The organism is Aquimarina sp., assembly GCF_977115655.1.
Genome location: NZ_CDSBKO010000037.1, coordinates 1 through 57,671, shown reverse-complemented (window position 1 = coordinate 57,671; position 57,671 = coordinate 1). Strand labels below are relative to the sequence as shown.

Sequence of the window (57,671 nt, the reverse complement as noted above, 5' to 3'; positions counted from 1 at the left end):
AAATTGACAACACTTTCTACTTTGATCAATCCAAAACCTTTTCTTTTTACCGTTAAAGTGGTAAATGAACAGGATGAAGCAATAAAAAATGCCAAAATTGTACTGGTAGCAAACAATGCAACATATCTGGAAGGATTTTCGGATGAAAAGGGGCTGTCGCACTTTATAATTCGAACACGTAAATTATATACCATACTTATTGCACACCCCGAGAACCCGGGAGTGCTGTTTGAAAATGTAAACCCAAAAGAAGATATAAAAGTAACTATAGAAAAAGATACAGGTTCTGGTTCTGTTATCTTAAATAAATCGGGAGAAATACCAGGGATTTCAGGAAGAATAAAACCAATTTTAAAAAGTAATAATGCCATAGCATTATATGCAGATAATATTGCTATCGAAGGAGGAGAATACCAACCGTATGACTTTGAGTTAAATAAATCTATAAGTATAGAAGATAATGAAGGAAATATTTTACATTTAACCTTTCGATTTTTTAAAGGAAGGATCGCTTTAATAGATTATTATAAAAACAAATCCTCTTAGATTATGAAAAGAACGCTCGTTTTTTTAAGCTTTATTTTGTTCTTAGCGTGTAAAGAACAACCCAAAGAAACTATAGAAACCCCTGTAACAGAATCTCCCAAAGAAGAAGTGCAAAGTCCAAAGGATAATTTTGGAATAGTAATTCATGGTGGGGCAGGTACTATTTTAAAAGAAAATATGACCGCAGAAAAAGAGGCAGAATATAACGCCAAACTCGAAGAAGCAATTAGAGTTGGACATACCATTCTTAAAAATGGAGGAACTAGTCTCGAAGCTGTAGAAAAAACAATAAATGTGTTAGAAAACTCTCCTTTGTTTAATGCTGGCAAAGGAGCTGTCTTTACAAGTGAAGGTACAAATGAGTTAGATGCCTCAATTATGGATGGGAGTACTTTAAATGCAGGAGCAGTTGCTGGAGTAAAAACAGTTAAAAATCCAATTAATTTGGCAAGAGAAATAATGTTAAATTCTCCTCACGTATTATTATCGGGTAGTGGAGCAGAGCTATTTGCAAAAGAAAGAGGTTTGGAGATAGTAGATCCTTCTTATTTCTATACCGAAGATCGGATGAAAGCATTAGAAAAGGTAAAAGAAAAAATAAAAAATCAGGAAGCGAACAAGACAACTGCTTTTTATGATCCTTTTATCAAAGATTCAAAATTTGGAACCGTAGGTTGTGCAGCATTGGATAAAAATGGAAATTTAGCTGCAGGAACTTCTACAGGAGGGATGACCAACAAAAAATGGAATCGTATAGGAGATTCTCCGATTATTGGCGCAGGAACCTATGCAAATAATGCAACCTGTGCTGTATCCAGTACCGGTTGGGGAGAATATTTTATAAGAGCAATGGTAGCTCATGATATTTCGGCTTTGATGGAGTATAAAGGTCTTTCTTTAAAAGAAGCAGCCGAAGAGGTAATCCAAAAAAAACTTACCAATCTTGGAGGCACCGGCGGGATAGTAGCAATCGATAATAAAGGTAATGTAACTATGGAGTTCAATACCGCAGGTATGTATCGAGCGACCATGAATGCTAAAGGAGAACTTACTGTAGGTATTTATAAAGAATAATAAATCTTTGTGCCTTGAGATTTTACTAAAGGCACAAGGGTTTTCCCTGCTTATTCCAGTTCCCTCATTTAGATGTTGATTATTGATTAGTTATCTGGAAAAAAAATATTTCCAGTAGGTATTCCTTGTGAGATATTCTCTGGTTATTGATTTTTTATCTACGTTATACAGTATTCGATTCTTTTTATTATACACTTTAAAGGTGGTAATGCTTTTTTGTTATTATTAATACTAAGTAAAGTTGTAAGAAATAAAATTTCTTTAACAGGAATTTATACTTATTTGTAGCTATAATCTATGTAATTTTGTTATATATAAAAAAACAGCTAATAAATTGTATGGATAAAAAAATACTATTTAAAGTATCGGAAAGTTTCTGAAATATCTCTTCATAATTTATAGTATTGTCCTTGGGGAAGGTCATATTATAATTAGTGGTTTACAGGGGGTGGTGGGACTCAAAAATATCTTACTTTTATAATAGCAACTAAAAACCAATCTTTATGCGATTATCACAAATTCTGTACCTGCTGTTTTTTGTAACAGTTGTATTTTCTTGTAACAAAAAAGACGCCCAATCTATAGCCGATGCCAATGCCTCAGAATTAACAAAATATCAGGAGTATATATCCGATGTTTCTTCAGGAGTGATTTCGGTTACCGATAATGTATACGTAGTATTACAAACTCCGATAGAAGGATGGAATGATAATCAAGAACTATCCAAAGATATACTTAGCGTATCTCCCAAAGTAAAAGGTAAAGTAATAGCAGTAAATAACCGTACGATCTCTTTTCAGCCAGAAGAAGGGTTTGAAGAGGATACAGCATATATTTTTACATTAGATTTAGAAAGCCTGGTTAAAGATCTTAAAGAAGATGTAGATGAAGAGTTTGTTTTTGTGGTAAAAACATTAAAACAACAATTTTCGGTACTTACCGATAATTTACAATCCTATAGTAAAGACTGGCAATATATAGACGGTACATTAACCTCTAGCGATCAAATGCAGTTGGATACAGCAAAACAATTAATTACCGCTACCCAGAATGGGAAAAAAATAGCAGTAAAGTTTGGAGAATCCTTAGATAATAGCCGTCAGTTTAGTTATAGAATAGATAGTATTCAACGATTTGAAGACGATTCTGAAATACAAATTACATGGTCAGGAAAATCTGTTGGAATCGATACCGAAGGGTCTTCTGTATTATCCATACCAGGTAAAAATAATTTTTCTATAATTAGTGTTTCTGTTGCAAATGCAGACCAACAATATGTGGAAATTAATTTTTCAGATCCACTTAAAAAAAATCAAAACTTTAATGGATTGGTTACTATCTCTGGAGAATCCAATTTAAAATATACCGTAAACGGAAATGTATTAAAAGTATATCCCAAACAAGAATTAAAAGGGACTCTCGACGTAACCGTTTTTGAAGGAATACAAAGTACAGATAGTTATAAGCTTAAGAATACATATACAGAAAACATATCTTTTCAGCAACCTAATCCTGAAATTCGATTGTTGCAAAGCGGAGTGATTTTACCTACTTCAGACAACTTAAAATTTAATTTTGAAGCAATTAATCTTCGTGCAGTAGAAGTACAGATAGTAAAAGTATTCAAAAACAACGTTCTTCAATTTCTACAAAACAATAACCTCGATGGTTCTGGCGATTTAAGAAGTGTAGCAAGACCGATAGCAAAAAAACTAATCAATCTTCAGGAAAACCCATCTATAAACCTTAGTAAGTGGAACGCTTTTGCAATAGATCTAAAAGAACTTATAAATCCAGATCCGGGAGCAATATACAGAGTAGAACTTAATTACCGCAAAGCATATTCCTTATATAAATGCGACGGGCAATTAGCAGAAAATGCGCCAATAAACGAACTTACTGAGAACTATGATGAAGAAGAAGAATCTAGTTTTTGGGACAGTTCCCAATATTATTATGATGACTACTATGATTATGATTGGCAAGAAAGAGAAAACCCATGTAGTACTTCTTACTATAGAGATAAAAAAATAAGTGCAAACATATTAGCATCTAATCTGGGGGTAACCGTTAAAAAAGGATTAAACAATGCCTATATGATTGCCGTTAACGATATTGTAACCACCAACCCGGTATCTGGTGCAAAAATAACCTTCTATAACTACCAACAACAAGAGGTAGGAGTGGCTACTACAGATGCAGAAGGGATTACAGGGTTTGATGCGGATCGCCCGGCATACTTTGCAATTGCAGAATCAGGGAAACAACAAACCTATGTAAAGTTAAGCGATGGTAATGCATTGTCGGTTAGTAAATTTGATGTCTCGGGCGTACAATTGCAAAAAGGGATTAAAGGATTTATATATGGAGAAAGAGGAGTTTGGAGACCAGGAGACACCTTATTTTTGTCTTTTATGCTAAATGATAATGCCAATAAATTACCACAAGGACACCCCATAAAATTTGAATTAAGAGATCCTTACGGAAAAGTGACCTATCAAGAAACCAGTACCAGTGGTACAAACAACTTTTATAAGTTTGTTGTAAACACTGCTGAAGAAGCCCCTACCGGTAACTGGCAAGCCAAAGTAAATGTTGGAGGCGCTAGCTTTAGCAAAACACTTAAGATAGAAACGATAAAACCAAATCGTCTCAAAATCAAAACTACTTTTGAGGATGAGGTGTTAAGTAGCAATAAAAACATACAAGGAAATTTAGAGGCTTTATGGTTACACGGTGCCATAGCAAAAAACTTAAAGGCAGATATTAATGTTCGATTTAATGCAGGGCAAACCAGTTTCAAAACTTTTTCAGGATATATTTTTGATGATCCAACCCGTAAATTTGGCACAGAAGAGCAAGAAGTATTTCAAGGACAATTATCGGGAGAAGGAAAGGCTAACTTTACCTTAAAACCACAATTAGCAAATAAAGCTGCAGGGATGTTAAAAGCATCTTTTATAACCAAAGTATACGAAAACGGAGGAGATTTTAGTACCGATGTAGTTAGTAAAGAATACTCACCTTATGACACTTATGTAGGTATAAACGTGCCAAAAGGAGATAAAGCCCGTGGAATGTTACTTACCGATACACAACATAACTTTGAAGTAGCATCTGTAGATGAAAAAGGAAATCCTAAAGCAGTTAAAAACCTCGAAGTATATATCTATAAAGTAGACTGGAGATGGTGGTGGGATAGTACAGAGGATAATTTGTCTTCATACAATAGAGGATCCTATCATAATGAAGTTTTTAAAACCAATGTTACTACAGATAATAGTGGTAAAGCAAGTTTTAAATTTGAATTAAAATATCCGGAGTGGGGTAGGTATTTAGTTAGAGTAGTAGATCCAAATGGAGGTCATGCTACTGGAAAAATATTATATATAGATTGGCCGGGATGGGCAGGTAAATCTCGTAAAAATGACCCTTCTGCAGCAACCATGTTATTGTTTTCTACAGATAAAAACACCTATAATGTAGGAGAAAAAGCTACAGTAACATTTCCTTCTAGCGAAGGTGGAAGAGCCTTAGTAACCGTAGAAAATGGAACCGAAGTATTGTACTCGCAGTGGGTAATCCCTCAAAAAGGAGAGACCAAATTCGAATTGCCAATCGATAATCTATATACACCTAACGTGTATATTCATATTACATTATTACAACCACATTCTACAACATTAAATGATTTACCAATACGATTATATGGCGTAGTTCCTGTTTCTGTAGAAGATCCAACCACCAAAGTACAACCAAAGCTAACGATGCCGGATGTTTTACAACCAGAAGAAACAATTACCCTTAAGGTTGGAGAAAACAATGGCAAACCAATGACCTATTCTATAGCAATCGTAGACGAAGGATTATTAGATCTTACCCGGTTTAAAACCCCAAATCCATGGAGCAGTTTTTATGCTCGTGAGGCATTAGGAGTAAAAACATGGGATGTTTATGACGATGTAATAGGAGCTTATGGAGGAAGTATTAATCAGGTATTTAGTATTGGAGGAGATGCAGAAGCTGGTGGCAGTAAATCTAAAAAAGCAAACCGGTTTAAACCAATGGTAATTTATGAAGGACCTTTTGCCCTTAAAAAAGGAGAAACCCGTGCCCATACCATTAAAATCCCAAAATATGTAGGATCTGTACGTACGATGATTGTAGCATCAGATGCAGAATTGGGAGCGTATGGTAGTGCCGAAAAAACGACCCCTGTTCGTAAACCATTAATGGTGTTAACTTCTATTCCGCGTAAAATTACTCCAGGAGAAAAGGTAACCATTCCGGTAACAGTATTTGCGATGGAAAATAAAGTTAAAAACGTAAAAGTTACTTTAAAACCAAACAAAGGATTTGTGGTAGTAGGGGAAACAGAAAAAAATCTTTCTTTTTCGCAACCAGATGAAAAGATGGTGTATTTTGATATCGAGGTATTAGAAGGAGCCTCTGTTACAGACATAGAAGTAGTAGCAAGTGGTGGTGGCGAAAAAGCATCGTATAAAGTGCCAATTAATATTGTAAACCCAAACCCGATGACTACCGAGATAACCTCGGTTGTTCTGGAGCCAAATAGCACACAAGAGATTAATTTTAAAGCTTTTGGTATAGAGGGTAGTAATAGTGCAACGATAGAAATGTCGTCTTTACCACCTATGAATTTTGAAAGCAGACTAAGCTATTTGATTCAGTACCCGCATGGGTGTGTAGAGCAAACAACATCGGCGGCGTTTCCGCAACTATATCTGGGAGAAGTTTTTAATTTGCCTTCAGAAAAGAAACAAAAAATACAAAAAAACATAGAAGCAGCAATCTATAGGTTAAAACGTTTTATGCAACCTACAGGAGGGATGTCGTATTGGCCGGGATATAGTAATCCGGACGATTGGGGAACTACCTATGCAGGTCATTTTTTGATAGAAGCAAACAAAAAAGGGTATGTTTTGCCAATAGGATTTAAGAGCAGTTGGATTAATTATCAGCAGCAACAAGCTAAACGATGGAGAAGTGGTAATAGCGATCTGGCACAGGCATATCGATTATATACACTGGCCTTGGCAGGTAGTCCCGATCTGTCCTCTATGAACCGTTTGCGAGAAACATCCAACCTTTCTAACGATGCTAAATTAAGATTAGCAGCAGGATATGGGTTGATTGGACAAGCAAATGCAGCTACACAATTATTAAACTCGGCAAATATAGATTTTCAAACTAGTAGAGATAGATCGTACACATACGGTTCTGTAAACCGTAACCGGGCAATGGCTTTAGAAACTTTAGTGTCCTTAGATCAAAAAGCAAAAGCTCAAAAAGTAGCGGTAGAGCTGGCAAAAGAATTATCTTCAAAAAACTGGATGAGTACGCAAACCACATCGTACGCATTATTAGCGATGGCAAAATATGCAGTATATGTAGGAGGTAAAGGAGTGCAAGTAAGCTATACTTTAAACGGAAAATCCAATAATGCGAATACAGATAAAACATTAGTAACCTCTGGAGAATTATCTATCCAAAAAGATAATAAACTGGTACTTAAAAATAGTAAAGACAATACCATTTTTGTGCAAATTGCTACTAGCGGAATATTACCAGTTGGAGAAGAAAAAGTGATACAAAGTAACTTTAAGGCAATCGTAGATTATAAAACCAAAGATGGGACTATAATCAACCCGATATTGCTAACACAGGGTACAGATTTTGTGGCACAAGTAACCATAACCAATACCACAGGATCTAAAGTAAAAGATATTGCTTTAACAGAGATTTTTTCATCAGGGTGGGAGATTGTAAATACTCGTTTTACAGACTTTGGAGCTTTTAGAGCTAATACTGTAACGCATACCGATATAAGAGACGATCGTGTAAACTTCTACTTTGATTTACAACCAAACGAGAGTAAAACCATGACTATTTTATTAAATGCATCTTATTTAGGAAAATATTATCTGCCAGGCATACAATGCGAAGCCATGTATGATAACGATTATATAGTAAGAAGCCAAGGTAAATGGGTAGAAGTAGTGAAGTAGTTTTAGCTGGTTAGTATGCGATTGTAAATACACATTTGCCAAATGTAGATGTGTGTTTTCTTACTGTAAATGAGTATTTGTGTACTGTACGTGTTCATTTGTTTGATGTAAGTGTTTATTTGCTTACTGTACATGTTTATTTGTTTAGTGTAAATGGGCATTTGTGTACTGTACATGCTTATATTTTTAACTTGTAGATGAGGTAAGTCTAAGGGTATTTATATTTGATTCCATAAAAATCAGAATCGTATCCAAAATGGAAAGAATTATCACATGATTTTTATGATCCTTTCCCTATAGTACAGTAGTATAAATCGGTATTAGTAGGGTAGGCAAGTAATTTAACCTAACCATAAAACTAACCTATTGATTTTTTTAGTACCATTGTCAAAATAGTAAAAACATAATGCATTTTAAATTTTATAAACCGCTACTTAGTATTTTGTTGTTTACAAGCATATATGCCTGTAAACAACAACCTGTTTCTATAAGTAAGGTTATCGCAAAGCAACAAAAAATAGATTCTACAGCAATTACCAATACGGCTATAGATTCGTTTATAGCACCGTTTCGAGATCATTTAAACAAAACATTAGACGCGACCCTTTGTATTGCTACAGATAATTTTACTAAAAACGATGCAGAGTTAGAAAGTACGTTGGGCAATCTTATGGCAGATATCTCGTTGCAACAAGTACAACCAGTGTTTCAAAAAAGATATAATAAAAAAATTGATTTTGTGCTCTTAAATCATGGTGGTATGCGGGCACCGATCCTTAAAGGAGCAGTAACAGCGAGAACTGCTTTTGAGGTAATGCCTTTTGAAAATGAACTGGTAGTAGCCGAGTTATCCTATCAAAAAATCATGGAATTAGTATCCTATTTGGCAAAAAAACAACAAGCACACCCTGTTTCGAACATACAATTAAGTATGGTAAAAAATACCAATAAAGTAAAAGAGGTAACTATTAATGGTCATTCTATAAAAGAAGGAAAAAGTTATTTAGTGCTTACGACAGATTATTTGCAAGAGGGAGGAGATAGTATGAATTTCTTTGAAAACCCCATCCAATTATATAAAACAGATTACAAGCTTAGAAATGCTTTGATTGATTATTTTAAATCTGTGGATACCTTAAAAGTACAACTGGATAAAAGAATGTCCTATGCAAAATAGAAGAAAGTTTATACAACAAGTAGCTTCGGCAACTGCTTTTGCCAGTCTGGGAGGATTAAGTTTAGCATCTTGTAGTAAACCTATATCCAAAAAAATAACAGTATTACATACCAATGATGTACACAGCCAGATAGATCCATTGCCAAATAATCATTATAAATACCCGGGTCTGGGAGGATTTGCCAGAAGAGCATCTGTCATAGAACAGATTCGAACACAAAACCCAAATACTATTTTGTTGGATGCAGGAGATATATTTCAAGGCACCCCTTACTTTAATTATTATGGAGGAGAAATCGAGTTTAAACTCATGTCAAAACTTAAGTATGATTTAGCAACTATAGGCAATCATGATTTTGATAATGGTATAGATGGATTATTAAGCCAATTACCAAATGCAACCTTTAATTTTGTATCTGCTAATTACGATTTCACAAATACGGTTCTTAACGATTTTGTAAAACCTTATAAAGTATTGGTTAAGGATGAAATTCGTATTGGAGTTTTTGGGTTAGGAGTAGAGCTGGGAGGTTTGGTAAACAAAAACTTATATAAAGAAACATTATATCTGGACCCTATAGAAATAGCACAGGATATGTCAAGGGTTTTAAAAGAAGAAGAACACTGTGACATTGTTATCTGTCTTTCTCATATAGGATATGATTATAAAACCAATCCGGATAAAGTTTCAGATTTACATTTAGCCAAAAAAACAAAAGATATAGATCTTATTATAGGCGGTCATACCCATACGTTATTGCCAAAGCCTGCAGTCGTAGATAACTCTGTCGGACAAAAAGTACTAATTAATCAATGTGGTAAAAGTGGAATCTATATGGGGCAAATTGATTTTTATTTGGATAGTACAGGAAATAAAACTGCAGAAGGAAGATCTATAGAAGTATAATCTCTTATCACTAAATGCTAAAAAACTATATACGAAAACATCCTAAACGTTTTATCCTTTTTGGACTAGTATCTATATGGTATTACTTTTTATTACCAAGTCCTTTGTTTAAAGATCCTACTGCCACTGTAATAGAAACCAGAGCAGGAGAATTACTAGGAGCTAAAATAGCAAAAGACGGGCAATGGCGTTTTCCTGAAACCGATAGTGTTCCCAAAAAATTTAAACAATGTATTATTGCTTTTGAAGATCAGCAATTTTACCGCCATTTTGGATTTAACCCTGTTGCGATGGGAGAAGCAATCCTGCAAAACATAAAGGCTGGTAAAGTCGTTCGGGGCGGAAGCACCATCACACAACAAGTTATTCGATTAGCCCGAAAAGGAGAAAAGAGAACCTATTTTGAAAAATTTAAAGAATTAATTCTGGCTACTCGTTTAGAGCTAGGAACCTCTAAAGAAAATATATTAAAATTATATGCCTCTCATGCTCCCTTTGGAGGAAACGTGGTAGGTATTGATATGGCTTCGTGGCGATATTTTGGAGTGCCGGCATACCAATTATCCTGGGCAGAAAACGCAACATTGGCAGTATTGCCAAATGCACCGGCATTAATATACCCTGGCAAAAATCAAGACCAGTTACTGCAAAAAAGAAATCGTTTGTTGCAAACCCTTTTGCAAGAACACACTATTGACTCTCTTACCTATGAACTGTCTGTAGAAGAAACACTACCTCAAAAACCATATTTTTTACCACAAACAGCACCACATTTGTTAGAAAAAATAACAAAAGAAAAAGATGGGCAGCGAGTGCAAACAACAATAGATATAACATTACAAAAACAAGTCAATAAAGTAGTACGCAATCATTATGAAATTTTAAAACAAAATGAAGTGCATAATATGGCAGTTCTTGTGTTGGATGTTAATACCAGGAAAGTCTTAAGCTATGTAGGGAATACCCCAACAGATAAAGCCCACCAAAAAGATGTAGATATTATTCAGGCAGCCCGTAGTACAGGAAGTATATTAAAACCCTTATTATATGCTGCGATGATGGATAAGGGAGAGTTGCTGCCAGAACAATTGGTCGCAGATATTCCAACAGTAATTTCGGGATATAGTCCCAAGAATTATGATGAGGGATACAGTGGTACTGCTCCTGCCAATAGAGCATTGGCAAGATCTTTAAATATCCCTGCAGTTCGTTTATTGCAACAATATGGATTACAAAGATTTAGAGATGAAATTAGTTCTTTTAAAATAAGAGATTTAAAATACAGTGCAGATCATTATGGGTTATCTTTAATTGTTGGTGGGGCAGAAGGGAACCTTTGGGATTTATGCAAAACCTATGCAGGTTTTGCAGGTACTTTAAATCATTATCAAGATACGTCTAGTGAGTATTTCACTCAGGAGTTTACAGATCCGGTTGTTTTAGCAAATCAAAAAGTTTCTTTTGGCGAAAAAACAGAACAAAAACCAATATATGGAGCAGGAAGCATTTGGCTGGCTTTTGATGCTATGAAAAAAGTTAACCGACCAGAAGGAGACGAAGCATGGCAGTTTTATGACTCTTCTAAAGAAATTGCATGGAAAACAGGGACAAGTTTTGGTAACAGAGATGCCTGGGCTATAGGAGCCAGTCAAAAATATGTAGTCGGTGTATGGATTGGTAATGCAGATGGAGAAGGACGTCCGGAACTTACAGGGTTAAACTCTGCGGCTCCTGTATTATTTGATGTCTTTAATTTAGTTCCCAATTCTAAATGGTTTCCTATGCCTTATGATGATCTGGTACAAGCAAATGTATGTGCAAAAAGTGGTTATATTGCAAGTGCCAACTGCCCTGTCAAACAATCCTATATTCCTATTGCAGGAAACCGCACCCAACCATGTTCGCTCCATCAATTAATACATCTGGACTCTACAAGGCAATACCGGATAAATTCTTCTTGCGAGGATGTGGCAGATATTGTTCACGAATCATGGTTTGTACTACCCCCATTACAAGAGTACTTTTTTAAAACAAATAATGCCGATTATCAAACTTTACCAGCCTACAGGTCAGATTGTATAAAAGAATCTCAACAAAGCATGGATTTTATATTTCCAAAAGAAAACAGTAGTGTATATCTCCCTAAAGGATTTGATGGTAAAACAAATGAGGTGATTCTTAAAATTGCGCATACCGATCCCGAGACAAGGGTGTTTTGGTATATAGATAACCAATTTATAGGTACTACCAAACAATTTCATGAAATGCCGGTTTCTCCAAAAACAGGAATACACAATATCACCGTTCTGGATGAAAAAGGAAACGAACTAAAAAGAAAGATAGAAGTTAAAGAATGATTTCTTTTTTAAAACATAACCAAAATCCGTCAAATTAAGTGATTTTTCGCAATAAAATGGAGAAAAATTGTGTCGAAATTAGGCTTTTGAGTGAAAATCCTCAGTTTTCGATACATTTTTGCTAACACAGAAACATTCAGACAGGTGTGATTTTCTTATCCCGAGTTCACGTTACATAATAATACTCTAAGGTTAATAAAAGTTTAAAATACTGCAAATTTATGTTAAAAACAGATTGTTGTTAAATATTGAACAATAATCTTATTATTTTTAAAATCAGTATTTTATAAACTAACTCAACACTAATTAACGTAGTACACAAAATTAAATCTTAAAACCAATGAAAAATCAAATTTTATTGCTTGTCATAGCGATATGCTCAAGCATTGGGGCCTTTTCTCAAATAGGCCAAGGAGGAGAACCCTCATTCTCTAATGAAAATGTTTCAAAATCTAGTCCAACTCCATTAGTAAAATTACCAAAATTAGACATAGCAAAACTACTTAAAGAGGATGAACTAGAATCCAGTAAAGATGTACCAATGCGTTTTGCATACCCCCATCACACAAATATAAATCCTGGTAATTCAGGTAAATGGTATACCAATGCACAAGGAGACCGGTATTGGTTGATAGAAATAGAATCAAAAGGAGCGTTATCGCTTAACCTTACTTTTTCGAGATTTGAAATGCCTGAAGGCAGTAAACTATTCGTTTATAACAAAGACAAATCAGATGTAAGAGGAGCATTTACCTCTGCAAACAATAAAAGTTCAAAGAGTTTAGGTTTGGCTCCTGTAAAAGGGGATAGAATAATTGTAGAATATTTTCAACCTGCACAAGTAAAACAATCACCGGATTTACATATTTCTACGGTTGCTCATGACTACAGGGGTATAATGACCATGGCAAAAGCTTTTGGAGATTCTGGATCTTGTAATAATAATGTGGTTTGTGCAGAAGGTGATCCATGGAGAGACCAAATTAGATCTGTGGCATTAGTAATTTTAGGAAACGGATCCAGATGGTGTTCTGGATCTTTGATTAATAATACAGCAAATAACGGGACTCCATACTTTTTAACTGCAAATCACTGTACTGAAAACAGAAATGTAACCAATTGGGTATTTGTATTTAACTACGAATCCCCAGGGTGTACCAATAACTCAGATGGATCTACAAGTCAGTCTGTTTCTGGTTCTCAAATGATGGATAGTGGTGCAAATTCAGATTATGCATTGTTAAAGCTTTCATCTACACCACCTTCTTCATATAATGTGTATTATAACGGATGGGATGCGACAGGAACTATCCCTACTAAAACCACAGGGATTCACCACCCTGCCGGGGACGTTAAAAAAATATCATTTGATAATGATGCCCCTACGATTTCTAAATATGACGGAGCACCAGGATCAGGAACTACCCACTGGAGAATTCAGGATTGGGATGATGGTACTACTGAAGGAGGTTCTTCTGGTTCTGCTCTTTTTGATCAAAATAAAAGAATAGTGGGGCAACTACACGGAGGATACGCTGCTTGTGGTAATGATAGAGAAGATTGGTACGGTCGTTTATCAATAACCTACCCAAATATTTGCCAATGGCTGGCACCAGGATGTACTACTAAAATAGTAGATGGGTATAACCCTGGTAATGGTGGTGGAGATACACAAGCTCCTTCTGCTCCATCTGGATTAGCAGCATCTAATGTAGCAGCTACCTCTGTATCCTTATCGTGGACGGCCTCTACCGATAATGTAGCAGTTACAGGATATGATGTATATCAAGGTAATGCCGTTGCTACTTCTGTAACAGGAACTTCTGCTACTATTACCGGATTAACTGCTAATACCACATATCAATTTAAAGTAAAAGCCAAAGACGCTGCAGGCAATACTTCAGGATTTAGTAATACAGTTAATGTAACTACTACTACAGGAGGGGTTACCTATTGTGCAGCTAATGGAAATGACACCTCAGATGAATATATTAGCAGAGTTCAGTTAGGTTCTATAGATAAAACTTCTACTGCAGGGAGCGGAGGATATAGCGATTTTACAGCAGTAACAACAAACCTTGCCAAAGGATCCTCGAATACAATTACAGTTACACCAACTTGGACTGGCACAAAATATAGAGAAGCGTATGCAGTATGGATAGATTATAATCAAGATGGGGATTTTACAGATGCCGGAGAGCAGGTTTGGTCGCAATCAGCAACTCAAAATGCCACAGTAAGTGGTAGTTTTACAGTACCATCCTCTGCCACTAATGGAAGCACCAGAATGCGGGTTATTATGCGATACAATACAGCTCCTTCTGCTTGCGGATCGTTTAATTATGGAGAAGTAGAAGATTATACTGTGGTTATAGGAGAGTCTGCTCGTTTTGAAGAAAAAAATCCGTTCTCTTCAAACAACAAAACAACGGTTACTATATATCCTAACCCTGTTAATGATGTGCTGAATATATCCTTCCAAACAAAGTCGGATAAAATAACCTATTCGATAGTAGATTTACTAGGAAAAACAATACTAACTAATACTGGTAAAATGAAATCTACAGTAAATGTAGGAAGTCTAAAACAAGGAATTTATTTTCTGAAGTTTACAGATGGAACAAATCAATACACAAAACGTTTTGTAAAACGTTAAAAACAATTCATCTTTTAGATTAGTTTATAGGATACTAAAAAAAGAGTGGATATTTCATTTAGATATCCACTCTTTTCAATTAAAGTTTATCGTAAGGAGAACCCTTTTGCTGCCCACCAGGGATGTATCTCTATAGTTAATCTTCCTGATGTAACCATAGGGTCTAAATTTGCCAGACTATCTGCTATTTGTTGCGTAGGAGTGTTATAGATGGTGATCCCCCTTATATCACCATCCTCCCCAAAAGGACCAGAAATATCTGCATATCCTTCTTTGTACATTTTGCCCAAATGCTCTAAATGTAGTTTTTGAAGGCTGTCTGCTTCTTTTTTGTTTTGCGAACGATTAGGTCCTCTTTTTAAAAAAGCAATAAAATATTGTTGCATGAGTATAGTGTCCCCGCTTTCTTCATCTACATAATCAAAAACCTGAAAACCATCTTTTACCAGTTTCTTTTTTATAGAGTCTATGGAAACTTTTTTTTGGGCTACGGTTTCAATTGTAGGATTTAGTTCTTTATTATCTTGTTGCTCAGGTCTTTTTTGGCAGGATAGAATAGCTACTAAACAAAGTATACAGACACTTTTACGAAAAAAAGAAAAATAGCACATAACAAAAGTATTTTTTAAAATAAAAAAAGTCAAACCATCTCAAAGATATAAAAATGAACTCATTTTGACTTTTTATTTTTAACCGAAAATGAGTTGAAATTTGATCAGATGGGACACTTTTTGAAAGCCATAGCAGCGCTGTGGATAAGAAAAGTAACGAAATGTGGGTGGATTTCAGCTATTTTTTAGGAAATAGAAAAAGTCAAGATGAGTTCAATATATAGAGGATTCATTTCCTTAAAAAGTTAAGTATATCTGTATTATCTAATATAGTTTCGTAAGTAATACAAACCCATATTGTTTTTACTTACCATGATAAATAAGGTTTTTTACTTAATTGAGAGTTGTAGTATCTGGAATCACCTGTTATTTCTTTGCCCAGCCAATTTGGTTTTAAAAAAGATTCATTTTCATCGTTTAGTTCAATTTCGGCAACAAACAAACCCGTGTTTTCCCCAAAAAATTCATCTACTTCAAACGTATGATTTCCTAATGGGATTTCGTACCGAATCTTTTCAATAACCCCTTTTTTACATAAAGATAAAAGTTGTTCTGCTTCGGGAATGCTGATTTCTTTTTCCCATTCAAAACGGGACGTACCTGTAGCATTACTTTTTCCTTTAACGGTTATAAACCCCTGTTCACCTTTTATTCGTATTCGCACAGTTCGTATAGGATCTGTATTCAAAAACCCCTGTACAATCCGAATACTTTTTTTGGCATCATTTTTAAATTCCTCAGAAATGATTAAGAATTTACGCTCTATTTCTATCATAATTACAATTTAACATTTCTACTGCGCTATCAAAGGTAAAGAAGTATAAAATAGATGTATCGATAATCCAGTCTAAATATATTATAATTTGAATCATCAATATGCCTTATTTTTGTAATGTGGAAGAAGTATTTGGAAATAGAAAAATCATTCATGTAGATATGGATGCGTTTTATGCATCTGTTGAGCAAATGGATAATCCAGAGCTTAAAGGTAAGCCATTGGCAGTTGGTGGCGGGGGAAAACGGGGAGTGGTTAGCGCAGCTAGTTATGAGGCTCGTGTGTTTGGTGTGCGATCTGCCATGCCGGGTTTTAAAGCAAAAAAACTTTGCCCGGATCTCATTTTTGTTAGACCAAGGTTTGATCGGTATAAAGAGATATCCTCTCAAATTAGAAAAATATTTTTTGAGTTTACAGATTTGGTAGAACCATTATCTCTGGATGAAGCATATCTGGATGTTACCGAAAATAAAAAAGGAAACCCAAGTGCAACTTTAATCGCTAAAGAAATACGGCAACGTATTTTTGATGAAGTTGGTTTAACAGCTTCTGCGGGGATATCTATTAATAAGTTTGTCGCAAAAGTCGCCAGTGATTATAATAAGCCTAACGGACAAAAAACAGTAAACCCAGAAGAGGTAATTGATTTTTTGGAAGCATTGGATGTCAAAAAATTTTATGGGGTAGGTAAGGTTACACAAACAAAAATGTACCAAATGGGGATTTACACAGGTAAGGACTTAAAATCTAAATCTGAAGAATTTCTAATTCAGCATTTTGGCAAATCAGGAGCACATTATTATCGTATTGTACGAGGAACTCATCTTAGTGAAGTAAAACCTGATCGAGAACGAAAATCTCTGGCAGCAGAGCAAACTTTTAATGAAAACATAGCCTCAGAGATTTATATGTTGGAGCGATTAGAAAGTATTGCCGAAGAACTTCAAAAACGTTTGAAAAACAATAAGGTTTCCGGACGAACAGTAACGCTAAAGATTCGATATAGTGATTTTACCTTACAAACCCGAAGTAAAACATTGCCTTATTTTGTGAACGATGCAGCTATTTTGTTAGAAACCGCAAAGGAGTTGCTGTATCAGGATAAAATGAAAGATTCTGTAAGGTTACTAGGGATCTCTCTCTCTAACCTAAATACAGGAAAAAAGGACACTAAGAAAAAAGAAGAAGTAGAGATTATTCAGCTTAGATTTGATTTTTGAAAGCAATTTATTTTCATCAGCCTAATAAAAAAGGTTTAACAAATATTACTATACTCAAAGAATCACATCCTACAGAAATATGGTTGTTAAAACTCTTAAATTCCACACAAAATCTCGGCAGCTCGCTTTAAAGTGTCTTCGGTTTTAGCAAAGCAAAATCGCAATACCTTATCGTCTTGTTGGTCAAGGTTAAAAACAGATACAGGAATCGAAGCTATCTTGTGTTCTATAGTTAACCTCTCGGCAAAGGCAACATCGCTTTCTTGTGTAATAGCAGAATACCCCAGTAATTGAAAATAGGTTCCGGAAGCAGGAGTTAAAACAAAGCGGGAATCTTTAAGTAAGGACAAAAATAAGTCTCTTTTTTCTTGATAAAATTGTGGTAAAGAAAGATAGTGTTCAGGAGTTTTTAAATATTCGGTTAAGGCATATTGCATTGGGTGACTGCATGAAAACACATTAAATTGATGTACTTTTCTAAACTCTGCCATTAAATCTGCGGGAGCCAGGCAATATCCCATTTTCCAGCCTGTAGTATGAAATGTTTTTCCAAAAGAAGCGGTGATAAAAGCTCGTTCAGCTAATCCTGGAAATAGTGCAGCACTTTGATGTTTTTGACCATCAAAAATAATATGCTCATATACCTCGTCGCTGAGCAAAATTATAGTAGTTCCTTTAAGTAATTTTTCTAATTGAAGCATATCCTGTTTAGATAAAATACTTCCACTGGGGTTATGAGGGCTGTTTATGATCACCATTTTGGTTTTGGAAGTAATTTTGGTAGCTACTTCTTTCCAGTCTACAGTAAAATTAGGGGCGGATAATTGTACAGGAACGACGGTACCGCCAAATAACTGTATAGAAGGTTCATAACAATCATAAGCTGGTTTAAAAACGAGGACTTCATCTCCCGGATTTATAAAAGCCGAAATAATAGTAAATATTGCTTGTGTAGCACCGGCAGTTACAGTCACTTCAGATTCAGGGTGATAATTACTGCCATACAGAGTATTTGTTTTTTGAGCGATAATTTCTCTTAAAGACAGAAGTCCAGGCATGGGGGCATATTGATTGTAACCAGTATGCATTGCTTTTGATACGAGTTCAATAAGTTTTGAATTTGCCTCAAAATTAGGAAATCCCTGAGATAAGTTTAAAGCATTATGTTTAGAAGAAAGTTGGCTCATTACAGTAAAAATCGTTGTGCCTACTTCTGGAAGTTTAGAAGATATGGATTGCATATATTTAAAATTAATACAATGGATAAAACAATTCAATTTTTGTTTAAAGGTAGTTTTATATTTTGAATGATTTAGAAAGGAACTCTAAACAAAGTTTTTCTCTTTTTTATATTCATTATAAATAGCGGAATAAACCACCTTTAAAACTTGGCTAAAAGACCAGTGAGTCCTATTTTTGTTTTCCAATTAACTAAACATTTTTATATAATGGGTGGATTGATAAAATCTTCAATAGCTAGAAAAGTTGCCATGGCACTATCGGGACTTTTCTTAGTGTTTTTCTTATTACAACATTTTACCATCAATTTAACATCAATTTTTAACGCAGAATTATTTAATGAGCTGTCACACTTTATGGGAACAAACCCATTAGTACAGTTTGCATTACAGCCTGTGCTTATTTTTGGAGTAGTTTTTCATTTTGTAATGGGATTTGTGTTAGAAATAAAAAACAGAAATGCCAGAGCTGTTAAATATGCAAAATATAATGGTGGAGCTAATGCCTCTTGGATGTCCAGAAATATGATTTACTCTGGATTAGTAGTACTTGCATTTTTAGGACTGCACTTTTATGATTTTTGGATTCCAGAAATGATACATAAATATGTAGAGTTTGCTCCAGAAGATCCTATGCGGTATTATCCTGAGTTGCTGCATAAATTTGAGAGTCCTGTACGTACAGGATTATATGTTATTTCGTTTGTGTTTTTGGCATTGCATTTATGGCATGGATTTGCATCGTCTTTTCAGTCTGTTGGATTTAACAACAAATATTCGATAGCAGCTACCAAGTTTGCTAAAGCATTTTCAATAGTAATTCCGTTAGGATTTATCATTGTTTCTTTAGTACTTCATTTTACTCATTAAAAACACCACTATTATGTCAATTTTAGATTCTAAAATACCTGAAGGTCCACTGGCAGATAAGTGGACAAAACATAAAAACACTATAAATCTGGTTAACCCGGCAAACAAACGTAATATTGATATTATTGTTGTAGGTACAGGATTAGCAGGCGGAAGTGCTGCTGCAACTCTGGCCGAGTTGGGATATAACGTAAAAACATTTTGCTATTCAGATTCTCCTCGTCGTGCACACTCTATAGCGGCACAAGGAGGAATTAATGCAGCAAAAAACTATCAGGGAGACGGAGATTCTAACTACCGCTTATTTTATGACACTATAAAAGGTGGAGATTATAGATCTCGCGAAGCTAATGTATATCGGTTAGCCGAAGTCTCGGGTAATATTATAGATCAATGTGTAGCACAAGGAGTTCCTTTTGCTCGCGAATACGGTGGTTTATTAGATAACCGTTCTTTTGGAGGAGTTTTGGTGTCCAGAACATTTTATGCCAAAGGACAAACAGGGCAACAATTACTTTTAGGAGCATATTCTGCCATGAACCGCCAGATAAACAGAGGTAAAATACAAGCGTTTAACCGTCACGAAATGTTAGATTTGGTGAAGGTAGATGGTAAAGCCAGAGGAATTATTGCTCGTGATCTGGTTACAGGAGAAATAGAAAGACATTCGGCACATGCGGTAGTATTAGCATCCGGAGGGTACGGTAACGTATTCTTTTTAAGTACCAATGCTATGGGAAGTAATGTTATGGCTGCATGGAGAGCGCATCGCAGAGGAGCATTTTTTGCAAATCCTTGTTACACACAGATTCACCCAACTTGTATACCAGTATCTGGAGATCATCAGTCTAAGCTAACATTAATGTCTGAGTCTTTACGTAATGATGGTCGTATATGGGTTCCTAAAAGAATTGAAGATGCCGAAGCAATACGTGCAGGTAAATTAAAACCAACACAATTATCTGAAGAAGAAAGAGATTATTACTTAGAGCGTCGTTATCCTGCTTTTGGTAATTTAGTGCCACGTGATGTAGCATCCAGAGCAGCAAAAGAAAGATGTGATGCCGGTTTTGGTGTAAATAAAACAGGAGAAGCAGTATACCTGGATTTTGCTTCCGCTATACAACGTTACGGAAAAGAAAAGGCTTTAACTTCTGGTATACACAATCCAACAGCAGATCAGATTAGGGAATTAGGAGAAAAAGTGATCGAAGATAAGTATGGAAACCTTTTTCAGATGTATGAAAAAATTGTAGATGAAAATCCATATAAAACACCAATGATGATTTATCCTGCAGTTCACTATACGATGGGAGGTCTTTGGGTAGATTATAATCTGCAAACAACAATCCCGGGGTGCTATGCAGCAGGAGAAGCAAACTTTTCGGATCATGGCGCAAACAGATTAGGAGCATCTGCATTAATGCAAGGATTGGCAGATGGATACTTTGTTTTACCATATACAATAGGAGATTATTTATCACATGATATTCGCACAGGAAAAATACCTACAGATACACCAGAATTTGATCAGGCAGAGAAAGAGGTTAAAGATCGTATCACAAAATTAATGAGTGGTTCTGGAGAGAATTCTGTGGATTATTACCATAAAAAATTAGGTAAAATCATGTGGAATAAATGTGGAATGTCTCGTAATGAGCAAGGATTAAGAGAAGCAATCGAAGAAATTGCAGTTTTGCGTGAGGATTTCTGGAAAAATGTAAAAGTACCCGGAACAGCAAATAGTATGAATCCTGAACTGGAAAAAGCAGGAAGAGTAGCAGATTTCTTAGAATTAGGAGAGTTATTCGCAAAAGACGCACTAGATCGCAGAGAATCTTGCGGAGGACATTTTAGAGAAGAGTCTGTAGAGCAGTCTGGGGAGCAAGAAGGAGAAGCATTGCGAGATGATGAAAACTTTAAATATGTTTCTGCATGGGAGTATATGGGAGAACCAAAGGATGCTAAATTGCACAAAGAAGATTTAGTCTTCGAAAACATTGAATTAAAAACACGTTCTTATAAATAAAAGCTATGAATCTTACACTAAAAATATGGCGCCAGAGTGATGCCAAGTCACAAGGAAAGATAGTAGACTATCAAGTAAAAGGAATTGAAGGAGACATGTCTTTTTTAGAAATGTTAGACGTGTTAAACGAGCAATTGATTAACAAAGGTGAGGATCCTGTGGTATTTGACCATGATTGTAGAGAAGGTATTTGCGGAGCATGTTCTTTACAAATCAATGGGGAACCTCATGGACCAGATCGACTAGTAACGACTTGTCAATTACACATGCGTATGTTTAAAGATGGAGATACTATTTATATCGAACCATTTAGAGCAAAAGCATTTCCAGTAATAAAAGATTTAATGGTAGATCGTAGTTCTTTTGACAGAATACAACATGCAGGAGGGTATATCTCGGTAAACACTTCTGGTAATACTATTGATGCTAATGCAATACCAGTTAATAAAGATGATGCAGATAAGGCTTTTGAAGCAGCTACCTGTATTGGATGTGGTGCTTGTGTAGCAGCATGTAAAAATGCTTCAGCTATGTTATTTACTTCTGCAAAAGTGTCTCAATTTGCTCTTTTACCACAAGGTAAAGTAGAAGCTACAGATCGGGTATTGGCAATGGTAAACCAAATGGATGAAGAAGGTTTTGGTAATTGTACCAATACCGGAGCTTGTGAAATTGAATGCCCTAAGGGGATCTCTTTAGAAAATATAGCACGTATGAACCGTGAGTATTTAAAAGCTAGTTTAAAAGGATAAAAAATCTTTTTGCTGAATATGAAAAAAATCCAAACCTTACTAAGGTTTGGATTTTTTTATGGTAACATTTCATGTTATTATGACATTAGTGAATAATGAAAGATAGTAGAGTGCTTTTTTTTAATCTCTGATAAAAGGATTGATTTCTTTGATTTTTAAAACCTATGTTTATTACATTGAGATAATTTTATTATTCAACGTATCCACTTTTTTTTCTTTGTATTCCTTTACATCCAAACTTTTTTTGATAATTACAGCATCATTAAGCACAAATGGTTTTGGCATCATGTTTTTATCCCTTGAAGGCACCGAAAAATGCTCGTTTTTAAGCAGATCATAAGAAGACTCATAAATAATAAATTGAGGCAGGGAGTCTTTATGAAACTGCATTTGTAGTTCCAAAGGTTGGTTTTTGCTAACATAATAAATAAGCAGGTTTTTATTCCATCTTTTGGAGAACACATTATAAATTTTATCATCAGACTTTTTAAAATCCCTAGCGGTTTCCCCATTAACTTTTAAAGAATCAAAATTAAACAAGGTCCTTGTGTATACATCTATCCTGTTAATATCCCGTTGCGGGGCAATACATAGATCTATATGTCTTTGATTGCCAATAATAGTATCTTTGCTGATATCCAGTTTAGGAGAAGGTACATTCTTAATAGTTGCCTGATTAGTATAGGTAAATGATTTTTGATACTTGCTATATAAAGTAGTTGCATTATAAGCTTCTGCAATATTTTCTTCCGGATTAATATAGTTTTTGCTCCAGGAATCCAAAGTTTTATCATAAGTAGCCCAAACAGCTTTGTTTTTATCTGTATCCAGTATATATACCAGGCTATTAGGTTTCTGTCTGATTTCTGTAAAATCAGATTTTATATGTGCTGTAATAAGAAAAATAAAACTGAAAAGAAGCCCAAGATTTCCAATTAAATTTTTTCGTTTATAAAACCCAAATACCGGTAGTAAAGCACCAAATAATAAAACGGTCAAAACAGAAGAAACAAATAGAATTTTTAAACCTAAAGCAACCGGAAAAGAAACAATAAATGGGGACAGGATAAAAATAGATGGAACCCCTAGTAAAACCATCAATAAAGGATTAGGTTTTTTTTGTCGGATAAGTACAAATAAAGAAATCAGACCACATAATACAATAATTATAAAATAGCTGGCTCCTTTTAAGTACAAAGCTGTCAAAGAACAAATAATAATCCAAATAAATAAAGGTGCTACTAACAGATTGACTTGATTTTGAATTTTAGTAAATCTGGCATAGGTTTTAAAACAAATAGCTATAGATAACAGTACAAAAACACTAATATATGGATAACCATTATAAGTAAAACCTTGTTGGATTTCGTTATACCGCGGGTAAATAACAGTAAGCAATTGCCATCCGCCAACGGTTATAGACCCTGCAAGAATTAAACATAGAAAAAATAAACCAAAACCTTTTAAAACTTCTCTAAAATCGATTCTGTAACAAAATTTTCCGTAAAATATTAATCCAATAAATAAAATTATGGATAAAATTAGCAAACTATATATCCAGCTATATGGATATTTAATAAGATTAAAAATAGGGGTATTAAAATAAATATAATCCTCGTCTGATTTAAGGTTAGTTAAGTCAGAATCAGAAAAATAGGAAAGTAAAGGCATAAGATAGCTACCTTGATGCTGCAGGGTATTTAAATCCAAATTTTGCCAGATATCATTTGCGGTATGATAATCAAAATGATCGTCTATAAATGCAAAGTTAAAGCCATCAATATTGCCTTGTTCTCTTAACACCGTAAGATCGGTATCATTAGGTAGCATTTTGTATATACTATATGCCAAAGAATTTGTTACAGGGTATTTAACACCAGCTTTAGAAAACTCTTCGATCATTTTTTTATTATTCCCGTTGGTTTCTATAAGCATATATGAATTGCCCCCGCTCCCTCTGGCCTCAAAATTAAGAGCGAGTCCAATATTTTTGGCCCAAGGATGATTTTTTATAAAATAATCAGCTCCGTTAAGCCCTAGTTCTTCCCCATCTGTAATACATATTATAATATCATTTTTAGGAACTTTATTAGTGGCGATATATGCTCTTATCCCCTCCAAAATGGTTGCTACACCACTACCTGCATCACTTGCACCATAAGATGAATAAGGCGAACTATCATAATGAGACATTAATAATAGTGATTTTGTGGTGTCACTACCTTTAATTTTGGCAATAATATTTTGTGGATTGTTTACTCTGCCATTGTTAGAAATTGAAACCCCTTTTTGTATCAAAGGCTGTAATCCCATCTTTAATAATTCATCTATGATATATGATTTAACGTCCTCATGAGATTCACTTCCTAAATAGTGACAGCCTTTGGATATATTTTTTACATGTTCTAAAGCACGAAGAGTAGAAAACTCTTGTTTAGGTGTTTCGAGGTCTGTAATTCTTTGCGGTTTGCTGCTGTAAAAAGTATACGCTAAAATGGCAGTAATAAGAAGAAACGTAAGTAAAGAGGGGAACTTTCGCATATTTCTATAGTATGATTTAGGTTAAAGGTAAGAAATAAGCTACAATTATAGCGCAGTTACTAATCGAAATGATAATTGAATACTTTTTCAAACCATTAAAAATGACAAGTATAAAGATATGAAAATATGATTTTAATTACAGTTGGATTACAGGTTTCTTGTATAAATCATTGTAAATCACTATATTTAAGATTCACTAAATCATAAAATATATGGGGATCATTAGTTTTCAAGGCGCTCGTTCTAAAACAAAGAAGCAAGACGAGACACAGATAAAAGTTTCAGATTATATGACAAAAGACTTGATAACATTTAGTCCGGATCAGTCTGTAATGGAAGTTATCGAAACGTTAATACAACATAAAATATCAGGAGGCCCTGTGGTGGATGCAAATAATCAGTTACTTGGTATTATTTCTGAAGGAGATTGCATAAAACAACTAAATGAGAGCAGATACTATAATATGCCTATAGAAGATGCCAGAGTCGAAAATTTTATGGTAAAAGATGTAGAAACTATAGATGGCAATTTGAATATTTTTGACGCTGCAAATAAGTTTTTAGAAACAAAAAGAAGACGTTTTCCAATATTGGAAGATGGTAAATTAGTAGGTCAAATTAGCCAGAAAGATATCATGAAAGCTGCATTACGGATGAATGGGCATAACTGGTGGGGTAAGTAGCCTAAATAGATATTATTTCAATCAATAAAAATAGCTGGTAAAAAAAAGTAGTATTCCCTTTTTTACTAGCTATTTTTTTTAACTAAAGCATAAAACTCATTTTCGAGAGGTAAGTATCCTTGATCATAAACAAAATAATAAACGGTTCCTGTTTTTGTAGTATAAATACTGGTGAAATGTTGAAAATCAAACCCTTTTGCAATTAGTTTAGATTTTGTTATTTTGGTTTTATCCTTTGGGTTTAGCTCTTCCAGAATCCGATAGTTTTTACGTAATAGATTATTAATATTACGAATCAGGTTTTTACTATCCTTATTAAGTTGGTTGTTATATGCATTACGGCAATAATCACTACAAAATTTTTTATCTGCTCTTCCTATAATTTTATCTCCGCAAACGGGACAATCTTTTTGCATACTAAATTATTGCTTTTTATAATTGAATTTAACTTCTTCACTAGATCCATCTTTATTAGAGACAACAACATAGACATTGATTTCAGAATCACTAATTTTTTCGAAGGTAAGCTCGTCAAAATAAACTTTATCTTTTTCTATTTTTACAAGTTTAAAATCTACAGTTTCTTCCTTTTCTTCCCATCCTTTAAAATCGTCATTAAAATGCTTTAATTGCATCAATAGGGTAGAGCCGATTTGGGTAATACCTCCCAGTTCATAAAACTTAACCTTTTCGTTTACGACTAATTTAAACGAAAACATCATCGAGTTACCCAAAGGATCGCTCCAGATTTCTTCGGTTATTCCTCCAAAAGCTTCTCCACGCCAGTATCCGCTAATCCAGGAAATATCTTCTAAAGTAGCGCTAGGAGAAATCATTCCGTCAGTAAATTTTAAAACATTAGATTCTGTACTCTGCGCAAAAGTGCTACATATACTTCCCAGTACTATAAATATGATTATAGATTTTTGTCTCATGTTTATATGATTTAAAATAAGCAAGATACAAATTATGCGTTTGCAAATGATTACTGTTGATTATTAAAAGAAAATATCCTGTGCAATTCTAAAAGTATTCGCATGTGCTTCAATAATAGTTTTTATATCAGGAGAATATCCTCCGCCCATAGAGCACATAACAGGAATATTAAGATCCTTGCAGGTTTGCAGCACAAATCTATCTCGTTCTGCACAACCAGCAATTGTACAAGATAATTTTCCTAACTTATCAGTAGATAAAATGTCTACACCACATAAATAATAGATAAAATCTGGTTTTTGATCTTGTATAAGTTTTGGTAGTGTTTCTTTTAGAATAGTTAAGTATTCCTGATCTTCGGTTTGATTGGGTAGTGCAATATCCAGATCCGAAATTTCTTTTTTAAAAGGGTAGTTGTTTGCTCCATGCATCGAAAAAGTAAATACGGAAGAGTCTTTTTCAAAAATTTGAGCAGTACCATTGCCTTGATGCACGTCCAGATCTACAATCAATATTTTTTGTACCAAATCACTCTGTAAAAGATAACGAGCTCCGATTGCCTGATCGTTTAACAGGCAAAATGCTTCTCCGCGATTAGTATATGCATGATGTGTGCCTCCTGCAATATTCATGGCAATTCCATTTTTTAGAGCGTATTTTGAGGCTTTTATAGTGCCATCTGCAATAATAACTTCCCGATCAATGAGTTCTTTAGATAACGGAAACCCTATTTTTCTTGCTGCTTTTGGGTCTAAGGACAGCTCTATAAGACTTTTGTAGTACGATTCTGTATGTACTTCCAAAATAGGAGCAGTGTCCGGGATTTTAGGGCTAAAAAAGTTTTCTTCTACACAAGTGCCTTCATGCAGTAATTGTTTTGGTAATAGTTCGTACTTAAGCATCGGAAAACGATGCCCTTCTGGTAAGGGATGTGTGTAAATAGGATGGTATGCTATTTTGAGCATGTTTTACTCTTTAAAACGATACAATTTATACAGTTTATCGTTTTTATCATAATAACTGAAATGGATGTTATTATTATGTAAAAAAATATTTTTAGCTATCGGTTTTTTAAGAGTATCCTCAAAGTCATTTATTTTATCAAATACATTTTTTGGGATATCTCCTTGTTGATGTTCAAAATTTTCATCAAAGAGACAATTGATATAGGTAGATTTAGTAGAGGTGTATCCTCCATAACCATAAAAGGTAGGATTAAAACCTACTAATATGGCGCTAGAACTAGTAGTGATAGGCATACCTCCTCCAAATCCGGGAGCAAAACCTACACCTCCTGAAGGAATTTCTTTTGTTCCCCCCAATACGATATTATATTTGTCATTTACTTTATAAGCAGAGATACCTATGTTGGAGTTAGAAATTTTGCGAAGAAATTTTGCGGTTTTTTCCATTTCTCGCACGCGGTCTTCATTAGCAATACCAAAAAAATTCACCCCTCCTTCTTGTATAATGGGAGAGTTTTTAAAAGTAATGGAATCTTCTTTTTGGATAGCGTATTCTTTTATTAATTTTCCTGAAGTTAAATCTGAAATTAAGAATTTCATTTTTTGATAGGAGCTTGCTATTTGAAAAAGCTTATTGTCATAGATGTACGAATTACTGCCCGTAAAACCTTTTTCTTCTTTGGATGGTTTGTCAAAAGTTTTATAAGTAAATTGAAAGTTATCTAAATCGATAAAACATAGTTTTGTCTCTTTTTTGCTGTAATCAAAACTAAATATCAGTTGATTGTTAAACTGGTACAGTTTTGTTAATTTGGATGTTGTTTCTATAATATTTGGATTTTTGGCTTCAATTTTTCCAATTTCTATTATGCTGCTAGAGATTCCTCCAGCATCAGCAATCAATAAATAATGTGCATTAATAGTATGATATTTATCCCTTGGGTTTTGATATTCGATTTGTTGTAAAGAAACTACTTTTTTTTGTGGTTGATAGTCCTTGTTAAACGTATAAAAGTTTAAATCTGAAGAATTTTTTGTGATGGTAATTAAGTAAAACTGATTCTTATAATTTATAGTTTCTACATATTTCTCTCCTTTTATTTTAAAATCTAAAATAGTGCTTGTTGAAGAGTTTGTACCAAAATCAAATGTTTGTACCCCAAATTTTGTGTTTCTAGAATTACTAAAAAAGATAGAGTATATGTTGTTATTTATAGAGTACCCCAATATACTCCTGTATTTAGATGGAAGTGTTTTGGTGGTTATTTTTGATTGTTGTTGATACTCAGAATTCAATAAATAAGAATAGAATTTATTCTTTTCTTCCAGTAAAAGCATGAGTTCTCCATTTTCTTGATTAGGAACAGCATACGACTCTTTGCTGGATTGATAAGAAGTAGAAAAGCTTTCTGGCAGTTCCAGAACTTTTTCTTGGGTATAAACAGTTGCTATGCTAAATAATAAGGATAGTATTAAAATATTTCTTCTCATAAAATTAAGGTGTTTTTATGTATATGTCATAAAAGTCAACATTGTTACCTTTTTTGATGATACATTTTTACTGTTTTTGGTAATAAAAGAATCCATGAGTATTCGATTGTCTGGTCGAGCGCAGTCGAGACCTCTATTCTGCATCAGGGTTATATTTTGAATGTGTAGCATTTCTGCATTCTGATAAAATTTGTAGAAGATCAAATTGGTTATTTGCTAAAGCTAGTTTTTTCTTGGCACTCCATTTCTTTATTTTTTTCTCAAAATATATGGCTTGATTTATATCGGTAAACTCTTGAGAAAAAATAAGCTCTACTGGTCTGCGTTTAAATGTAAAACAATTTTTGTTTTCCCCTTTTTGATGTTCCTCAAATCTCCTAGAGATATTATTTGTTACCCCCGTATAAGTAAGTTTATCAGAACATAATAAAATATAGACAAAATATCACTAGTGGGCATTATAAATTGAGTTAAGTTCTCTGAAATCTTTGTAGATAGTATCTTCGACGTTTTTTATAACGTGACGATTTGAATTGTAAATAAGATTTTTGTAAAAAATCTTATGAATCAAGGTAAATATATTTTTGCACAAATTACCGAGTTTCTTCCTCGCAGAATATTTGATCGTATTGTTAAAGAGCATAGCGGCAATAAATATGTCAGGAGTTTTACTTGTTGGAATCAAATGCTATGTATGGTTTTTGGCCAATTAACATCAAGAGATAGCATGCGAGATTTGATTTTGAGCCTTGAGGCTCATCGTTCTAAGTACTACCACTTAGGATTTGGAACTACGATTTCACGTCGCAATCTTGGTATTGCCAATGAAAAGAGAAGTCATAAAATCTTCGAGGAATTTGCCTATATTCTGATATATGAAGCACGAAAGAGCTGTTATCGAGATGAGTTTGAAATTGATGTTCAAGGCAATGTATATGCATTAGACTCCACAACAATAGATCTTTGTTTGAGTGTTTTTTGGTGGGCGGAATTTCGAAGGAATAAAGGAGGTATAAAACTTCATACACTTTATGATGTAAAAACCTCTGTTCCTAGTTTTCTTCATATCTCGAAGGCAAGCCTACACGATGTTAATGTGCTAGACATCCTTACTTACGAGATTGGCAGCTTCTATGTGATGGACAAAGCTTACATTGACTTTGAACGACTCTATAAAATTGATCAACAAAAAGCTTTTTTCATTACCCGTGCCAAGCAAAACATGCGTTTTAAAAGAATGTATTCAATGGAAACGGATAAGGCCAAAGGCATTAAATATGACCAGATAGGTAAATTAGAAGGATATTATATCAAAAAGAACTATCCTGAAAAACTTCGGCGCATAAAATATTATGATAGTGAAACAAAAAAGGAATTCATATTCCTCACAAACAATAAAGATCTAAAAGCTAATGAAATAGCGTTACTATACAAAAAACGATGGGAGGTAGAGCTTTTCTTTAAATGGATGAAACAGCACCTTAGAATAAAATCATTCTGGGGAACGAGTATTAACGCAGTCAAGATACAAATCTATTGCGCCATCATAGCCTATTGTTTAGTGGCAATTATTGGAAACAAACTCAAATCAGAACGTAGAATCTACGAAATATTACAGATTTTGAGTATATCACTACTCGATAAAACACCTATAAAACAGATACTTACGAATTTAAATTGCAAAGATGTCAAAGAACAAGAATATAAACAACTAAAAATCAACGGGTTTTAAGTGCCCACTAGTGACAAAATATAATTTCAAACTAATACTTTTAATACATATTGTGGAGTTTAATTCTCTCTCGGCTTGCCTCGAAAACAAAATATATTTTCGGAAGCGTTTTCCCTGAACTTGCTCCGAGATTGTTGATTAGCAGGTCTCGACTGCGCTCGACCAGACATAATATTATTTTTTTAACTCACTACAGTACCAGGATTCACCCCATCGTCATCTGGGTTTAAGAACACCAATTTACCATCTGGAGTTTCGGTCATTAAGATCATGCCTTCGCTTTCTACCCCTCGTAATGCTCTTGGGGCCAGATTAACCAATACCGTTACCTTTTTGCCTACAACTTCTTCTGGTGAAAAATGCTCTGCAATACCAGAAACGATGGTTCTAACATTAATTCCCGTATCTACTTTAAGTACCAATAGCTTTTTTGCCTTTGGCATTTTCTCAGCTTCAATGATGGTTCCTATCCGGATATCCATTTTAGAAAAATCTTCAAAAGAGGTAGTGTCTTTTTGTGGTTCTACTACTTTGTTTTCGGCTTTGTTGGCTTTTTTAGTAGCTTCCAGTTTATCTAGTTGTGTTTGTATCTCGGTATCTTCGATTTTAGAGAATAATAATTCCCCTTTTTCAATTTTATGTCCTGCAGGTAATAGTACTTCTTTTATTGCAATATCATTCCATGTAGGATCTGTATCAAGATCAGAATGAGAGAGCATAGACTTTAATTTACTACTGGTAAACGGTAAAAATGGTTCGGATAAGGTGGCTAATGCCGATGCGATTTGTAATGCCACATACATTATGGTTTTAGTGCGTTCTTCATCGGTTTTAATCAGTTTCCAAGGCTCTGCGTCTGCCAGATATTTATTTCCTAACCGGGCAACATTCATAAGTTCCTGACTTGCTTCTCTAAATCGGTATCGTTCTACAGAGCTTGAGATTACAGCAGGATATGCTTTAAGTTCGGCTAATGTTTGTTCATCTACTTCAGATAAAGTTCCCGGAGTTGGTACCATACCATCGTAGTATTTATTAGTTAAAACTACTACGCGATTAATAAAATTACCAAATATGGCAACCAGCTCATTATTATTGCGTGCCTGAAAATCTTTCCAGGTAAAATCGTTGTCTTTAGTTTCGGGGGCATTTGCCGTTAATGCATAACGCAAAACATCTTGTTGGTTAGGAAATTCTTCCAAGTATTCGTGTAACCATACCGCCCAGTTTTTGGAAGTGGATAGCTTATTGCCTTCTAAATTTAAAAATTCGTTAGCGGGTACATTTTCTGGTAATATGTAACTGCCTTCTGCTTTTAACATACTTGGGAAAATAATACAGTGAAAAACAATATTGTCTTTGCCTATAAAATGCACCAATTTGGTGTCCTTATCTTTCCAGTATGGTTCCCAGTCTTTTCCTTCTCTGGCAGCCCATTCTTTGGTAGAAGAGATATATCCTATAGGGGCATCGAACCAAACATATAGTACTTTGCCTTCAGCACCATCTACCGGTACAGGAATCCCCCAATCTAAATCACGGGTTACGGCACGAGGACGTAGCCCATCATCGATCCAGGATTTTATTTGTCCGTATACATTGGTTTTCCAATCTTTTTTATGTCCTACCAGTACCCATTCTTTTAAAAAATCTTCATACTGATCCAAAGGTAAAAACCAGTGTTTTGTTTCTTTTAGTATTGGTTTTGCTCCGGAAATGGTTGATTTTGGGTTGATAAGATCGGTTGCATTAAGCGAGCTTCCACATTTTTCGCACTGATCGCCATAGGCTTCTTCGTGACCACATTTTGGACAGGTGCCAGTTACAAATCGATCTGCAAGGAACTGATCTGCTTCTGGATCATATAATTGCTCTGCTATTTCTTCGATAAATTTACCATCTTCATATAATTTCTTAAAAAACCCGGAAGCGGTTTCATGATGAACAGGAGCAGAGGTTCTTGAATAATTATCAAATGATATCCCAAAATCTTGAAAAGATTTTTTGATTATAGAGTGGTATTTATCTATAATTACTTGTGGCGAAACTCCTTCTTTTTTTGCACGCATTGGGATTGCAGCACCATGCTCATCACTACCACATATAAAAGCAACATCATTGCCAGTCATTCTTAAATATCGGGAATAAATGTCTGCAGGGACATAAACCCCTGCTAAATGACCTATATGTATTGGACCATTTGTATATGGTAAAGCTGCTGTAATAGTGTATCTTCCCTTTGTGCTCATAATGCTAAAAAATAAGGCACAAAGGTAATAATAAGAATTCAGACTATCAGAACCCAGAGACAAGACTTTTGTGTATTAATCTCGCTTCCTCTAGGTTTATAAAAATATGGTGTGAAACAGATCTTAATACTCATTGAAAAGCTTAATTTTTCAATGAGTATTTTTTAATAAGATTTGTTTTAAGGGTATTGGTTTTATATATCAAGAAATCAAGATAGACCTGCTGTAGTTACCCTTATTGGTTTCAATCCTGTATACATACGGTCCTGTACTTAATCTTGTATTTGCAGATTGCTTTACATCGATAACAAGCTCTCCTTCCATTACAACTTCGTTTCGTAAAGTAGCTACTTTTTGTCCTATCACATTGTATAAAGCAATATCCATGTGTGTAGTTTCTGGAGTTGCAATATTTATATATGTTTGATTATTGTTATAGGTAACAATATGGGTAATTCCATCCCCATCTGTAGGGATACCTGTGGTTCCGGAGCAATTAAAACCCAGATCTAAAGATTGGTAGGATCCTCCTAATAACACTCTGCCAACTGTAGTTTCGTCAATGCATAACCATTCTTTCAAAACGGTAGCATATACTTGTCTAAAGTCTGTAGTGTTAAATACATTACCTCCTCGGGTTAAGTTAGACAGATCCGGGTGCTCTCCAATAAAACCGTTTCCATTAAGAGCAGAGCCAAAAAACATAGTTGGTGCAGCAGTACCATGATCGGTTCCTAAAGATCCATTTTCTTTAAATCTTCTGCCAAATTCAGACATGGTCATAGTAAGTACTTTGTCGTCCCATCCTGCAGCAGTAAGATCTTTATAAAAAGTACTTATTGCTTCAGAAAAAGAATTAAGTAACTCCTGATGTCTTTGTGGTTGGTTATTATGGGTATCAAATCCTCCTAAAGTTACCAGATATATTTTGGTTCCCAGACCTCCTTTAATGAGTCTGGAAATAATACTTAGCTGCCTGCCTAAACTATCGTCCAGATATCCTGCAAAGTCTGTAGGCCCCGATCTTTCATAGGCAGCACTAATTACATCTGCATACGTAAATGTGGTATTGGTAACTTCTCTTAGGTGCCTTACTTTATCATCATACGTACATTCCCCAAGACCCTCGGTACTGTAAGAGGTTCCGTTTTGTGCAATTTGTAACAGTCTTGTAGGATCAGAAACGGCAAAAGAAAAATCATTTTCCGGGCCTTTAAAGATTAAATTTCCAATGCTTCCTATTTGTATAGATGGGGGACTGGCAGGTGGATTAAATATATAATCGGGGTAGATGTCCTGAAAATACCTTCCCATAAAACCGGTTCTGTCGTCTTGCAGCAAATTAGTATTGGCATAAATGTCGGATCCTTTAAAATGGGATAATGAAGAATCTTCATACCCAACACCATGTACAATTTTCATTTGTCCGTCTCCCCAAACGCTTTCTAGTTTGTTCATTGGTTTTGGCATAGCATAGTCATCGCTAAGAGAAATGAACTCGCTTGGCGGTATTTTTATCAAAGGTCTTGCATTGGCATAAATATCGTAATCGTATACAGGGATAATGGTGTTGAAACCATCATTTCCCCCACTTAACCGGCATAGAATTAAAATATTATCATTTTCGGCCTGACTAAGAGCTATAGATAGGGGGGAAGGTCTTGAAACAGAAAGCGGCGTGTTGGCAAGCATCATAGTACCTCCTCCTACAAGTCCTAATGCTTGTAAAAAAGATCTTCGGTTCCATTTTACATGATCTTCGGTATTACAAGATCCATCTTTTTTGGATGGTATAGTATGGGGTTTATTAGTATCGCACATAGGATTTTTATTTAAGTTGGAATTCAGGGATTTCTGCAATGTAATTTAGTAAAGCAGCAAATTGTTGAGATAACTCTGGATATCCTAGTGTCCATGTTCCGTCTTCAAAATAATTTTCGGGGATACCATCAATTTTAAATACTCCTAAAGCTTCTGCAAAAATAACGGGATCTGTTATCCCTCTTGGAAAGAAATAATAAAGAATAGTTTTTACTACAAGGTTTACATCGTTTGTAGTAATCATCAAATTTCCGTCTCCCGGTTCGCCGACAGGCATTCCTATTAAAAAATCTTTAAACTGATCTTGATTATGCTCCCATGCTCTGGACAGGATGTAGCGAATACTCTCCCAGCGACCAATTAGCAGATCAGGGCTAATCCAATCTTCGTCTCCCTGCCAGCCTTCAACATCTATGGGATTTAATACGTCTTGCCCCAGAATTCTGACGGTGTTTCTATAAAAATCAATATGATCCACATCTGCGGGTAAGGTAAATCCGATTTCGTTAAAAAAACTTATGTTTAAATCACAAGGGCTTTTTATTATTGCGCCTATAGCTTCTATATTAAAAAAATGTTCGCTTTTAAAAAGCTGTTTAAGTACTGTAGCAATATTATAATTGCTGCTTATAAAAGTTTGTGCCATTTCGGCAACAATAGCATCATTACAAGTTGGACTAACAAAATATCTGTACAGCTTTGCGCAAATAAAAGTTGCAACTTGTGTGCTTCTTTGTAGAAACAAGATATTGATAACATCATCATAAGTCCAATTTCCTGCTTGCCCGAAAATATTTTTGGATTCGTTGCTAAATTTGCTTGGGTCAAAAAGAATATCTCCCCATGGTATATCGTTTGTGTTTACATATCCCGTTAGCGCTTTTGCGGTTTCTTGTATGTCATTCTCTGTATAGCCATTATCCACTCCAAGAGTAAATAACTCGTACAATTCTCTGGCATAGTTCTCGTTGGGTCTGTCCCTTATGTTTTCATCCCCATTAAGATATACCAACATGGCATTGCATATACCAATATCATATACAAAATCCCTAAAACTGCCTAAAGCATGCATTTGCAAAAGGGTATAATATTGGGATTGATATGCAGGACTTCGATAGGTGTTATCTTCGGTAACAAAATGATTACTCCAGAATAAAGTAAGACGTTCTCTTACTTTATTTTGTAACAAATCCGTTATCATTTGCTTTTTACCTTCTTGTCTGTACTCAAAGGTTTCCAGTGGGGCATTTTCAAACTGATCTCTGTTCCAGAACCCCCATGCAGGCGGTGGTGTAGTGTTTAATGCAATAGCATCATCTATAAGCTGATCGACTAAGGCAGATGGGTTATTTTGTGCTAAAGCAGCTAATACCTCGGCTTTAGATGCGCCAAAGGCAATCCTGCGATATAAGTGATTGATCTTGCTTACATTCCATGGATTTGCTGGAGATGGTACATATTCTGCTAAGGAAGCTAGATTACAAGAAGTATCTGACATCATCATAGGCAATTAAAATTTAAAATAGAGTAGAAGGGACAAAATTGTGTACAATATAATAGATTATAACGAAAGTCTTTGTTAATTAGTGCCTCAAAATTGAAAATTTAAGATATGATTACCCCGGATTTTGTAAAAAAAGGAGATAAAATTGCTATTGTTTCTACTGCCAGAAAGGTGGATTTTAAAGAGATAAATGACGCTGTTGAAATACTTATATCCTGGGGATTACAACCAGTAACAGGTGCAACAATTGGTAAAGAAAATAATCAATTTGCCGGATCTGATCAGGAACGGGCATCTGATTTCCAAAAGATGTTAGAAGATAAAGAAATTAAGGCTATATGGTGTGCCAGAGGTGGGTATGGTACAGTAAGGATTGTTGATAAAATCGATTTTTCTACATTTATAAAACATCCAAAATGGGTTATTGGGTATTCTGATATTACAGTCTTACATTCTCATATCCATAATTTTGGAATAGCTACTATACATGCTCCTATGCCAATAGATATTCATAAAAATACTACCCAATCCATTAATTCCTTAAAAGATGCTTTGTTCGGAAAAAAAATCACATACAGAGTGCCTTCTTCCAAAAAAAATATTTTGGGTAAGTGTAAAGGGCAGTTAGTGGGTGGTAACTTATCGATATTATATTCTTTATGCGGTTCTGTTTCTTCGATAGACACTTCAGATAAAATTTTATGTATAGAAGATCTGGATGAATATCTATATCATATAGATCGGATGTTGCAAAACTTGAAACGTAATGGTTATTTTGAAAGATTATCCGGATTAATTGTTGGGGGGATGACCAATTTGCATGATAATAATTCCCCGTTTGGTAAAAAGTATAAACGAATTATTTTGGATATTGTAGAAGAGTATGGATTTCCTGTAGTATTTAAGTTTCCTGTGGGACATCTGGAAGATAACAGAGCATTGGTGCTTGGTGCAGAAGTGTCTTTAAAAATAGATAAGGACGAAGTGATTTTAGAGTATATATAATATGGCAGAACATAATGCTCTTGGTAAAAAAGGAGAAAAACTAGCAATCGATTTTTTAAAAGATAAAGGATATGATATTCTAGAAAAGAATTATCGTTATTTAAAGTCTGAAGTAGATATAATTGCTCAAAAAGAAGGGGTTGTAGTAGCAGTAGAGGTTAAAACCAGAAGTACACCAGAATTTGGAAACCCTCAGGATTTTGTGAAACCCAAACAAATTCAATCTTTGGTTAGAGCTGTTAATAATTATATAACAGATAATGATTTGGATGTAGAAGTACGTTTTGATATCATTGCCATTATAAAAAACAAATCAGGGACAAGAATTGAGCATCTGGAGGATGCTTTTTATCATTTTTGATTTTTTATGGTATTATGCAGAGGTGTGATTGTATGCATTCGGTCGAAAATTATTACCTAAAATCATAAATTTACATACCACTAAATACCTTAAATAATGCAGTCTTTTACATTTATAGATCTTATCCTGTTTTTAGGAATTAGTCAGGGAGTATTTTTGGCAGTAACTATTCAGATAATAAAAGATAAAAATAAGGAAGCCAATACCATACTTTCTATTATTTTATTGTTATCCGTTTTAATGTTATCCGGGCGAATGATTTTTTTTAGATTTTTGACCCCGAGGTTTTTACAATGGACCATCCTTATCGATGCAGTTATTTTTGTATTCGGTCCATTATGTTATATGTATTTTAGGAGGCTCTCCTTTTATAAAAATGAGGGCTTTAAACTTTCCTGGCAACATTACATACCTGTGATATTTCATGTTTTGTTTTCTATTTATATACTATATTTTACTCCTGTCGAGTTTATGGATAAGATTTCGTCAGGATTTTTTCAAATACCATTTGCCATTATCGAAGGAGCAGGAATTGTTTCAAATTTTTATTATTGGAGGTTAAATAACAGGCTTTTAAAAACATATATAAAAGAAGAAAAGAATGTGATTTCTTATAAACAAAGGTTGATGTCATTTTTTTCATTTTTTCAAATTTCCATCCTTATTTTCATCCTTTTCTGGATGATTAGCTTCTTGTCTCAAAATTTTTTCAACTATTTTATACCATTTATAAGTTATGATATAGTCTGGGCAGTAATTTCTGTATTTATATACGTTATAGGCTATTATAGTCTTAAAGAACCGGTGCTTTTTAGAGTGCCTTTACAGAAAGAAAAAATAAATGTACAGACACGAATAAAAAAAGTCCAGATTGCTGCTCTGGAAAAAGAACTGGATTATCTTATGGAAAAAGAAAAGATGTTTCTAAAACCTGATTTAACATTGCGTGAACTCTCTGAGCATTTAAACACATCGACCCATAATGTTTCCTGGTATCTTAATAATGTTTTGAACAGCAATTTTTATGATTACATAAATCGATACCGGGTACAGGAGTTTTTAACCAGAATAGAAAATAATCAACATTATCATCATACCATATTTGCCATTTCTTTGGATGTGGGTTTTAATTCAAAATCTACATTTAACAAAGCATTTAAGCAAGAAATGAAAGACACCCCCACAAATTATATCAAACAAGTCAACTACCTCGGGGCAAGCCCACGAGGCATTCAGCGGAAACACGATCTTAACATTTCGAGGCAAGCCTCGGAGAATTAAACTCCACAATGTGGATTAAAAGCGGTCTGAAAATATGTACGAGTACATCCAAACGGTCGATTTTTGGGTATTGCATTACTACTTTGGTGCAAAACTTAAAAATCACGAAAATGAAAACACGTATTAAAAAAACCAGAATTACAACAGTATTATTTTTTGCTTTATTGGTAGTGTCAACAACATTTATTTCTTGTAGTGGGGATGGATTGGATCCCAATCTTGAGGTAAAAACAATAGCTGCGGGTTTTTCTACAGGAAATGATGCCATTACGGTTGACCACCGGGGGAATATCTATGTATCAGAATATGGGCGATTTGTTAATACAGGCGGCAACGGAACCAAGGTTTTTAAAATAACACCAGATGGGGATGTTTCTGAATTTATAACCGGACTATCGGGGCCGTTGGGAAATGCAATGGATTTTGAAGGTAATTTTTATGTGGTAAATGCTAACAATACCGCTAATGGGGAGATTCTTAAAATAACCCCAGATGGTACCCGATCTGTATTGGCAACACTAGATGGTTGGCCGGCAGGATTAGCTTTAGATTATGAAAATAATGTATATGTATCTAATTTTTTAACCCCAACAGTACATAAAATAACACAAGATGGTGTAGTAACTGTTTATGGGTCTGATCCCCGATTAGCAGGAGGAGTAGGTATGGATTTTGATCGTAAAGGAAATTTGATTGTAGGAAACTATGCAACATCAGATATTTTATCTATTAAACCCAATGGTAATGTGTCATTACTAGCCAATATACCAGATATTGTAGTTAACGGATCTGGTATTGGATATATTACCGTAGTTGGAAACTCTGTTTTTGCAACTGGTATTGGAGTACATAAAATATTTAAGGTTTCTATGGATGGAAAGATAGAAGAATTTGCAGGTACAGGTAATGCCTCTGTAGTGGATGGCCTGCTAAAAGATGCGTCTTTTAATGCTCCTAACGGTATCACTTCGGATCCATATAACCAAGCGATTTATATATCAGAATATAAAGGGGATAGGGCAATAAGAAAAATAGCTTTGTATTAAAAGTATAACAGATATAATAAATAATCTTCAGTTTAAAAAAGAGGGGGATCTGAATTTTCAGAACCCCTCTTTTTCGTTTTTAAGCGCTAGAGAGATTAGATATTAATCTGTGTTGATTTCTTGCTGTTTTGCTTTTAGTAGTGTGTATACTTTATAAAGTAAAATAATCTCCAGCAAAATAGTAGGAGTAAGCAGAACTAAGCCAACTAATGCCAGAAATATAGTAACCATACAGCTATAAGTTACAATTTCAAAAATACCAGTTGTAGTCGCAATCCCTCCTAATCCTTTTTGTAACCGCAATACCGATATACCAAACAGGATTCCTATAACACCATAAGTTATTGCTTCTGCTCCAAGAACAAACTGATAATCAAAATCGTTTATATGAAGGGATAAAATATCGTAGATATAAAATACTACACAAATAAAAATAAAAAGAAATGCCGTAATACGTAATAAATAGTTTTTGAAAATTTTTGCGGTTAGGATGAACCCTCTTGTAAATAGAATAACCGAAGCCAGAATTACTAATTTTAAAATAATGTAGACAGCAGGGTTAGTTACCATTTCATCTTCATAGTACCTAAAATAATCTACGGCAAACTCTGCAAACCCCAGAATAAAATAAACAATTCCGCTAATCCATGCAATAGATAGCTGCCGTATTAAAAAACTAATTTCTTTACTATCATCGATGTCTAATAAAAGTAGTTTTTTAAACTTTTTGGTTACCAAAGAATCTTCGTATTTAATTTTTTCGAGATCATAATCCAGAGCAGATAAAATGGTTTTTATAGTATAGCTTCTTGGGGTTACTTCGCCTGCTTCGATACGTTGTATGGTTCGAACACTAATATTACATTGTTCTACCAACTCTTCTTGTGTTAGTCCTTTGGATTTTCTAAGTTCAGAAATTTTCTGACCTAATTCTGGCTGTTTCATAATGGGATTAATTTTCATTTTCTTCAGCAATATTAGTTTTCAGAGGATAGTTTTCAAATTTTTTGAGTTGTATTTGCCCCGACATTTACCCGACAAACCTGTAAAAACAAGGGTTTTTAGATCTCACAGGTGTTCACAAACCTGAGAGGTCTAAAGTAACAATTTTAATCTTTGGCTTTTGTTTATATATTAAAAATTACCCGATTCTGTATTTTTTGAAGTTGTAGTATTTGTTTTCTTAGTACATTATAAAAACTTATGCGATATAGAGATGAGCTGATTTGTCATTCCGTTGCAAAACGGAATCCACTCATGGATAACTCTAAGGCAAAATAGATTCCGACCTACGCTTTAAAAAGCTATTCTCGATACATTTTGTCTCCATTTTATTACGACAAAACACTCGAATTGACGCTTTTTTCATCTGTTTATATTTATTGTTTTTTAATGGTCAGATGGAATCGCCATATAATCATATCGGTGGGTATCAACCTTTTTGTTATGGCTTATTTCATAATTATTTTTCTAAATGCATAACAGATAGATTTTATATAAAAACAGATTTCTAATCTTTAGTAACCTCCACAGGAAACTCAAAGTATATTTGTTTAGTGTATGATGTTATGATACTGTCTTGATCTTTATCTAATTGTATAGGTTTACTTTCATCTACAAGAGTAAGCTTTTCTTTAAAATAGCCCCGTATGGTATCTTTTCCTGTTCGTTTGGGTTTCCAATAAAATGCCACTGTTTTTTTATAGTCTGTGGTATCTATAGGGTTTTGTAATACTGCCATGGGATTGGGGTGTTCTTTTAAACTTTGTATCTCTATAGCAGGGATACCCTCTTTTTCGCCAGGATCTTTTGCCCGGTTAGAAAAATCGGGAACAAAATTTGCTTGGGTATAGTCCTTTGGTAAAACAACGCTAACCGTGGTTTTTTCCTTATCTTCTTCATCAAAAGCAGAATCCTCGGTTTGAAAAAATGCATAGATAGAATCTGTTAATTGCAGTTTGTTTTTGTCAAAATGGTATTGTATACTTACCCCTTCGGTTAAGGTATCGCCTGTGGGTAAGGTAATCCACATCTGGTTGGTGTATTCTATACCATCAATGATTTTATACTCTTTGGTAAAATGGTGGTTGCCATCTTTATCATAGTTTTTCCAAATACCAACTTTTTGGTTATCAATATTTAGTGTGCCAGTTCGTTTCGTAATGCCTTCACGATGATAATCTTCGTAATAGATTAAGTAATCATTTAAAAAAAACTTTTTAATTTCGAGTTCTTTCTTATCATTATCATGATAATAATAGATAGTATCTTTAAGTTTTCCATCTGTGTACATAGTAGAATAAGAGACTCTTCCTGATGGATAATAAAAAATTACTTCTCCTTGTTTTACGGAATCCTTATTAATATGGTGAACTTCCTTTATTTTACCATTATCATGATATGTTACAACTTTAGTAAGTTTTTCTTTGCACCCTATTAGTAACATTGTTATAAATAGGTATAATATTTTTTTATGCATTAGTGGTATTTCTTGGTTAATTTTACTTCTATACGTACAGAACTATTACTACGATTAACATGATATGCAGAATCTTTTTGTGCCTGTTTATAGCCTTTTATGTCTTTGTTAAACCCGCTAAAATGTTGGTTAGAATCTCCTTTGTAAAAGTTTAATTTTTAGTAACCTCCACAGGAAACTCAAAGTATATTTTTTTATCTAGTACGGTAAGTATTCTATCCATATTTTTATTTTCTTCATCATTAGGGTCATAATATGAAAACTCTTCTTTAAAATAGCCCCGTATGGTATCTTTTCCTGTTCGTTTGGGTTTCCAATAAAATGCCACTGTTTTTTTATAGTCTGTGGTATCTATAGGGTTTTGTAATACTGCCATGGGATTGGGGTGTTCTTTTAAACTTTGTATCTCTATAGCAGGGATACCCTCTTTTTCGCCAGGATCTTTTGCCCGGTTAGAAAAATCGGGAACAAAATTTGCTTGGGTATAGTCCTTTGGTAAAACAACGCTAACCGTGGTTTTTTCCTTATCTTCTTCATCAAAAGCAGAATCCTCGGTTTGAAAAAATGCATAGATAGAATCTGTTAATTGCAGTTTGTTTTTGTCAAAATGGTATTGTATACTTACCCCTTCGGTTAAGGTATCGCCTGTGGGTAAGGTAATCCACATCTGGTTGGTGTATTCTATACCATCAATGATTTTATACTCTTTGGTAAAATGGTGGTTGCCATCTTTATCATAGTTTTTCCACAGACCTATTCTTTGGTCATCATCATTTAAAACTCCTTTTTGACCCATATTACCATTAGTATAGAAATCTTCGTAATAAGTAAAATCATTATTTAAAAAAAACTTTTTGAATTTGATATCATTTTTATCGTCATCTCGATAATAATATACCGTGTCTTTATAGTTTCCCTTAGTAAGATATGTTTTATAATAAACTCTTCCTGAAGGGAAATATGATATTTTTTCTCCATTTTCTATCGAATCCTTATCTATGTAATAGATTTCTTTTATACTACCATTATCATGATATGTTACAACTTTAGTAAGTTTTTCTTTGCACCCTATTAGTAACATTGTTATAAATAGGTATAATAATGTTTTAAGCATTAGTGATATTTCTTGGTTAGTTTAACTTCTATTTTTACAGAGGTATTAGATCGGTTTACATGATAGGCAGAATCTTTTTGTGCCTGTTTATAGCCCACAACATCTTTATTAAATCCACTAAGATGTCTGTCTGAAGATCGATCTATTTTTTTTGCATCAAAATTATAAGTAGTAGTATCTCTTGATATCCCTTCATCTACCTGCTTAACTTTTTTTACGCTATCAATTTTCTGATTTCTATCATCCTCCCCCCCAAAAGCATCGTCAATTTTTATATAATGCCCAAGCAGGGATTTAAAATTATAGGTAATAGCATAAACAGATTCCATAATGTTATCGGATAATTTTTTAAAAGGGCCACCAAATTTTCGTACCCCCGGGTCGCCCCACATATCGTCTGCCCCGTTGCGGTGCCTGTCGCTTTTTACTTTTATCTAAATAATAACCATTTCTAATCTTTAGTAACCTCCACAGGAAACTCAAAGTATATTTGTTTAGTGTATGATGTTATGATACTGTCTTGATCTTTATCTAATTGTATAGGTTTACTTTCATCTACAAGAGTAAGCTTTTCTTTAAAATAGCCCCGTATGGTATCTTTTCCTGTTCGTTTGGGTTTCCAATAAAATGCCACTGTTTTTTTATAGTCTGTGGTATCTATAGGGTTTTGTAATACTGCCATGGGATTGGGGTGTTCTTTTAAACTTTGTATCTCTATAGCAGGGATACCCTCTTTTTCGCCAGGATCTTTTGCCCGGTTAGAAAAATCGGGAACAAAATTTGCTTGGGTATAGTCCTTTGGTAAAACAACGCTAACCGTGGTTTTTTCCTTATCTTCTTCATCAAAAGCAGAATCCTCGGTTTGAAAAAATGCATAGATAGAATCTGTTAATTGCAGTTTGTTTTTATCAAAATGGTATCGTATGCTTGCTCCCTCTGTTAAGGTATCGCCCGTAGGCAAGGTCACCCACATCTGGTTGGTGTGTGCTTTACCATCAATAATTTTATACTCTTTGGTAAAATGGTGGTTGCCATCTTTATCATAGTTTTTCCATAAACCGATTCTTTGTTTGTCTTTCGTAAAATAGCCTAGTTGTCGCAAGTTCCCATTCTTATGGTGATCTTCATAATAGATTGATCCATTATCGTGAAAAAACTTTATTATTTCGATAATAGAACCTTTTTCATCTCTATAATAATATATAGTATCTTTAAATTTACCATTTGTATATCTGGTTTTCAAAGAAATTCTTCCGCTGGAAAAATATTCTATATTTTCTCCATGTCTTACAGAGTCCTTATCTATATAGTAAGTTTCTTTTATATTACCATTTTCATAATATGTTACAACTTTAGTAAGCTTGTCTTTACAACCTAGTAATACGATTAGTATAAATAGATATAATAATGTTTTAAGCATTAGTGGTATTTCTTGGTTAGTTTCACTTCGATTTTAACAGAGGTATTAGATCGGTTTACATGATATGCAGAATCTTTTTGTGCCTGATTATAGCCCTTTATGTCTTTGTTAAACCCGCTAAAATGTTGGTTAGAATCTCCTTTGTAATAATTTACATCCAAAACATGTGTAGTTGTATCCTCTGGGGATGTTCTATTTTCTATTACTTTTAATTTATTATTTTCCTCTTTTCTTTCCCCACCCCCAAAAGCATCGTCAATTTTTATATAATGCCCAAGCAGGGATTTAAAATTATAGGTAATAGCATAAACAGATTCCATAATGTTATCGGATAATTTTTTAAAAGGGCCACCAAATTTTCGTACCCCCGGGTCGCCCCACATATCGTCTGCCCCGTTGCGGTGCCTGTCGCTTTTTACTTCGATCTAAATAATAACCATTTCTAATCTTTAGTAACCTCCACAGCAAACTCAAAGTATATTCTTTTAGTGTATGATGTTATGATACTGTCTTGATCTTTATCTAATTGTATAGGTTTACTTTCATCTACAAGAGTAAGCTTTTCTTTAAAATAGCCCCGTATGGTATCTTTTCCTGTTCGTTTGGGTTTCCAATAAAATGCCACTGTTTTTTTATAGTCTGTGGTATCTATAGGGTTTTGTAATACTGCCATGGGATTGGGGTGTTCTTTTAAACTTTGTATCTCTATAGCAGGGATACCCTCTTTTTCGCCAGGATCTTTTGCCCGGTTAGAAAAATCGGGAACAAAATTTGCTTGGGTATAGTCCTTTGGTAAAACAACGCTAACCGTGGTTTTTTCCTTATCTTCTTCATCAAAAGCAGAATCCTCGGTTTGAAAAAATGCATAGATAGAATCTGTTAATTGCAGTTTGTTTTTGTCAAAATGGTATTGTATACTTACCCCTTCGGTTAAGGTATCGCCTGTGGGTAAGGTAATCCACATCTGGTTGGTGTATTCTATACCATCAATGATTTTATACTCTTTGGTAAAATGGTGGTTGCCATCTTTATCATAGTTTTTCCACAGACCTATTCTTTGGTCATCATCATTTAAAACTCCTTTTTGACCCATATTACCATTAGTATAGAAATCTTCGTAATAAGTAAAATCATTATTTAAAAAAAACTTTTTGAATTTGATATCATTTTTATCGTCATCTCGATAATAATATACCGTGTCTTTATAGTTTCCCTTAGTAAGATATGTTTTATAATAAACTCTTCCTGAAGGGAAATACGATATTTTTTCTCCATGTTCTATCGAGTCCTTATCTATGTAATAGATTTCTTTTATACTACCATTATCATGATATGATACAACCTTAGTAAGTTTTTTTTTGCACCCTATTAGTAACATTGTTATAAATAGGTATAATAATGTTTTATGCATTAGTGGTATTTTTTGGTTAGTTTTACTTCTATACGTACAGAACTATTACTACGATTTACATGATAAGCAGAATCTTTTTGCGCCTGTTTATAGCCCACAACATCTTTATTAAACCCGCTAAAATGTTGGTTAGAATCTCCTTTGTAAAAGTTTAATCTTTAGTAACCTCTACAGCAAACTCAAAGTATATTCTTTTAGTGTATGATGTTATGATACTGTCTTGATCTTTATCTAATTGTATAGGTTTACTTTCATCTACAAGAGTAAGCTTTTCTTTAAAATAGCCCCGTATGGTATCTTTTCCTGTTCGTTTGGGTTTCCAATAAAATGCCACTGTTTTTTTATAGTCTGTGGTATCTATAGGGTTTTGTAATACTGCCATGGGATTGGGGTGTTCTTTTAAACTTTGTATCTCTATAGCAGGGATACCCTCTTTTTCGCCAGGATCTTTTGCCCGGTTAGAAAAATCGGGAACAAAATTTGCTTGGGTATAGTCCTTTGGTAAAACAACGCTAACCGTGGTTTTTTCCTTATCTTCTTCATCAAAAGCAGAATCCTCGGTTTGAAAAAATGCATAGATAGAATCTGTTAATTGCAGTTTGTTTTTGTCAAAATGGTATTGTATACTTACCCCTTCGGTTAAGGTATCGCCTGTGGGTAAGGTAATCCACATCTGGTTGGTGTATTCTATACCATCAATGATTTTATACTCTTTGGTAAAATGGTGGTTGCCATCTTTGTCATAGTTTTTCCATAGACCGATTCTCTGATCATTTTTATTAGATAATCCTTCTTGTTTTAGTTTACCATTTATATAAAAATCTTTATATAAATAAGTTCCGTTATTAAAATAATAATTTTGAACTTCAACTATATTTTTCTCTTCGTCTCTATAGTGATAAATAGTATCGCTAAAACTACCATCCCTATATTTTCCTTTCAATTTTATTCGATTATTTGAAAAATAAATTTTTACTTCTCCTTGCTTTACGGAATCACTATCTAAAAAATAAATTCTTTCTATAGAACCGTTATCGTAATATTTTACAACCTTAGTAAGTTTTTCTTTGCACCCTATTAATAACATTGTTGTAAATAGGTATAATAATGTTTTAAGCATTAGTGGTATTTTTTGGTTAGTTTTACTTCTATACGTACAGAACTATTACTACGATTTACATGATAAGCAGAATCTTTTTGCGCCTGTTTATAGCCCACAACATCTTTATTAAACCCGCTAAAATGTTGGTTAGAATCTCCTTTGTAAAAGTTCACATCTAATCTATGTGTAGTAGTGTCATTTGAGAATTTGTTTTTTTGTTCATTAGTGTTTTTTACTACTTCTTGTTTGGAACTTCTTTTCTCTTCCCCCCCAAAAGCATCGTCAATTTTTATATAATGCCCAAGCAGGGATTTAAAATTATAGGTAATAGCATAAACAGATTCCATAATGTTATCGGATAATTTTTTAAAAGGGCCACCAAATTTTCGTACCCCCGGGTCGCCCCACATATCGTCTGCCCCGTTGCGGTGCCTGTCGCTTTTTATACCATCCATACTAGGGTTATTGCCCCACCAAGGATCAAAAGCTGCATTTTTGGTTAGTTTATCCCTCCAGCTTTGCCCCTGGCCAGTGTTCCTTTTAACATCTTTGTACACATCTTCCCACTTGCAAAAAGTATTGTTCCATTTATAAAATTTTCTGGATCCTTTTGGGTATTCGCAAAGCTGCCCGTTCTCGGTACCCGGGTAGCCGGGGCCACCGTATTTAAAAATGTTCTGCCTTTGTTTGTGTTTTATTACAATCTCTCCTTTAACTACGCCCCCACCGGTACTAACGTGGCGGTACGATGCACTTTTGATCTCGGTATCGCTGTTATAACTGCTATTAAAGATAAGGCTGTTGGATAGTATGCGCATGCGATTGCTTACAGAGTTTGCTACTGCCTCTTCTATATTTTGGCAATCTGGGTCGTTTATAATAGGGGGTGCAACTTCTTTTAAAGATTTTTGGATATTGTTTTTAATTTCGTTGGATAGGTTGGTAGTCATCTTGCTTTAGGTTTTAGAGTTTTTTTTTGGATTTGATGGTTGCAATTATATAAAGAACGTATGGGGTATGTTTGCGATAAGAATGCCGTACAAATATATTTGGATTTTTATACCTGTACAACGTTTTTTATGATAACATAGTACAATGCAGGGGCACAATGGTAAATCCCCTGTGTATAAAGACAGAACAGGGAATTTGGATTTTTATTGCGCATTGCGGAGGTTGATTCTCCCCGGGTTTGCGCCAAAAACAAAACATGTTTTTAAGGGCATGCTTTTACGGGGTTGTTGGTTTTTCTGTATTTTTTGAAGTTGTAGTATTTGTTTTAGGTATTTTGTAAAGCGCTCGTTTTGTTTCCTCGCCCCTATAGATAATTGCTGCTGCGTCTTCTATTTTTCTTAATAGATCATACAAACTGTTAAGGTGTATAATTCTGGACTCTGTGGTAATGGTACGGTTTCCTTTTAGGTTTTCTTGTTTTGTGTTGGCATCTCGCAAAGCTGTAGACAAAGGTTCTGCCTGATCCAGTAAAGAGGCGGGAGTACCCGTAGCTATCAATTCTGCACGATGGGTATAAATGGTATGCGACAGGCTCTCCATAAATTGAATAAGCCTTGGTTGCGAACCAAAAATTTCCCTAAAACGATTAATCCCAAACTGTTGTTGTATGGCAGGGTGGTTTGTAAAGGATTTTTTTACCCAGTATTTTAGGTCTTCCATATAGGTTTTGCAATTATCCATCTCTTTGTTTACAATATCTGTCTGTACCTTTAGCTGTGTTTTGCCAACAGTATCCCCACCTTCTATAAAGGCATCGGTTACTTTTTGTTTTACTGTATTGAGAAAAGTAGCAGGAAATTCTACCGGATCAAAGGTGGTAAATTGGTTAATGTCATTTTCTAGATATCCAATAATGGTATCTGCTGTTTCTAATAGAATGGCATCGCTCATTCCATACTTTCGTTGCATCATAAATGATAGTTTTAAAAATGAATATTTTGTATACAAGGATTGCAGAACGAATAGGTAGGATATTGATGTTCTATGCCTTTTGAGGGGGTATAACGGTATTATAGATAAAATATTGTGTGGTTTAAAAAAAATATTGGGAACCTCTGGCAAAACATTCTGCGGGTACTGTGGATCGTCCTGTACCTCTAGCGGGTCATTCTGCGGGTACTGTGGATCGTCCTGCACCTCTAGTGGGTCATTCTGCGGGTACTGTGGATCGTCCTGCACCTCTAGTGGGTCATTCTGCGGGTACTGTGGATTGTCCTGCACCTCTAGTGGGTCATTCTGCGGGTACTGTGGATTGTCCTGCACCTCTAGTGGGTCATTCGAGAAGGAATATACTTCCAACTTCCGACCCCCGACCTCCGACTTCCAACTTCCGACCTCGGACACCCGACTCCCGTCTTCCGACCTCGGACACCCGTCTTCCAACTTCCAACCTCGGACCTCAGACACCCAACTTAAGACTTCGTAGCAAAAGGTTGCAATACCTGCAATGCTTTATCTATAGAGGTTACTTTTTCAAAAGTTAGTAATAACCGCAAACCGTTTCGTGTATTTTTTTCCTTCATTTTACAAACTGCCGGATTTTGCTGTACAAATTGTAGCACTCTGGTAAATGCAGGGGTTTGGTAAAAGCCGGATTGTTGGTCGCTAATAAAATAGCCGATCAACTTATTCTGTTTCATAATTATCTTTTCTAACCCCATAGAGGTGGCAATCCATTTTATTCTAACAGAGTTTAATAAATCTTCGGCAGGATCTGGCAATTCTCCAAAACGGTCTACTAACCGCTTTTGGTATTCCTGTAGTTCTTCTTCTTTTTTGATGGTATTAAGTTCGGTATACAGATTTAATCTTTCGGTAATGTTATTGATATAGTCATCGGGAAAAAGCAATTCAAAATCCGTATCGATTTGGGTATCTTTTAAGTATACTTTTTCTTTTTTATCGTCTTTATATAGCTCTGCAAACTCATTTTCTTTAAGCTCTTCGATAGCTTCCGATAGTATTTTTTGATAGGTTTCAAAACCAATTTCGTTAATAAACCCGCTTTGTTCTCCCCCCAATAAATCTCCTGCTCCACGAATTTCCAGATCTTTCATGGCAATATTTAAACCGCTGCCCAGATCAGAGAATTGCTCTAGTGCGGTAATACGTTTTCTGGCATCTTCGGTCATGGCAGAATAGGGTGGAGTGATAAAATAACAAAAAGCCTTTTTGTTGCTACGACCTACGCGCCCGCGCATTTGATGCAGATCAGACACCCCAAAATTGTTTGCATTATTAATAAAAATAGTATTAGCATTAGGTACATCCAAGCCACTTTCGATAATGGTAGTAGAAACCAGAACATCAAACTCGCCATTCATAAAAGAAAGCATAAGACCTTCGAGTTTTTTGCCTTCCATTTGTCCATGACCAATACCAATTTTTGCATCCGGCACCAATCGTTGTACCATACCTGCTACCTCTTTGATGTTTTCGATTCTGTTATGAATAAAAAACACCTGTCCACCACGCTGTATCTCGTAGCTCACAGCATCCCTAATGGTTTCTTCGTTAAATCGTATTACATTGGTTTCGATAGGATATCGATTGGGCGGGGGAGTGGTAATGGTAGATAAATCCCTGGCAGCCATTAAACTAAACTGTAATGTTCTTGGTATAGGTGTAGCCGTTAGGGTTAAGGTATCTACATTTTCTTTTATGGTTTTTAATTTATCTTTTACCGATACTCCAAATTTTTGTTCTTCATCTATAATAAGCAGCCCAAGATCTTTAAATTGTACATTTTTGTTTACCAGTTGGTGCGTACCTATAATAATATCTACTTTTCCTGCAGCCAGACCTTCGAGGGTTTCTTTTTTTTGTTTTGCAGAGCGAAAACGATTTAAATAATCTACCGTTACCGGAAAATCCTTAAGCCGCTCTCTAAACGTTTTTGCATGCTGAAATGCAAGAATGGTAGTAGGAACCAAAACTGCTACTTGTTTCCCATTATCTACTGCTTTAAAAGCGGCACGAATAGCGACTTCGGTTTTACCAAATCCAACGTCCCCGCAGATAAGCCTGTCCATTGGGCGTTCACTCTCCATGTCTGCTTTTACAGCTTCTGTTGCGGTAATTTGATCCGGGGTATCTTCGTATATAAACGAGGCTTCCAGCTCATGTTGCATATAACTGTCGGGATGGTACTGAAATCCTTTTTGTAGCCTTCGCTTTGCGTATAATTGTATAAGGTTAAAGGCTATATGTTTAACTCTGGATTTTGTTTTTTCTTTAAGGGTTTTCCAGGCTTTAGAGCCTAGTTTGTATACCTGTGGTGGTTTGCCGTCTTTGCCATTGTATTTGGTAATTTTATGAAGTGAATGAATACTTAGATACAGCACGTCTCTTTCTCCATAAATTAATTTTATGGCTTCTTGTTTTTTACCGTCTACATCAATTTTTTGTAACCCTCCAAATTTACCAATACCATGATCGATATGTGTTACATAATCTCCTACCTCCAGATTGGTAAGTTCTTTTAACGTGATTGCTTGTTTTTTGGCGTACCCGTTTTTAAGATGAAACTTATGGTATCGTTCAAATATCTGGTGATCGGTATAACAAACTATTTTAAGGTCGTGGTCTATAAATCCCTGAAAAGCAGAAAACACCACCGTTTCATATTGTTTTACATCCAGATCGGCATCGTCAAAAATATCATGAAAACGTTTTGCCTGTTGCTCACTTACACAAAAGATATAATTTTTATAACCAGCTTCCCGATTTTCATTTAGATTTTCAATTAATAAATCAAATTGTTTATTAAAAGAAGGCTGCGGTTTTATGTCAAATTTTATAGCATAATCTGCTTTGGTTACAGGGCGATTACTTATTTCTATTAAAGTGAAACCCAATAACTGTGTATTTAAATCTTGCGAAGAAGCAAAAAGCTCTGCAGGAGTAGCATGTTTTATATCTTTGGATAGTGTTTGAAAAGCTTCTTGTGCTTTTTCGAAATTTTTATCGATTCTTGCCGAAATCAAATCCATATCCTTAGCAAGGATGATAGTGTCTGAAGATATATATTTTAAAAAGCTTTCTCTGGTTTCTTGTATCGCTTTGTTTTCGACATTAGGGATAATAGATATTTTTTTAATCTGGTCGGTAGATAGTTGTGTTTCTACATCAAAAGTTCTAATACTGTCTACTTCGTTACCAAAAAACTCGATTCGGTAGGGTTCGTCATTACTAAAAGAAAAAACATCTACAATTCCGCCACGAACCGAAAACTCTCCTGGTTCGGTTACAAAATCCACTCTTTTAAACCGGTATTCAAACAATACTTCATTTACAAAATCCAGAGAAAGGGTGTCGTTAAGATTAATTTTCAGAGTGTTTTTTTCTAGTTCTTTTCGGGTTACCACCTTTTCAAACAAAGCATCCGGATAGGTAATAATCAGAGCTGGTTTTTTTCTGGAATTGATTCGGTTTAATACCTCGGCTCTTAAAAGCACATTGGCATTGTCGGTTTCTTCGATTTGGTATGGTCTGCGATAACTGCCGGGATAAAAAAGTACATTTTTATCGCCAAGCAATTGCTCCAGATCATTAAGATAATATGCAGCTTCTTCTTTATCATTAAAAATACAGAGAAAAGGTTTTTCAGCTTGTTTAAAACTGTTTTCAATAATAAAGGATAACGACGAGCCAATACTTCCTTGCAGATGTATTTTTGTTTCGGGCCGGGCAATAGCTTTTTGCAGTTTCTGTAACGGTAGAGACTGTATAAAAGTTTGCGAGATTATAGATGCACTCACGTAGCAGATTTTGAGACAAATATAAGAGCAATATCAATTTAAGACAAAGAGATCTTAGATTTCTTGACGTATTTGTGCTACTAATTTGTTAAAATCCTCTTCAGAATTATATACATTAGGAGAAACCCGCATGGCTTTTCCTCTAAAAGAGACAAATATATTTTGTTGTTGTAATCTGGCTTTTAGATTTTCTACATCTATGTTTTCGGGCAAGTATACGCCAAAAAGATGGTGTGCTCTAAAGTTGTCCTCTTCTATAAAACATCCCAGCTCTCTAAGTTCTTGTACTGCCTTTGTAGATATAGTTTTACAGTATTGTTGTATCGCTGCCGGGGTCCATTCTATTAATTGCTCTATTGCTTTAATGAGCATAGGGGTGAGTATAAAATTACTGGATTCTCCAACAGAGTATCGTGCAGCTTTTTCCTGAAAACGGTCTTCATATTTGGTTAATCCGGTAAAATCTTCGCTGTTATAACGATTCATCCAGTTATGCTCTATAGGAGTGCCGTTATTAAAAGCATCACTGTAATATGCCATGCCTATAGAGTAAGGCCCCATTAGCCATTTATATCCTCCACAGATTAGTGCATCCGGCTCTATTTCTTTAACAGAAAACGGTAAAGCACCCACGCTTTGTGTACCATCTATAACCAAATAGCTATTCATGCTTTTGGTTTTTGCCCGTATGGCTTTTAGGTCAAATAAAGTACCATCTGCCCAGTGCACATTACACATTGCTACTACTGCCGTTTTTTTAGAGATTGCATTTAAGATGTTTTGATTCCATTTTGCTCCGCGATCCTTAAAATCTTTTGGCGGTTTTATGACAGTTATAGAAACTTCGTATTTTTTAGCTACCTCTTGCCACGCATACACATTGCTGGGAAACTGCTCGTCTACTAAGATAATCTCCTCTCCTTTTTGAAAAGGGATATTGTTGGCAGCGTTTGCAATACCATAGGATGCCGAGGGTATGATGGCCATGTTTTTATAATCGGGAGCATCTACCAAAGTTGCAAAACGTTGTTTTAGTATTTCTTTTTGAGTAAAAAAATCTTCGGGGGTGATTTTATAAGGTTGTCCTTTTTGAGCAACAGTGTTTAGCCCAACCTGGGTTACGGATTTTAACTGCGGAGACATGTAAGCTCCGTTTAAATAGGTACTATCTTCAGAAAGATCAAACAGGTGTTTTTGTTGTTGCATATATAGTTTTTTTATACGTAAATGGTTAATATCATACAGGGGGTACGACAAATTTCTTTTTTTTAGATTAGAGCGTGACCACAAGGGTCGGGCTTTCCGTTTCAATTCCTCGCACCTCCTTCGTCGGGCTGTGGGATTTACACTATAATCCCTCACGCAAAATTTTAAATCCCTTCGCGGCAAAATACATTGAAGTTTACTTTGCTTATCTATTTTTGAATCCTAAAGCTTCGATTTTGTGCAGCCATTTTTTTCGGTATTCTTCTTTAGATAGCCGTATTGGTCCTATAGTCGTTATTTTTACTTTTTTGACCCCGGTAAATTGCATGGTTAATTTTTTCATTGCATTATGACTGGGGCTTCGATACACCCATTTGTAATACCATGCCGGTTGATCTAATGTACAAATTAATCGAGCAGTTTTTCCTGTTAGATATTTATCCCACCAAACAGAGCCTTCTCTTTTCTTAAAAGCAAACCCGGGAATAAAGGTTCGATCTATAAAACCTTTCATAATTGCAGGAACAGATCCCCACCAAACAGGATATACCCATACCAAATGATCTGCCCATTTTATAAGCTCTTGTGCGTTTAATAAGTCTGGTTCAAGTTCTGTTCTTTTTCGATATCCAAATTGTAGGTTTGGGTTAAAGGTTAACTCTCTTATTTTTATTTCTTTTATCTCGGCCCCGGATTTTCCCCCTCCTGTTTTATATGCTTCAGAAATTGCATAATTGAAACTCTCCTTATCCGGATGCCCATTTATTATCAGTATTTTTTTCTTTTCCATCTTTCTTTTTCAATTTAACTTAAAAATAAGTTTGTTGTTATAAAAGTAGGTATTCAGGGCGCTTTGCAGGTTTTTTTACAGGTTAAAAATTTCTTAATTAAGATGTAGAGCAGAAGTTTTATTTAAAAAAAACCTGTTTTTTTCGTCAGTGTCGGAAGATGAAACTGACATGTATTAATATTGTAGTATAAAAAGGGTAACAAAACTATAGGATAAGACATATAATAAAAAAAGAAGACATTTAATGGTAACAAAATTATGGGATAAGACATATACATAAAAGGAGGATGTCTAAAAGTTGAAAATAGTTAGTCTTCGATACACTCGTTAGACGGATATGTTGCTTTTTAGACATCCTCAAAGAAACTCCATTTTTTTATCTCTGAACGGGTAGGACTAAGTCAGAATAAAATTTTGGAAGTAATGGGTACGGTTACCCCTTTTACGTTCAGCGGTAAGCTGATTTTTTGCAATTCTTAAAATCTTCCCGTACATAAGTATGGGAGGGTTTTTTGATGTAAAATATAAAAATTTTAGGATTTGGACAGGTATATCCATAAAAATAGAAACAGATTGTAAAATATTGTAATAAAAGAGGTAACAAAATTATGGGATAAGACATATACATAATAAAGGATGCCTAAAAAGTTAAAAATAGTATGGTTTATTAGCCTTACAACAGATATTGTTTTTTAGACATCCTCAAAGAAAATCCATTTTTTTATCTCTAACCGGGGTAGGACTAAGTCAGGATAAAATTTTGGATATTAATGGGTAGGGTTACCCCTTTTACGTTCAGCGGTAAGCTGATTTTTTGCAATTCTTAAAATCTTCCCATGCATAAGTATGGGAGGGTTTTTTGATTTAAAATATAAAAAGTGTCAAATTTTAAATGAACATAAAGAACGAAATGTTAATGGATTATAATTTGGTTAACAATTTGAGTATCAATATACGGTTTTGCCATAATGTTTTTATATTTGCGGATTTTTGTAGCTATCCCAAAATAAAGAAGGTGAAATCATAGATAAAAGCAGAGGAACAAAAGCTTAAAAAACAAGAAACCAGATTTTTATTAAAAAGGAAATAACAATATAATTATGAAAAAAAATCTATTTAGTATTCTAATATTTATATCGACGGTTAGTATTGCACAGACTAATACCTTTCCCACAAGTGGAAATGTTGGGATAGGTACAACTTCTCCCTCTTCTAAATTACATATAGCCGGGGATGGAGAAATTATTAAACTTCAAAACACTGCTTATGAAGATACAGAAAACGGGTTTGTTGGTTGGTTAGGGGGTTATGATAAAAGTGGAGATGAAGTATGGTGGATTGGAGAAGGGAGTGGTAATGATAAAGTTTTAGGTTTTTATACAAATAGGCCCGGGTATGACTTAAATATTTTTAATAAACAAAAAGGTATAGTCATTAAAGATAACGGTAGTATTGGTATAGGTACTTCAAATCCAGATAATGTACAAAATTGGCATGGTGCATTAGATGTTCATGGTTTGGAACATTCTAAAATTTTGGCTACCAGTAATACGGGAGGAGTAAAAACAGGGATATTTTCCCACGGTGCTAATTGGAGTGGAATAGTTGGAAGATTAGGCACAGAAAGCAATCATGATTTACGATTAATGGCGGGTTATGGTAGAGATCAATTTACTCTTACCACTAATGGTAATGTAGGTATAGGAACAACTTCTCCTTCTCAAAAATTAGAAATTGTTAATCCTGCTGCTTTTAATGTTAATATGGAAAATCAAGGTCAGGATCATATTTCGTTAGTTTCAAATGATCCTGGAAACGGAGGTTTTTATGGAGGGATTACTTGGATGTCTAGTGATAGAAGAAGAGCAGCAATAGCAGCAACCCGAGAGCATACAGATGCAGATTATGTAGGATTAGCGTTTTTTACACAAGGTACAGATGGCCCTGGTCCTATGGCCGAAAGTATGAGGATTACACGATATGGTAATGTTGGTATAGGTACTACCACACCAGACGCAAAGCTTACAGTAAAAGGAAAAATCCATGCCGAAGAGGTAAAAGTAGATCTTAGTGTTCCCGGACCAGATTATGTATTTAAAAAAGGATATGATTTATTAACCATAGAAGAAGTACAAAATCATATCAAACAAAAAGGGCATTTACCTAATATACCCTCTGCAACCCAAATGGAAAAAGAAGGAATAGAATTAGGGGTTATGAATATGAAACTATTAGAAAAAATAGAAGAACTAACCTTATATACCATTGCACAAGAAAAACAATTAAATATACAAGAACAAAAAAACAAAGAACTAGAAGCACGTTTAGAAAAAATAGAAGCCCGATTAAAACGGTAAGTCAAGAAGCTAAAAACAAAAAAGTTTCAATCACCTGACATCCGTCATCGGTCACCCGGCTTCCGGCTCAAAAACAGAACAACAAAAAAAACCGGACCTCGGTCATCCGGCATCCGGCTTAAAACAGAGAAAAAAACAACCCCGGACCTCGGTCACCCGTCATCC

General features: G+C 34.6%; 43 protein-coding genes (1 of these 43 running past the window's edge). 18 read left to right on the top strand and 25 right to left on the bottom strand.

Features of this window, described 5'->3' with window-relative positions:
- The 7 genes from ACZIYX_RS15255 to ACZIYX_RS15225 form a co-directional block, all read left to right on the top strand.
- Positions 1–546 carry the 3' portion of a toll/interleukin-1 receptor domain-containing protein gene (locus tag ACZIYX_RS15255; RefSeq protein WP_462683119.1) on the top strand. The gene continues 438 nt to the left of window position 1, outside the view, so only the last 546 of its 984 coding nucleotides appear in the window; its start codon lies off the left edge, out of view; its stop codon occupies positions 544–546.
- A 3-nt stretch (positions 547–549) separates the two neighbouring features.
- A complete protein-coding gene (locus ACZIYX_RS15250) occupies positions 550–1,620 on the top strand; it encodes an isoaspartyl peptidase/L-asparaginase family protein (RefSeq protein ID WP_462683118.1) in 1,071 nt (356 codons plus the stop codon).
- Between the two features lie 503 nt (positions 1,621–2,123).
- Positions 2,124–7,649, top strand: a complete 5,526-nt coding sequence (locus ACZIYX_RS15245; RefSeq protein ID WP_462683117.1) for an alpha-2-macroglobulin family protein — start codon at positions 2,124–2,126, stop codon at positions 7,647–7,649.
- Positions 7,650–8,055: 406 nt separating this feature from the next.
- Complete coding sequence (locus tag ACZIYX_RS15240; protein ID WP_462683116.1) at positions 8,056–8,826, top strand: 5'-nucleotidase C-terminal domain-containing protein; 771 nt, start codon at positions 8,056–8,058, stop codon at positions 8,824–8,826.
- Entirely contained in the window at positions 8,816–9,733 is a 918-nt protein-coding gene (locus ACZIYX_RS15235; protein WP_462683115.1) for a bifunctional metallophosphatase/5'-nucleotidase, read from the top strand. Before ACZIYX_RS15240 ends, ACZIYX_RS15235 begins: the two co-directional genes overlap by 11 nt.
- 14 nt (positions 9,734–9,747) lie before the next feature.
- On the top strand, positions 9,748–12,090 hold the full coding sequence (gene pbpC / locus ACZIYX_RS15230; protein WP_462683114.1) for a penicillin-binding protein 1C: 2,343 nt from the start codon (positions 9,748–9,750) through the stop codon (positions 12,088–12,090).
- A gap of 340 nt (positions 12,091–12,430) precedes the next feature.
- Positions 12,431–14,746 carry a GEVED domain-containing protein gene (locus ACZIYX_RS15225; protein WP_462683113.1) on the top strand — a complete coding sequence of 772 codons (2,316 nt, stop codon included), beginning with the start codon at positions 12,431–12,433 and terminating at the stop codon, positions 14,744–14,746.
- A gap of 86 nt (positions 14,747–14,832) precedes the next feature.
- On the opposite strand, the gene ACZIYX_RS15220 is transcribed toward ACZIYX_RS15225, so the two are convergent.
- Both ACZIYX_RS15220 and ACZIYX_RS15215 read right to left on the bottom strand, forming a co-directional pair.
- Positions 14,833–15,357, bottom strand: coding sequence for a YciI family protein (locus tag ACZIYX_RS15220; protein ID WP_462683112.1), 525 nt, complete (start codon positions 15,355–15,357; stop codon positions 14,833–14,835).
- A gap of 307 nt (positions 15,358–15,664) precedes the next feature.
- Entirely contained in the window at positions 15,665–16,132 is a 468-nt protein-coding gene (locus tag ACZIYX_RS15215; RefSeq protein WP_462683111.1) for a CYTH domain-containing protein, read from the bottom strand.
- A gap of 101 nt (positions 16,133–16,233) precedes the next feature.
- Here ACZIYX_RS15215 and dinB point away from each other — a divergent pair, with 101 nt between their 5' ends.
- Positions 16,234–17,352 (top strand): DNA polymerase IV, encoded by a 1,119-nt coding sequence (gene dinB / locus ACZIYX_RS15210; RefSeq protein ID WP_462683110.1) that lies wholly within the window; start codon positions 16,234–16,236, stop codon positions 17,350–17,352.
- A gap of 95 nt (positions 17,353–17,447) precedes the next feature.
- Here dinB and ACZIYX_RS15205 read toward each other — a convergent pair whose 3' ends face one another.
- The gene (locus ACZIYX_RS15205; RefSeq protein WP_462683109.1) at positions 17,448–18,593 is read right to left on the bottom strand and encodes a methionine aminotransferase; all 1,146 of its coding nucleotides are present in this window, start codon (positions 18,591–18,593) and stop codon (positions 17,448–17,450) included.
- A 207-nt stretch (positions 18,594–18,800) separates the two neighbouring features.
- Here ACZIYX_RS15205 and ACZIYX_RS15200 point away from each other — a divergent pair, with 207 nt between their 5' ends.
- Genes ACZIYX_RS15200 through ACZIYX_RS15190 form a run of 3 tightly spaced genes read left to right on the top strand, consistent with a single transcriptional unit; the run spans position 18,801 to position 22,241 of the window.
- Positions 18,801–19,460 carry a succinate dehydrogenase cytochrome b subunit gene (locus ACZIYX_RS15200; RefSeq protein ID WP_462683108.1) on the top strand — a complete coding sequence of 220 codons (660 nt, stop codon included), beginning with the start codon at positions 18,801–18,803 and terminating at the stop codon, positions 19,458–19,460.
- A 13-nt stretch (positions 19,461–19,473) separates the two neighbouring features.
- Positions 19,474–21,489 carry a fumarate reductase/succinate dehydrogenase flavoprotein subunit gene (locus ACZIYX_RS15195; RefSeq protein ID WP_462683107.1) on the top strand — a complete coding sequence of 672 codons (2,016 nt, stop codon included), beginning with the start codon at positions 19,474–19,476 and terminating at the stop codon, positions 21,487–21,489.
- A 5-nt stretch (positions 21,490–21,494) separates the two neighbouring features.
- Complete coding sequence (locus ACZIYX_RS15190) at positions 21,495–22,241, top strand: succinate dehydrogenase/fumarate reductase iron-sulfur subunit (RefSeq protein ID WP_462683106.1); 747 nt, start codon at positions 21,495–21,497, stop codon at positions 22,239–22,241.
- A 171-nt stretch (positions 22,242–22,412) separates the two neighbouring features.
- Here ACZIYX_RS15190 and ACZIYX_RS15185 read toward each other — a convergent pair whose 3' ends face one another.
- Entirely contained in the window at positions 22,413–24,782 is a 2,370-nt protein-coding gene (locus ACZIYX_RS15185; RefSeq protein WP_462683105.1) for a M28 family peptidase, read from the bottom strand.
- 212 nt (positions 24,783–24,994) lie between these two features.
- Here ACZIYX_RS15185 and ACZIYX_RS15180 point away from each other — a divergent pair, with 212 nt between their 5' ends.
- Complete coding sequence (locus tag ACZIYX_RS15180; protein WP_462683104.1) at positions 24,995–25,465, top strand: CBS domain-containing protein; 471 nt, start codon at positions 24,995–24,997, stop codon at positions 25,463–25,465.
- A 65-nt stretch (positions 25,466–25,530) separates the two neighbouring features.
- On the opposite strand, the gene ACZIYX_RS15175 is transcribed toward ACZIYX_RS15180, so the two are convergent.
- The 5 genes from ACZIYX_RS15175 to ACZIYX_RS15155 all read right to left on the bottom strand — a co-directional run bounded on the left by ACZIYX_RS15175 (position 25,531) and on the right by ACZIYX_RS15155 (position 29,242).
- Complete coding sequence (locus ACZIYX_RS15175) at positions 25,531–25,881, bottom strand: hypothetical protein (protein WP_462683103.1); 351 nt, start codon at positions 25,879–25,881, stop codon at positions 25,531–25,533.
- A 6-nt stretch (positions 25,882–25,887) separates the two neighbouring features.
- Positions 25,888–26,400 (bottom strand): DUF6265 family protein, encoded by a 513-nt coding sequence (locus ACZIYX_RS15170; RefSeq protein ID WP_462683102.1) that lies wholly within the window; start codon positions 26,398–26,400, stop codon positions 25,888–25,890.
- Positions 26,401–26,463: 63 nt separating this feature from the next.
- Positions 26,464–27,366 carry a histone deacetylase family protein gene (locus ACZIYX_RS15165; RefSeq protein ID WP_462683101.1) on the bottom strand — a complete coding sequence of 301 codons (903 nt, stop codon included), beginning with the start codon at positions 27,364–27,366 and terminating at the stop codon, positions 26,464–26,466.
- Between the two features lie 3 nt (positions 27,367–27,369).
- Positions 27,370–28,857, bottom strand: a complete 1,488-nt coding sequence (locus ACZIYX_RS15160; protein WP_462683100.1) for a hypothetical protein — start codon at positions 28,855–28,857, stop codon at positions 27,370–27,372.
- 133 nt (positions 28,858–28,990) lie between these two features.
- Positions 28,991–29,242, bottom strand: coding sequence for a GIY-YIG nuclease family protein (locus ACZIYX_RS15155; RefSeq protein WP_462683121.1), 252 nt, complete (start codon positions 29,240–29,242; stop codon positions 28,991–28,993).
- 177 nt (positions 29,243–29,419) lie between these two features.
- On the opposite strand from ACZIYX_RS15155, the gene ACZIYX_RS15150 reads away from it, so the two are divergent.
- Positions 29,420–30,589: an IS4 family transposase gene (locus tag ACZIYX_RS15150; protein WP_462683099.1), complete on the top strand. Its 1,170-nt coding sequence runs from the start codon at positions 29,420–29,422 to the stop codon at positions 30,587–30,589.
- A 182-nt stretch (positions 30,590–30,771) separates the two neighbouring features.
- On the opposite strand, the gene metG is transcribed toward ACZIYX_RS15150, so the two are convergent.
- The 3 genes from metG to ACZIYX_RS15135 all read right to left on the bottom strand — a co-directional run bounded on the left by metG (position 30,772) and on the right by ACZIYX_RS15135 (position 36,163).
- On the bottom strand, positions 30,772–32,838 hold the full coding sequence (metG, locus tag ACZIYX_RS15145; RefSeq protein WP_462683098.1) for a methionine--tRNA ligase: 2,067 nt from the start codon (positions 32,836–32,838) through the stop codon (positions 30,772–30,774).
- Positions 32,839–33,039: 201 nt separating this feature from the next.
- Positions 33,040–34,659: a DUF1501 domain-containing protein gene (locus ACZIYX_RS15140; RefSeq protein WP_462683097.1), complete on the bottom strand. Its 1,620-nt coding sequence runs from the start codon at positions 34,657–34,659 to the stop codon at positions 33,040–33,042.
- Between the two features lie 7 nt (positions 34,660–34,666).
- Positions 34,667–36,163, bottom strand: coding sequence for a DUF1800 domain-containing protein (locus ACZIYX_RS15135; protein WP_462683096.1), 1,497 nt, complete (start codon positions 36,161–36,163; stop codon positions 34,667–34,669).
- Positions 36,164–36,271: 108 nt separating this feature from the next.
- On the opposite strand from ACZIYX_RS15135, the gene ACZIYX_RS15130 reads away from it, so the two are divergent.
- The 4 genes from ACZIYX_RS15130 to ACZIYX_RS15115 all read left to right on the top strand — a co-directional run bounded on the left by ACZIYX_RS15130 (position 36,272) and on the right by ACZIYX_RS15115 (position 39,856).
- Positions 36,272–37,168: a S66 peptidase family protein gene (locus tag ACZIYX_RS15130; RefSeq protein WP_462683095.1), complete on the top strand. Its 897-nt coding sequence runs from the start codon at positions 36,272–36,274 to the stop codon at positions 37,166–37,168.
- A gap of 1 nt (position 37,169) precedes the next feature.
- The gene (locus ACZIYX_RS15125; RefSeq protein WP_462683094.1) at positions 37,170–37,529 is read left to right on the top strand and encodes a YraN family protein; all 360 of its coding nucleotides are present in this window, start codon (positions 37,170–37,172) and stop codon (positions 37,527–37,529) included.
- A 96-nt stretch (positions 37,530–37,625) separates the two neighbouring features.
- Entirely contained in the window at positions 37,626–38,810 is a 1,185-nt protein-coding gene (locus tag ACZIYX_RS15120) for a helix-turn-helix domain-containing protein (protein WP_462683093.1), read from the top strand.
- A 110-nt stretch (positions 38,811–38,920) separates the two neighbouring features.
- A complete protein-coding gene (locus tag ACZIYX_RS15115; RefSeq protein ID WP_462683092.1) occupies positions 38,921–39,856 on the top strand; it encodes an NHL repeat-containing protein in 936 nt (311 codons plus the stop codon).
- 102 nt (positions 39,857–39,958) lie between these two features.
- On the opposite strand, the gene ACZIYX_RS15110 is transcribed toward ACZIYX_RS15115, so the two are convergent.
- The 13 genes from ACZIYX_RS15110 to ACZIYX_RS15050 form a co-directional block, all read right to left on the bottom strand.
- Entirely contained in the window at positions 39,959–40,801 is an 843-nt protein-coding gene (locus ACZIYX_RS15110) for a helix-turn-helix domain-containing protein (protein WP_462683091.1), read from the bottom strand.
- Between the two features lie 565 nt (positions 40,802–41,366).
- Positions 41,367–42,335 carry a toxin-antitoxin system YwqK family antitoxin gene (locus ACZIYX_RS15105; RefSeq protein ID WP_462683090.1) on the bottom strand — a complete coding sequence of 323 codons (969 nt, stop codon included), beginning with the start codon at positions 42,333–42,335 and terminating at the stop codon, positions 41,367–41,369.
- 151 nt (positions 42,336–42,486) lie between these two features.
- Positions 42,487–43,449, bottom strand: coding sequence for a toxin-antitoxin system YwqK family antitoxin (locus ACZIYX_RS15100; protein WP_462683089.1), 963 nt, complete (start codon positions 43,447–43,449; stop codon positions 42,487–42,489).
- Positions 43,449–43,841 (bottom strand): hypothetical protein, encoded by a 393-nt coding sequence (locus ACZIYX_RS15095; protein WP_462683088.1) that lies wholly within the window; start codon positions 43,839–43,841, stop codon positions 43,449–43,451. The genes ACZIYX_RS15100 and ACZIYX_RS15095 overlap by 1 nt, the downstream gene beginning before the upstream one ends.
- 59 nt (positions 43,842–43,900) lie before the next feature.
- Entirely contained in the window at positions 43,901–44,869 is a 969-nt protein-coding gene (locus ACZIYX_RS15090) for a toxin-antitoxin system YwqK family antitoxin (protein ID WP_462683087.1), read from the bottom strand.
- On the bottom strand, positions 44,869–45,252 hold the full coding sequence (locus tag ACZIYX_RS15085) for a hypothetical protein (RefSeq protein ID WP_462683086.1): 384 nt from the start codon (positions 45,250–45,252) through the stop codon (positions 44,869–44,871). The genes ACZIYX_RS15090 and ACZIYX_RS15085 overlap by 1 nt, the downstream gene beginning before the upstream one ends.
- Before the next feature lie 59 nt (positions 45,253–45,311).
- The gene (locus tag ACZIYX_RS15080) at positions 45,312–46,280 is read right to left on the bottom strand and encodes a toxin-antitoxin system YwqK family antitoxin (RefSeq protein WP_462683085.1); all 969 of its coding nucleotides are present in this window, start codon (positions 46,278–46,280) and stop codon (positions 45,312–45,314) included.
- A 151-nt stretch (positions 46,281–46,431) separates the two neighbouring features.
- Positions 46,432–47,400, bottom strand: a complete 969-nt coding sequence (locus tag ACZIYX_RS15075; protein WP_462683084.1) for a toxin-antitoxin system YwqK family antitoxin — start codon at positions 47,398–47,400, stop codon at positions 46,432–46,434.
- The gene (locus ACZIYX_RS15070) at positions 47,400–48,332 is read right to left on the bottom strand and encodes a hypothetical protein (protein ID WP_462683083.1); all 933 of its coding nucleotides are present in this window, start codon (positions 48,330–48,332) and stop codon (positions 47,400–47,402) included. The genes ACZIYX_RS15075 and ACZIYX_RS15070 overlap by 1 nt, the downstream gene beginning before the upstream one ends.
- A 277-nt stretch (positions 48,333–48,609) precedes the next feature.
- The gene (locus ACZIYX_RS15065; protein WP_462683082.1) at positions 48,610–49,692 is read right to left on the bottom strand and encodes a hypothetical protein; all 1,083 of its coding nucleotides are present in this window, start codon (positions 49,690–49,692) and stop codon (positions 48,610–48,612) included.
- Positions 49,693–49,805: 113 nt separating this feature from the next.
- Positions 49,806–53,153, bottom strand: coding sequence for a transcription-repair coupling factor (mfd, locus tag ACZIYX_RS15060; RefSeq protein ID WP_462683081.1), 3,348 nt, complete (start codon positions 53,151–53,153; stop codon positions 49,806–49,808).
- 54 nt (positions 53,154–53,207) lie between these two features.
- Positions 53,208–54,359, bottom strand: coding sequence for an aminotransferase class V-fold PLP-dependent enzyme (locus tag ACZIYX_RS15055; protein WP_462683080.1), 1,152 nt, complete (start codon positions 54,357–54,359; stop codon positions 53,208–53,210).
- A gap of 205 nt (positions 54,360–54,564) precedes the next feature.
- Entirely contained in the window at positions 54,565–55,149 is a 585-nt protein-coding gene (locus tag ACZIYX_RS15050; RefSeq protein WP_462683079.1) for an NAD(P)H-dependent oxidoreductase, read from the bottom strand.
- 1,100 nt (positions 55,150–56,249) lie between these two features.
- Between ACZIYX_RS15050 and ACZIYX_RS15045 the strand changes: the two genes are divergently transcribed.
- Positions 56,250–57,506, top strand: a complete 1,257-nt coding sequence (locus ACZIYX_RS15045) for a hypothetical protein (RefSeq protein ID WP_462683078.1) — start codon at positions 56,250–56,252, stop codon at positions 57,504–57,506.
- Positions 57,507–57,671: the final 165 nt, after the last annotated feature.

Excerpts from the sequence above, each read along its gene's own strand:
- ACZIYX_RS15125 (WP_462683094.1), top strand. The coding sequence starts at position 37,170 with ATGGCAGAACATAATGCTCTTGGTAAAAAAGGAGAAAAACTAGCAATC.
- ACZIYX_RS15190 (WP_462683106.1), top strand. The coding sequence starts at position 21,495 with ATGAATCTTACACTAAAAATATGGCGCCAGAGTGATGCCAAGTCACAA.
- ACZIYX_RS15135 (WP_462683096.1), bottom strand. The coding sequence starts at position 36,163 with ATGATGATGTCAGATACTTCTTGTAATCTAGCTTCCTTAGCAGAATAT.
- ACZIYX_RS15115 (WP_462683092.1), top strand. The coding sequence starts at position 38,921 with ATGAAAACACGTATTAAAAAAACCAGAATTACAACAGTATTATTTTTT.
- ACZIYX_RS15180 (WP_462683104.1), top strand. The coding sequence starts at position 24,995 with ATGGGGATCATTAGTTTTCAAGGCGCTCGTTCTAAAACAAAGAAGCAA.
- ACZIYX_RS15165 (WP_462683101.1), bottom strand. The coding sequence starts at position 27,366 with ATGCTCAAAATAGCATACCATCCTATTTACACACATCCCTTACCAGAA.
- ACZIYX_RS15100 (WP_462683089.1), bottom strand. The coding sequence starts at position 43,449 with ATGCTTAAAACATTATTATACCTATTTATAACAATGTTACTAATAGGG.
- ACZIYX_RS15235 (WP_462683115.1), top strand. The coding sequence starts at position 8,816 with ATGCAAAATAGAAGAAAGTTTATACAACAAGTAGCTTCGGCAACTGCT.
- ACZIYX_RS15140 (WP_462683097.1), bottom strand. The coding sequence starts at position 34,659 with ATGTGCGATACTAATAAACCCCATACTATACCATCCAAAAAAGATGGA.
- ACZIYX_RS15160 (WP_462683100.1), bottom strand. The coding sequence starts at position 28,857 with ATGAGAAGAAATATTTTAATACTATCCTTATTATTTAGCATAGCAACT.
- ACZIYX_RS15240 (WP_462683116.1), top strand. The coding sequence starts at position 8,056 with ATGCATTTTAAATTTTATAAACCGCTACTTAGTATTTTGTTGTTTACA.
- ACZIYX_RS15075 (WP_462683084.1), bottom strand. The coding sequence starts at position 47,400 with ATGCTTAAAACATTATTATACCTATTTACAACAATGTTATTAATAGGG.
- ACZIYX_RS15105 (WP_462683090.1), bottom strand. The coding sequence starts at position 42,335 with ATGCATAAAAAAATATTATACCTATTTATAACAATGTTACTAATAGGG.
- metG (WP_462683098.1), bottom strand. The coding sequence starts at position 32,838 with ATGAGCACAAAGGGAAGATACACTATTACAGCAGCTTTACCATATACA.
- ACZIYX_RS15130 (WP_462683095.1), top strand. The coding sequence starts at position 36,272 with ATGATTACCCCGGATTTTGTAAAAAAAGGAGATAAAATTGCTATTGTT.
- ACZIYX_RS15175 (WP_462683103.1), bottom strand. The coding sequence starts at position 25,881 with ATGCAAAAAGATTGTCCCGTTTGCGGAGATAAAATTATAGGAAGAGCA.
- ACZIYX_RS15045 (WP_462683078.1), top strand. The coding sequence starts at position 56,250 with ATGAAAAAAAATCTATTTAGTATTCTAATATTTATATCGACGGTTAGT.
- ACZIYX_RS15205 (WP_462683109.1), bottom strand. The coding sequence starts at position 18,593 with ATGCAATCCATATCTTCTAAACTTCCAGAAGTAGGCACAACGATTTTT.
- dinB (WP_462683110.1), top strand. The coding sequence starts at position 16,234 with ATGCCTTATTTTTGTAATGTGGAAGAAGTATTTGGAAATAGAAAAATC.
- ACZIYX_RS15120 (WP_462683093.1), top strand. The coding sequence starts at position 37,626 with ATGCAGTCTTTTACATTTATAGATCTTATCCTGTTTTTAGGAATTAGT.
- ACZIYX_RS15095 (WP_462683088.1), bottom strand. The coding sequence starts at position 43,841 with ATGTGGGGCGACCCGGGGGTACGAAAATTTGGTGGCCCTTTTAAAAAA.
- ACZIYX_RS15215 (WP_462683111.1), bottom strand. The coding sequence starts at position 16,132 with ATGATAGAAATAGAGCGTAAATTCTTAATCATTTCTGAGGAATTTAAA.
- ACZIYX_RS15200 (WP_462683108.1), top strand. The coding sequence starts at position 18,801 with ATGGGTGGATTGATAAAATCTTCAATAGCTAGAAAAGTTGCCATGGCA.
- ACZIYX_RS15055 (WP_462683080.1), bottom strand. The coding sequence starts at position 54,359 with ATGCAACAACAAAAACACCTGTTTGATCTTTCTGAAGATAGTACCTAT.
- ACZIYX_RS15170 (WP_462683102.1), bottom strand. The coding sequence starts at position 26,400 with ATGAGACAAAAATCTATAATCATATTTATAGTACTGGGAAGTATATGT.
- ACZIYX_RS15050 (WP_462683079.1), bottom strand. The coding sequence starts at position 55,149 with ATGGAAAAGAAAAAAATACTGATAATAAATGGGCATCCGGATAAGGAG.
- ACZIYX_RS15225 (WP_462683113.1), top strand. The coding sequence starts at position 12,431 with ATGAAAAATCAAATTTTATTGCTTGTCATAGCGATATGCTCAAGCATT.
- ACZIYX_RS15085 (WP_462683086.1), bottom strand. The coding sequence starts at position 45,252 with ATGTGGGGCGACCCGGGGGTACGAAAATTTGGTGGCCCTTTTAAAAAA.
- ACZIYX_RS15090 (WP_462683087.1), bottom strand. The coding sequence starts at position 44,869 with ATGCTTAAAACATTATTATATCTATTTATACTAATCGTATTACTAGGT.
- ACZIYX_RS15185 (WP_462683105.1), bottom strand. The coding sequence starts at position 24,782 with ATGCGAAAGTTCCCCTCTTTACTTACGTTTCTTCTTATTACTGCCATT.
- ACZIYX_RS15220 (WP_462683112.1), bottom strand. The coding sequence starts at position 15,357 with ATGTGCTATTTTTCTTTTTTTCGTAAAAGTGTCTGTATACTTTGTTTA.
- ACZIYX_RS15070 (WP_462683083.1), bottom strand. The coding sequence starts at position 48,332 with ATGACTACCAACCTATCCAACGAAATTAAAAACAATATCCAAAAATCT.
- ACZIYX_RS15150 (WP_462683099.1), top strand. The coding sequence starts at position 29,420 with ATGAATCAAGGTAAATATATTTTTGCACAAATTACCGAGTTTCTTCCT.
- ACZIYX_RS15195 (WP_462683107.1), top strand. The coding sequence starts at position 19,474 with ATGTCAATTTTAGATTCTAAAATACCTGAAGGTCCACTGGCAGATAAG.
- ACZIYX_RS15245 (WP_462683117.1), top strand. The coding sequence starts at position 2,124 with ATGCGATTATCACAAATTCTGTACCTGCTGTTTTTTGTAACAGTTGTA.
- ACZIYX_RS15250 (WP_462683118.1), top strand. The coding sequence starts at position 550 with ATGAAAAGAACGCTCGTTTTTTTAAGCTTTATTTTGTTCTTAGCGTGT.
- ACZIYX_RS15110 (WP_462683091.1), bottom strand. The coding sequence starts at position 40,801 with ATGAAACAGCCAGAATTAGGTCAGAAAATTTCTGAACTTAGAAAATCC.
- ACZIYX_RS15080 (WP_462683085.1), bottom strand. The coding sequence starts at position 46,280 with ATGCATAAAACATTATTATACCTATTTATAACAATGTTACTAATAGGG.
- pbpC (WP_462683114.1), top strand. The coding sequence starts at position 9,748 with ATGCTAAAAAACTATATACGAAAACATCCTAAACGTTTTATCCTTTTT.